Annotated in this window: 52 protein-coding genes (2 of these 52 cut by a window edge); 28 read left to right on the plus strand and 24 right to left on the minus strand. The window is 43.3% G+C overall.

Features of this window, described 5'->3' with window-relative positions:
* From moaCB to G4D82_RS07760, 12 genes are all read right to left on the minus strand, one after another.
* On the minus strand, positions 1-825 hold the 5' portion of the coding sequence (gene moaCB, locus G4D82_RS07705; protein WP_166336299.1) for a bifunctional molybdenum cofactor biosynthesis protein MoaC/MoaB. Its footprint begins 90 nt before the window's first position; the window shows 825 of its 915 coding nt (coding positions 1-825); its start codon is at positions 823-825; its stop codon lies off the left edge, out of view.
* Positions 826-1,272 (minus strand): molybdenum cofactor biosynthesis protein MoaE, encoded by a 447-nt coding sequence (locus G4D82_RS07710; RefSeq protein WP_166336301.1) that lies wholly within the window; start codon positions 1,270-1,272, stop codon positions 826-828.
* A 1-nt stretch (position 1,273) separates the two neighbouring features.
* The gene (locus tag G4D82_RS07715) at positions 1,274-2,326 is read right to left on the minus strand and encodes a HesA/MoeB/ThiF family protein (protein ID WP_166336303.1); all 1,053 of its coding nucleotides are present in this window, start codon (positions 2,324-2,326) and stop codon (positions 1,274-1,276) included.
* A gap of 3 nt (positions 2,327-2,329) precedes the next feature.
* On the minus strand, positions 2,330-2,572 hold the full coding sequence (locus tag G4D82_RS07720) for a MoaD/ThiS family protein (RefSeq protein WP_166336305.1): 243 nt from the start codon (positions 2,570-2,572) through the stop codon (positions 2,330-2,332).
* Positions 2,573-2,574: 2 nt separating this feature from the next.
* On the minus strand, positions 2,575-3,321 hold the full coding sequence (locus tag G4D82_RS07725) for a sulfite exporter TauE/SafE family protein (RefSeq protein ID WP_166336307.1): 747 nt from the start codon (positions 3,319-3,321) through the stop codon (positions 2,575-2,577).
* A gap of 30 nt (positions 3,322-3,351) precedes the next feature.
* Complete coding sequence (locus tag G4D82_RS07730; protein WP_166336309.1) at positions 3,352-4,521, minus strand: molybdopterin molybdotransferase MoeA; 1,170 nt, start codon at positions 4,519-4,521, stop codon at positions 3,352-3,354.
* Positions 4,518-5,435 carry an XdhC family protein gene (locus tag G4D82_RS07735; RefSeq protein ID WP_317167564.1) on the minus strand — a complete coding sequence of 306 codons (918 nt, stop codon included), beginning with the start codon at positions 5,433-5,435 and terminating at the stop codon, positions 4,518-4,520. The genes G4D82_RS07730 and G4D82_RS07735 overlap by 4 nt, the downstream gene beginning before the upstream one ends.
* Before the next feature lie 12 nt (positions 5,436-5,447).
* On the minus strand, positions 5,448-7,694 hold the full coding sequence (locus G4D82_RS07740) for a xanthine dehydrogenase molybdopterin binding subunit (protein WP_166336313.1): 2,247 nt from the start codon (positions 7,692-7,694) through the stop codon (positions 5,448-5,450).
* Positions 7,691-9,094, minus strand: coding sequence for an FAD binding domain-containing protein (locus tag G4D82_RS07745; protein ID WP_166336315.1), 1,404 nt, complete (start codon positions 9,092-9,094; stop codon positions 7,691-7,693). The genes G4D82_RS07740 and G4D82_RS07745 overlap by 4 nt, the downstream gene beginning before the upstream one ends.
* Positions 9,095-9,108: 14 nt before the next feature.
* The gene (locus G4D82_RS07750) at positions 9,109-9,591 is read right to left on the minus strand and encodes a nucleoside deaminase (RefSeq protein WP_207788144.1); all 483 of its coding nucleotides are present in this window, start codon (positions 9,589-9,591) and stop codon (positions 9,109-9,111) included.
* Positions 9,592-9,704: 113 nt separating this feature from the next.
* Positions 9,705-10,763, minus strand: coding sequence for an NAD(P)-dependent alcohol dehydrogenase (locus tag G4D82_RS07755; protein WP_166336317.1), 1,059 nt, complete (start codon positions 10,761-10,763; stop codon positions 9,705-9,707).
* 118 nt (positions 10,764-10,881) lie between these two features.
* The gene (locus G4D82_RS07760; protein WP_166336319.1) at positions 10,882-15,372 is read right to left on the minus strand and encodes a T9SS type A sorting domain-containing protein; all 4,491 of its coding nucleotides are present in this window, start codon (positions 15,370-15,372) and stop codon (positions 10,882-10,884) included.
* A 200-nt stretch (positions 15,373-15,572) separates the two neighbouring features.
* Here G4D82_RS07760 and G4D82_RS07765 point away from each other — a divergent pair, with 200 nt between their 5' ends.
* Positions 15,573-15,953 carry a DoxX family protein gene (locus tag G4D82_RS07765; protein ID WP_166336321.1) on the plus strand — a complete coding sequence of 127 codons (381 nt, stop codon included), beginning with the start codon at positions 15,573-15,575 and terminating at the stop codon, positions 15,951-15,953.
* A 73-nt stretch (positions 15,954-16,026) separates the two neighbouring features.
* Here the strand turns inward: G4D82_RS07765 and G4D82_RS07770 are convergent, their stop codons facing one another.
* Positions 16,027-16,830, minus strand: coding sequence for a TIGR00266 family protein (locus G4D82_RS07770; protein WP_166336323.1), 804 nt, complete (start codon positions 16,828-16,830; stop codon positions 16,027-16,029).
* A gap of 286 nt (positions 16,831-17,116) precedes the next feature.
* Here G4D82_RS07770 and G4D82_RS14495 point away from each other — a divergent pair, with 286 nt between their 5' ends.
* The 7 genes from G4D82_RS14495 to G4D82_RS07805 all read left to right on the plus strand — a co-directional run bounded on the left by G4D82_RS14495 (position 17,117) and on the right by G4D82_RS07805 (position 23,337).
* On the plus strand, positions 17,117-18,850 hold the full coding sequence (locus G4D82_RS14495) for a sensor histidine kinase (RefSeq protein ID WP_166336325.1): 1,734 nt from the start codon (positions 17,117-17,119) through the stop codon (positions 18,848-18,850).
* A 36-nt stretch (positions 18,851-18,886) separates the two neighbouring features.
* Positions 18,887-19,525, plus strand: coding sequence for a response regulator transcription factor (locus G4D82_RS07780; protein WP_166336327.1), 639 nt, complete (start codon positions 18,887-18,889; stop codon positions 19,523-19,525).
* Between the two features lie 312 nt (positions 19,526-19,837).
* Entirely contained in the window at positions 19,838-20,170 is a 333-nt protein-coding gene (locus G4D82_RS07785) for a DUF4870 domain-containing protein (RefSeq protein WP_166336329.1), read from the plus strand.
* 31 nt (positions 20,171-20,201) lie between these two features.
* Positions 20,202-20,564: a hypothetical protein gene (locus G4D82_RS07790; protein ID WP_166336331.1), complete on the plus strand. Its 363-nt coding sequence runs from the start codon at positions 20,202-20,204 to the stop codon at positions 20,562-20,564.
* Positions 20,565-20,651: 87 nt separating this feature from the next.
* Positions 20,652-22,067, plus strand: coding sequence for a 23S rRNA (uracil(1939)-C(5))-methyltransferase RlmD (rlmD, locus tag G4D82_RS07795; protein WP_166336333.1), 1,416 nt, complete (start codon positions 20,652-20,654; stop codon positions 22,065-22,067).
* 66 nt (positions 22,068-22,133) lie between these two features.
* A complete protein-coding gene (locus tag G4D82_RS07800; protein ID WP_235924320.1) occupies positions 22,134-22,640 on the plus strand; it encodes a DUF6452 family protein in 507 nt (168 codons plus the stop codon).
* Positions 22,612-23,337 carry a DUF6048 family protein gene (locus G4D82_RS07805; RefSeq protein WP_166336335.1) on the plus strand — a complete coding sequence of 242 codons (726 nt, stop codon included), beginning with the start codon at positions 22,612-22,614 and terminating at the stop codon, positions 23,335-23,337. The genes G4D82_RS07800 and G4D82_RS07805 overlap by 29 nt, the downstream gene beginning before the upstream one ends.
* 7 nt (positions 23,338-23,344) lie before the next feature.
* Here the strand turns inward: G4D82_RS07805 and G4D82_RS07810 are convergent, their stop codons facing one another.
* From G4D82_RS07810 to G4D82_RS07820, 3 genes are read right to left on the minus strand one after another with little or no spacing between them, the layout of a single operon-like run.
* Positions 23,345-23,581 (minus strand): hypothetical protein, encoded by a 237-nt coding sequence (locus tag G4D82_RS07810; RefSeq protein ID WP_166336337.1) that lies wholly within the window; start codon positions 23,579-23,581, stop codon positions 23,345-23,347.
* 21 nt (positions 23,582-23,602) lie between these two features.
* Positions 23,603-25,663 (minus strand): YCF48-related protein, encoded by a 2,061-nt coding sequence (locus G4D82_RS07815; protein WP_166336339.1) that lies wholly within the window; start codon positions 25,661-25,663, stop codon positions 23,603-23,605.
* Between the two features lie 17 nt (positions 25,664-25,680).
* Positions 25,681-26,847, minus strand: a complete 1,167-nt coding sequence (locus tag G4D82_RS07820; RefSeq protein WP_207788145.1) for a THUMP domain-containing class I SAM-dependent RNA methyltransferase — start codon at positions 26,845-26,847, stop codon at positions 25,681-25,683.
* Positions 26,848-26,914: 67 nt separating this feature from the next.
* Here G4D82_RS07820 and G4D82_RS07825 point away from each other — a divergent pair, with 67 nt between their 5' ends.
* From G4D82_RS07825 to G4D82_RS07860, 8 genes are all read left to right on the plus strand, one after another.
* Positions 26,915-27,679, plus strand: a complete 765-nt coding sequence (locus tag G4D82_RS07825; RefSeq protein WP_166336344.1) for a class I SAM-dependent methyltransferase — start codon at positions 26,915-26,917, stop codon at positions 27,677-27,679.
* Positions 27,679-28,347, plus strand: coding sequence for a ZIP family metal transporter (locus tag G4D82_RS07830; RefSeq protein ID WP_166336346.1), 669 nt, complete (start codon positions 27,679-27,681; stop codon positions 28,345-28,347). Before G4D82_RS07825 ends, G4D82_RS07830 begins: the two co-directional genes overlap by 1 nt.
* An 831-nt stretch (positions 28,348-29,178) precedes the next feature.
* Entirely contained in the window at positions 29,179-29,997 is an 819-nt protein-coding gene (gene murQ / locus G4D82_RS07835; RefSeq protein WP_166336348.1) for an N-acetylmuramic acid 6-phosphate etherase, read from the plus strand.
* A gap of 270 nt (positions 29,998-30,267) precedes the next feature.
* Entirely contained in the window at positions 30,268-30,498 is a 231-nt protein-coding gene (locus tag G4D82_RS07840) for a DUF6095 family protein (protein WP_166336350.1), read from the plus strand.
* A complete protein-coding gene (locus G4D82_RS07845; RefSeq protein ID WP_317167565.1) occupies positions 30,498-31,073 on the plus strand; it encodes a pentapeptide repeat-containing protein in 576 nt (191 codons plus the stop codon). Before G4D82_RS07840 ends, G4D82_RS07845 begins: the two co-directional genes overlap by 1 nt.
* Before the next feature lies 1 nt (position 31,074).
* The gene (locus tag G4D82_RS07850) at positions 31,075-31,650 is read left to right on the plus strand and encodes a DUF1572 family protein (protein ID WP_166336352.1); all 576 of its coding nucleotides are present in this window, start codon (positions 31,075-31,077) and stop codon (positions 31,648-31,650) included.
* Positions 31,651-31,837: 187 nt separating this feature from the next.
* Complete coding sequence (locus tag G4D82_RS07855) at positions 31,838-32,209, plus strand: DNA topoisomerase IV (RefSeq protein ID WP_166336354.1); 372 nt, start codon at positions 31,838-31,840, stop codon at positions 32,207-32,209.
* Between the two features lie 19 nt (positions 32,210-32,228).
* Positions 32,229-33,083, plus strand: a complete 855-nt coding sequence (locus G4D82_RS07860) for a TerC family protein (protein WP_166336356.1) — start codon at positions 32,229-32,231, stop codon at positions 33,081-33,083.
* A gap of 191 nt (positions 33,084-33,274) precedes the next feature.
* On the opposite strand, the gene G4D82_RS07865 is transcribed toward G4D82_RS07860, so the two are convergent.
* From G4D82_RS07865 to G4D82_RS07900, 8 genes are all read right to left on the minus strand, one after another.
* Positions 33,275-35,926: a DNA gyrase/topoisomerase IV subunit A gene (locus tag G4D82_RS07865; protein ID WP_166336358.1), complete on the minus strand. Its 2,652-nt coding sequence runs from the start codon at positions 35,924-35,926 to the stop codon at positions 33,275-33,277.
* Positions 35,927-36,084: 158 nt separating this feature from the next.
* Positions 36,085-37,947 (minus strand): DNA topoisomerase IV subunit B, encoded by a 1,863-nt coding sequence (locus G4D82_RS07870; RefSeq protein WP_166336360.1) that lies wholly within the window; start codon positions 37,945-37,947, stop codon positions 36,085-36,087.
* Positions 37,948-38,083: 136 nt separating this feature from the next.
* Positions 38,084-39,064 (minus strand): transglutaminase domain-containing protein, encoded by a 981-nt coding sequence (locus G4D82_RS07875; RefSeq protein WP_166336362.1) that lies wholly within the window; start codon positions 39,062-39,064, stop codon positions 38,084-38,086.
* Between the two features lie 254 nt (positions 39,065-39,318).
* Entirely contained in the window at positions 39,319-40,833 is a 1,515-nt protein-coding gene (locus G4D82_RS07880) for a response regulator (protein WP_166336364.1), read from the minus strand.
* A 2-nt stretch (positions 40,834-40,835) separates the two neighbouring features.
* A complete protein-coding gene (locus tag G4D82_RS07885) occupies positions 40,836-41,978 on the minus strand; it encodes an FIST signal transduction protein (RefSeq protein ID WP_166336366.1) in 1,143 nt (380 codons plus the stop codon).
* A 131-nt stretch (positions 41,979-42,109) separates the two neighbouring features.
* Positions 42,110-43,204, minus strand: a complete 1,095-nt coding sequence (gene ychF / locus G4D82_RS07890) for a redox-regulated ATPase YchF (RefSeq protein ID WP_166336368.1) — start codon at positions 43,202-43,204, stop codon at positions 42,110-42,112.
* 162 nt (positions 43,205-43,366) lie between these two features.
* On the minus strand, positions 43,367-44,536 hold the full coding sequence (locus G4D82_RS07895) for a carboxypeptidase-like regulatory domain-containing protein (RefSeq protein ID WP_166336370.1): 1,170 nt from the start codon (positions 44,534-44,536) through the stop codon (positions 43,367-43,369).
* Between the two features lie 135 nt (positions 44,537-44,671).
* The gene (locus tag G4D82_RS07900) at positions 44,672-45,022 is read right to left on the minus strand and encodes a 4Fe-4S dicluster domain-containing protein (protein WP_166336372.1); all 351 of its coding nucleotides are present in this window, start codon (positions 45,020-45,022) and stop codon (positions 44,672-44,674) included.
* A gap of 131 nt (positions 45,023-45,153) precedes the next feature.
* On the opposite strand from G4D82_RS07900, the gene G4D82_RS07905 reads away from it, so the two are divergent.
* The 12 genes from G4D82_RS07905 to G4D82_RS07960 form a co-directional block, all read left to right on the plus strand.
* Positions 45,154-46,212 (plus strand): acyl-CoA reductase, encoded by a 1,059-nt coding sequence (locus G4D82_RS07905; protein ID WP_166336374.1) that lies wholly within the window; start codon positions 45,154-45,156, stop codon positions 46,210-46,212.
* A 116-nt stretch (positions 46,213-46,328) separates the two neighbouring features.
* The gene (serC, locus tag G4D82_RS07910) at positions 46,329-47,405 is read left to right on the plus strand and encodes a 3-phosphoserine/phosphohydroxythreonine transaminase (RefSeq protein ID WP_166336376.1); all 1,077 of its coding nucleotides are present in this window, start codon (positions 46,329-46,331) and stop codon (positions 47,403-47,405) included.
* A gap of 293 nt (positions 47,406-47,698) precedes the next feature.
* The gene (locus G4D82_RS07915) at positions 47,699-48,661 is read left to right on the plus strand and encodes a D-2-hydroxyacid dehydrogenase (RefSeq protein WP_166336378.1); all 963 of its coding nucleotides are present in this window, start codon (positions 47,699-47,701) and stop codon (positions 48,659-48,661) included.
* A 331-nt stretch (positions 48,662-48,992) separates the two neighbouring features.
* On the plus strand, positions 48,993-49,400 hold the full coding sequence (locus G4D82_RS07920; protein WP_166336380.1) for a DUF6146 family protein: 408 nt from the start codon (positions 48,993-48,995) through the stop codon (positions 49,398-49,400).
* Positions 49,401-49,438: 38 nt separating this feature from the next.
* Entirely contained in the window at positions 49,439-49,768 is a 330-nt protein-coding gene (locus tag G4D82_RS07925; RefSeq protein WP_166336382.1) for a DUF6787 family protein, read from the plus strand.
* Positions 49,769-49,778: 10 nt separating this feature from the next.
* Positions 49,779-50,441, plus strand: a complete 663-nt coding sequence (locus tag G4D82_RS07930; protein WP_166336384.1) for an ABC transporter ATP-binding protein — start codon at positions 49,779-49,781, stop codon at positions 50,439-50,441.
* Positions 50,442-50,444: 3 nt separating this feature from the next.
* On the plus strand, positions 50,445-52,133 hold the full coding sequence (locus tag G4D82_RS07935) for an LIC_10190 family membrane protein (RefSeq protein ID WP_166336386.1): 1,689 nt from the start codon (positions 50,445-50,447) through the stop codon (positions 52,131-52,133).
* Positions 52,134-52,135: 2 nt separating this feature from the next.
* Entirely contained in the window at positions 52,136-52,900 is a 765-nt protein-coding gene (locus G4D82_RS07940; RefSeq protein ID WP_166336388.1) for a TIGR02757 family protein, read from the plus strand.
* 153 nt (positions 52,901-53,053) lie between these two features.
* Complete coding sequence (locus G4D82_RS07945) at positions 53,054-54,082, plus strand: serine hydrolase (RefSeq protein WP_166336390.1); 1,029 nt, start codon at positions 53,054-53,056, stop codon at positions 54,080-54,082.
* 88 nt (positions 54,083-54,170) lie between these two features.
* Entirely contained in the window at positions 54,171-55,520 is a 1,350-nt protein-coding gene (locus G4D82_RS07950) for a DEAD/DEAH box helicase (RefSeq protein WP_166336392.1), read from the plus strand.
* Positions 55,521-55,611: 91 nt separating this feature from the next.
* Complete coding sequence (locus G4D82_RS07955; RefSeq protein ID WP_166336394.1) at positions 55,612-57,540, plus strand: vWA domain-containing protein; 1,929 nt, start codon at positions 55,612-55,614, stop codon at positions 57,538-57,540.
* A protein-coding gene (locus G4D82_RS07960) for a dihydroorotase (protein ID WP_166336396.1) crosses the window boundary here: on the plus strand, positions 57,537-57,671 show its start. Its footprint extends 1,125 nt past the window's final position; 135 of the gene's 1,260 nt are visible here — the first part of the coding sequence; the start codon lies at positions 57,537-57,539; the stop codon falls past the right edge of the window. The genes G4D82_RS07955 and G4D82_RS07960 overlap by 4 nt, the downstream gene beginning before the upstream one ends.

Here is a 57,671-nt window from a genome sequence, read left to right on the forward strand (position 1 = left end):
TGAACCCGGCAAAGCCATCACCAGCATATCGCCTTTGAACCCAACAACTGAGCGTGACAACATTGCATAAGGTGTGCGCTCTTGCCCATAAGAACGAATGGCTTCCTCGATGCCCGGAATGCGTCGGTCGATTAATGGCATTAAGGCTTCGGGTGTGACATCTTTTTTAGATAAACCGGTGCCGCCAGTGAAAATAAGCAAATCGGTTTTTGTGCTCTGAAACTGTTGTACTTGCGCTTGAATCGCTTCGATTTGGTCGGGAATAATCTGATAATACGCAGTTTTTACACCGAACTTCTCCAACTTTTTGAGGATGGTTTTACCGGAAGCATCTGTTTTCGTTCCCACTGAAACGCTATCAGAACAAACGACCACTGCTGCCGAAAGCCGCGAGTAATCTTTACCGGCGAAATCTGATTTTCCACCTTTTTTATGTAGCAGTTTGATAGTGGAAATTTCGACGTTTTTATCTATCGGTTTGAGCATGTCATAAATCGTTAGCGCTACAATCGACGCGCCGTGCATGGCTTCCACTTCAACTCCGGTTTTGTAAATGGTCTTGACTTCAACCTCGATTACAATTGAATCTTGCAAGCATTCGAACTCGATACCTGTGAATTCAATCGGCAAAGGATGACAATCAGGAATTGCGCTCGAGGTATTTTTCACCGCGAACAAACCGGCTGCTTTTGCTGTGGCCAAAACATCGCCTTTGGGAACGGTTTTCTCTACTACCGCGCGAATAGTTTGCGGCGAACCGACTTTGACAATCGCTTGGGCAACGGCCGTTCTGAGCGTGCTGATTTTATGCGTAATATCGACCATTTAAGTATTTTTTTTCCAAGTGTAACTTTCGTCTTCAAAAATCTCTTTGCCAAAAACCGGGGCCTTTTCCTTAATGGCTTCGACCAGAAATTTGAGGGCTTCAAAAGTGGCTTTTCTTCTCGGCGCAGACACAAAAACAAACAAGCAGATTTCTCCTGTTTTCACGTAACCCAAACTATGGTAAATATGCAAACAAGTCAACTCAAAAGTTTCGAACGCAGCTTCACGAATTTCGTGCAACACCGCTTCAGCCATACTTTCATAAGCCGAATATTCAATGCCCGCGACTATTTTCCCATCTATCTCGTCCGCGCGGACTTGACCGAGGAAAATGTTGTGCGCTCCAATGCTGGTTTTGCTTTGGTGTTTGGCAATCGAATCGCCGATGAACGCAGCCGAAATGGCACCGGTAACAAACGAAGATTTTTTTGGTTTTGCTGTTTCCATATCACTTTTGAATCAAAGTTGCGACGCCATTTTCGAGGTGAAATACCGAAGTATATCCTTTTTTATTGAGGTAATTCGCCGCTTGAAAACTCTGGTTTCCGAACCGACAAAATAAGATAATTTTTTGGTCTTTGCGGTATTTTTCCAAATAGTTTTCGAGTTGGTCAATCGGCACATTGACGATATTCTCTGCTTGAATTGCAGCTTCTTCATAAGTTTCCTTGAGGTCGATAATTATCGTCGAATCATCATGGAGAAACCTCATAAAATCAATCTTAGAAACACTTTTAACGGCCTGAGAATTTCGTTGGTGAATATCGATTCCACGCAACAATCCGTGTTGCACCGCAAGCGCATTTTTCGGGATTTCGATGGTTTGTATTTGGGCCGACAATCCGTCGTAAATGAGTAACTTTCCGCTTAAAACACTACCGATGCCGAGAATGATTTTCAGTACTTCGGTGGCTTGTAAAATTCCTATCGTGTTGGGCAAAACGCCGAGCACGCCCGAATCGTCACAATTCAGAGCATTCAGATTTTCATTTTCCGGAAACAAACAGCGGTAAGTGGGGCCGAGCTCATAATTGAACACCGAAAGCTGGCCTTCAAACCGATGCACCGAAGCGTAAACCATCGGGATTTTCAGCACCAAAGCCACGTCGTTAATCAAGTAGCGAGCGATTAAATTATCGGTACAATCAATAATGATATCATAACCATCGGCAATTCCGAAAGCATTTTCTTCGGTAAAATTGCATTGATAAACGGCCAATTTGATTTCAGGATTCTGCTTCAAAATAGCTTCGGATGCAACCATTACCTTTGGTTTGCCTATGTCGTTTACGGTATATAAAACCTGCCGGTTCAAGTTGCTTTCCTGCACCAAATCTGCATCGACGATACCGATACAGCCTAAACCCGCTGCTGCCAAATGTTGTAAAACCGGACAGCCCAAACCACCGGCACCGATAACTAATACTTTAGCCTCAGCGAGTTTTTGCTGGCCGTGAGTTCCGATTTCGGATAAGGCGATTTGTTTTTCGTAGCGTTTCATGATTTATCCGCCGGCAAATGGTGGCAATAAGGCTATTTCGTCGCCATCAATTAGCGCTTCATTTTTACTAATCAGTTTCTCGTTCAAAGCAATCGAAAACGTAACATTCTTGATCTCAGGATATAACTCTTGAAGATAACAAAGTAACTTTTCAATAGTATCGATGGATGCATCTAAAGGTAAAAACGTTTCCTTTTTCTGGGTGAAATCGGCAATGATACCGAAATATTTTACCGTTAGCTGCATCGTTAAGTCGTGTATAATTTTAAAATCGCAATGCCTAAAACAAAAGCCAAAACATTGCGCAACGTGGCTGTATTGAACTTTCGGCTTCCGTAATAACTTCCGAGAATACCGCCAACCAGCACAACACTAATGACCGCTGCTGATGACAATGGCAAACTTCCGCCTTGGGAAACAAAACCAAAAAGCCCGGCGAGCGAATTCACGAAAATAAACAAAGCGGAAACGGCCGCAGTAGGCTTCATATTGGCCCAACCCAAAAACAAAATCACCGGGCTCAGGATAATGCCGCCGCCAATTCCGATCAAACCAGACAAAAACCCGATAGTGGCTCCAATAAGTAAAGCCAACGGAAAATTGACGGGTTTCAAAACGGCTTGTTCCTTACCGAAAACGCCGAGCAACCGCAAAACTGCAATAATCAAAACCGACGCTAGGATTACTTTATAATAATGGGTTTCAACCGTTAGCAATCCGCCCAAAAAAGAAAACGGAATTGAAGTCAAGGCAAACGGATAGAACAACTTCCAATCGAACTGTTTTTCGCGGTAATAAAAATAGAACGAAATTCCTGAGACCAAAATATTCAAGACTAAAGCCGTAGGTTTCATCACCGAAACGGGAAATGCAAAAAGGCTCATCACAGCAATATAACCGCTGGCACCGCCGTGGCCGACACTCGCGTACAGGAAAGCGACAATCGGCAAAAGCAACAGCAATAATGGCGTGTGTAAAAGTTCGCTGAACAACATCCTAAAATTTTATAGCCTACAAAGATAGCACTATAATAAATACAGCGCGACAGGTTCATTCGCGGGCAAACGGTAATTTCCACCGGGCACGTAAACCAGTGCATTTGCCAGCGCAAAAGTATCGAGCATTGATGAATCCTGATGGTCGAGAACTGTCACTTTTTCGCCGGAAACTATTGCTTTGAGAAACTGGTCGCGCGGATTGTTTACTTCCAAATCATGAGCGAGTTTACTTCGGGTTTTGGTTCCGTAGTTTGTTTGGTGACCCGACATTTTTTGAAGCGTCGGCCACACATAAACGTAAAAGCAAGTCAAACTCGCCGCAGGATTTCCAGGAAGAGCAAAAATCATTTTATTGTGATACTTTCCCGCGAACAAAGGCTTTCCGGGCTTTTGGTTGACTTTGTAAAATAAGGTTTCGACATTTAACTGCTGCAATGCTTTTCCAACGAAATCATAATCGCCAACAGAAATTCCGCCTGAAATCATCAGCAAATCGTTTTCTTCTATAGCAGATTTTATCGCGGATTGGGTGTTTTCAAAATCGTCATCTACTTGATACAAACTGATTTGATTGAAAAGCTTAGATTGTAAAGCAGCCTGTAACATGATTGCATTGCTTTCATAAACTTGCCCGTGTTGCAACGGATTTCCGGGCGCAGCCAACTCGTTTCCGGTGACGATAATCCCAACTTTAGGCTGATTGAAAACCTTGATCGAAGTCAAGCCCAAACCAGCAAGAAATCCAATTGCAGCCGGACTTAAAAAAGTACCTTTTTCAAGCGCAACGGCAGTTTTCCGGATTTGAGAACCCAAAGGCCGAACATTGGTTCCGGGCAAAATGGCTTCGTCTAGCAAAAGCTGGTGGCCGTTAGTGGAAACTTTTTCAATTTGAATCACTGCTTGAGCCGAATCAGGAACAGGCGCTCCGGTAAAAATCTTCGCCGCTTGGCCAGGTTTTAGTTGCACCGTTTGCGAATCTCCGGCTTTAACTTCACCCACAATCTCATAAGTCAATTTCTCGTGTAAGGCCAGCGCAAAACCATCCATGTTCGATTGTCTGAAAGGCGGCATGTTGATGGGCGAACAAATGGTCTCGGCAAGAATATATTGGTGCGCTTGAACCAGTGGAACTTCGATTTCTTTCAATCGAAAATCCAATTTTTCCAATATCGAAAAGGCTTCGGCAACGGAAATCATGTGGCTTTGTTTTTAACGCTGATGAGTTCTGCCGCAACACTGATGGCAATTTCCTGTGCCGATTCGCTTTTGATGTCAATCCCAATCGGCCAACACACGGCATCGAGTTGATTCTGGCTAAATCCGTCTTGAAGCAAATGATTTTTTAAAGTGGCGATTTTTTCCTGACTGCCCATCATTCCGATATATTTGAAACGACGACCGAGCAAACGCCTGATAATGATATCGTCGGTGCGATAACCAAACGACATAATCACTACATAAACATTGTTGCCTTCAGGAATTTCTTTGTCGATGTGTTCAAACTCGACGGTTTTCTGGAAATGCGCAAACGTATTGGCCTGCATCGTATTGAGGTTTTCGCGGTGATCGAGCACGTAAATCTCAAAATCGAGCCTTGCTAAAACTTCGCTCAAAGCCAAACCTACATGGCCGCCGCCGACAATATAAACGCGGTTGGGCAAGGTTACCGATTCGACAAATTCCCAATCGTGGTTAATCATTGGATGCAAATTGAGGTCAAGCCCTTTTTCAGTGTAACGGATATGCAGATTTTTCTTTTGGATAATAGCATCGATGGTGGCCAGATGGCTCAAATTCAAATCATAGAAAGCGATGGTTTGCTCACCGGAACAAATCATGCCTGACTGATCAGTTGGTGCTGTTTTGTCGTGAATCTGATGTTTAATAAACGGAAGAAAATGCTGCGTTTTAAGCAAACTGCGCGCGTATTCGACGAGTTTGTGTTCCATGATGCCGCCGCCGATGGTGCCGAACATTTGTTTCTCAGACACAGCCATCTTAAAACCTTTGCGACCCGGACTACTGCCTTCGTTGAAAATTACGACCATCAAAACAAGGCGGCGTTCTGCAAGCAAACATTCACGGACTTGTTTGTAAAAATTGATCACCACGGCTTGCGTTCTTTATTTCTTATACAAATCCATCAATACCTTCTCAGGCGTATAAGGCGCATTCACAGCTAGGTCTGCATTTGGATTGAATGCACGAACGGCATCGCGAATCGCAAAATAAGCTCCTAATCCGTACATCAACGGAGGTTCGCCCACCGCTTTGGATTTTTTAATCGCGAGTTCGTGGCCTTCAGTTTCCAGGTGTTTGATATTGATTTGTTTCGGCACCGAATAAATATCAGGCACTTTATAAGTAGACAAAGCATTGGAAAGTAACCTGCCTTGGTCGTTGTAGACAATTTCTTCGAGTGTCATCCAGCCGATGCCCTGCACGAGTCCGCCTTCGATTTGGCCATTGTCGATATCGGTGTTCATGCTTTTCCCGAAATCGTGCACCACATTGACCGCATCGAATTCGTAAGTACCTTTTAAGCAATCTACGGTTACTTCAACAATTGCGGTTCCATATACGTGATAGGCAAACGGATGGCCTTTTTCTTTGGTTTTATCATAATGGATGGTTGGCGTAGCGTAGTGTGCGTTTTCAGTCAAGGCAACCCGCAACACATGGGCTTTCATCACCAAATCGGGCCAACTGATTTCAGTAGCTTTATCGTTAGCGAAAACAAACTCGTCGTTGATTTGGATTTTATCAGTATTGAGTTCTTTTTGAGCGACCGTAATCAATCTTTCCAAAAGCGCGTTACAAGCCAGTTGCAAAGCCTTTCCGTTCAAATCCGCTCCGGCACTCGCAGCAGTAGGCGACGTGTTGGCCACCCGCAAAGTATTGGTCGATTCGATGCGCACCCTTTTCGCGCTGATGCCGAAAGTTTCGGTCACGATCTGGAGCATTTTCGTATTGACGCCTTGCCCCATTTCGACTGCTCCGGTGCTCACCACAATACTACCATCGTGATAAATATGTACCAAGGCGCGCGCGTGGTTCATCATGGTGTTGGTGAACGAAATTCCGAAACAAATCGGTTGCACGGCAAGTCCTTTTTTGTATCTGGAATTGGTAGCATTGAAATCGGCTACTCGCTTTTTCTGTTGTTCGTATTGGTAAGTCGCGGTACAATCGTCCCAGGAAGCATGCGCATTGGTTTGCTGTAAAATCTGTCCGTAAGACAATTCGTTGCCATCGACCACTAAATTCTTTTTCTGGATTTCCGCCGGGCTGACGCCTAAAGTTTCCGCTGCTTTGACAATCGCTGCCTCAATTGCAAATTTCCCTTGCGGACCGCCAAAACCACGAAAAGCGGTATTCGGAGGCAAATTGGTTTTACAACTATAAGCTTTCGCGTTGACATTCGGAATGTAATAAGCATTGGTCGAATGGAACAAAGTGCGCTCCATCACGGCCGGCGACAAATCGGCTGCGGCACCTGCGTTTTGGTAATGCGTCACTTCGTAAGCTAATATTTTCAAATCTTTGGTCAAACCGATTTTGAAATCAGCCGAATACGGATGGCGTTTTCCGGTCATGCGCATATCGTCCATGCGGTGCATCGACATTTTCACGGGTTTGTGTAAAACTTGCGTTGCCAAAGCCACCATGACAGCCCACGGAGTAGCTTGGTCTTCTTTTCCACCGAAACCGCCACCGAGACGAACCGTATCGATTTCTACTTTGTGCATCGGAATATTTAGCACGCGCGCGACCATTCTTTGTACCGCTGTTGGGCCTTGTGTGGAAGAAGAAATCACGATGCTGCCATCTTCTTTCGGACGAGCATAAGCACCTTGGGTTTCAATGTATAAATGCTCCTGGCCGTTGACATCCGAGCGTCCTTCGATGATGTGCTCACACTCTGACCAAGCCTCTTCGGTATTGCCCAGTTTAAAATTGCGCGGCGGCATGATGAGTTTGCCATGCGCTTGGGCTTCCCTAGGATTAACAATCACAGGAAGTTCTTCGTAAACTACCTTAATTAATCTAGCTGCTTGGCGGCAATGGTGTTCAGAATCGCCTACAATCAAAGCAATCACTTGGCCTCTGAAATGAACTTCACCGTCAGCAAACAAGGGTTCATCTGGAATGATGCCGCCAATTTGGTTTTCGCCGGGAATGTCTTTCGCGGTAAGGATGGCCACGATACCTTTTGCTTTCGAAGCGGCTTCTAAATCTAGACTTTTGATTTTGGCGTGGGCAACGGTAGCATCAAATGGCAAAGCATATAAAGTGCCTTGTAATTCCTGAATGTCGTCGAGGTAAATCGATTTTCCCCGAACGTGGTTTTGTGCATCTATATTAATCATACGAGATCATTGATGTTAATCGTATCGGGAAATAACTCGATGAAATGCGCGAAGAACAATTGTCGCCCGAGCAATCGTTTGTAGGATTCGGTACCGCGCGCATCACTGATGGGTGAGATTTCGGTTTGCAAGATAACTTCAGCACTTTTGAGAGTTTCTGTTGCAATTGATTTGCCTTTCAAGAACTCGCTGGTTTTGGCGAGATATTTCGGAATCGGACCAACGCCACCCATTGATACATTGGCTTCGGTAATTATTTGATTTTCGGTTTTGAGATACATTGCAGTATTCACACTGGCGATATCCAAATATTGGCGTTTGCAAACTTTTTCGAAATGGAATCGAGCCGTGTTACTTGGTATTTCGAAAGTGATTTCGGTGATAATTTCATCCGCTTTTTTATCGAGCGTTTTGTAACCAAGGTAGAAATCTTTGAGCGGCAATTTCCGACGTACGCCATTTTTATCGGCCAAAGTCAGTTCGGCTTTCAAGGCCAAAAGAATGATTGTGAAATCACCAATAGGCGATCCGTTGGCAATGTTTCCGGCAATCGTTGCAATATTTCGAATCGGTGTCGAGGACAACAATTTCATGTACTGATACCAATTCGGAATTGCCCCAAGTAAAGTGTCATTTTGCATCAAATCAGTAACCGTTACGGAAGATTTGATTTTGCATTTAGAACCATCAATGATAATTCCGTTGAGTTCGTTCCTGTCGAACAAATATTCCAAATCCATGGCGTGCATTTCCTCGTGTTTCTGAACGTAAAGATCGGTTCCGCCACCAATAGGCACGGCGCCGCTACTCGCATAAGCCTCTACTTGGATTGCTTTTAACCTAGATTCAATTTCTGTAAAATAACTTGGGATAAAGTCGTTTTCAGCCAACCATTTCAGAGGATTTTTGTCGTCTTTCTGTTGCAATTGCGAACTGAATTTTGCCGTGGCGCGTTCAATCGATTTATAACCGGTGCAACGACAAATGTTGCCGTCAATCGCGCTGATGGCATTCTCATACGTTGGCTCAGCACTCGTGAGCGCAAAGCCGCACATCGAATTCACAAAGCCCGGCGTGCAGAAACCACATTGCGTTCCCGAGCTTTCGACCATGGCTGCTTGTGCGCGGTTGAGTTTGTCGGGCAAATTCATTCCTTCGACCGTCACCACGTGTTTGCCATGAACATTCGGCAGTGGTGTTAAACAAGAAGTGGCGCTGATATAATCGAGTTTTCCGTTTTTGAGAGAACCAATTAGAATCGTGCACGCACCGCAATCGCCTTCACGGCAGCCAATTTTGGTTCCGCGCAGGTTTTCATCATAACGAATGAAATCAAGCAAGGTAGTGCTGGCCGCTTTTTCGGTCTCGATGAGCCGGTCATTTAATATAAATTGAATCATGGAATCGTTTGGAATCAGTATTCTATTTTCTTGGTACTTTCACTCCAAAGGCGGAAGGCTTCTAGGGCTTCGTCGCGCATCATTTGGACGGTTTCAAGTTTTCTGTTGGTGTAAGGAATTTCAATTTCCTCGTAAATGAATTGGTCGTCGAACTGGATATCAGCCGCATCTTTTTTGGTATTGGCGAAGTACATTTTATCAGGTCGCGCCCAATAAATAGCACCTAAGCACATTGGGCAAGGTTCGCAACTAGTATAAATTTCACAGCCGTCGAGCTGAAAACTCCCGAGTTCTTTACAAGCATTTCTTATCGCCACTACTTCAGCATGCGCCGTTGGGTCATTGGTTGATGTTACTGAATTGGCTCCGCGCGCGATGATTTTTCCGTCTTTGACAATCACGGCTCCAAATGGGCCGCCTTGTCCGCTGGTTACATTTTCAATCGACAGGCGAATGGCCTCCTGCATAAATTCATTCTTGTTGGTTGTAGCACACATATTATTTATTTTCGGTAAATATAGTAAAAGTTGTAAATTTGCCTTAAAGTGTCGGTTGACACAAAAAAACAGCGACTTATAACAGCCGCTGCTTTTACGAATATTTAAATTGGTTAGGCTTTAAGTGATGCCATATCGATCACAAAACGATACCGCACATCGCTCTTGAGCATTCTTTCGTAGGCGTGGTTGATGTCTTGGATTTTAATCAGTTCGATTTCCGATACGATGTTGTGCTCGCCACAGAAGTCCAGCATTTCCTGAGTTTCAGCAATGCCGCCAATCAGCGAAGCCGCCACTGCCTTTCGGCCCATAATCAACGGAACGGTATTGAGAATCGGATCTAAACCGCCGAGATAACCTACCAACACCAAAGTACCATTAATGTTCAAAGTACCTACGTAAGGGTTAACATCATGAACGTAAGGAACCGTATCAATAATGAGGTCGAACTTGCCTTTGACAGCTTCCATTTGAACATCGTCAGTTGAGATAACTACCGCGTCGGCACCCAAATCGAACGCATCTTTTTCTTTGCCCGGGCTTCTAGAGAACAAAGTAACATCGGCGCCCAAACCTTTAGCCAATTTAATAGCCATATGCCCTAATCCGCCCAAACCGACTACAGCTACTCTGGTTCCTTTACCAACTTTCCAGTGGCGCAAGGGCGACCAAGTAGTAATTCCGGCACACAACAAAGGCGCAGTGGCTGCGAGGTCAAGATTCTCGGGAACTTTCAAGACAAAATGCTCTTCAACAACAATTTTCTCCGAGTAACCACCGTAAGTCATACCGCCCAAATATTTGTCGGTGCTGTTATATGTACCGACCCAGCCGTTAAGGCAATATTGCTCTAAATCCTGTTGGCAACTGCTGCAAGTTCCGCAAGAGCCGACCAAACAACCTACAGCAGCGAAATCGCCTACTTTGAGTTTGCTTACTTCATTTCCCACACGAGTGACTTTCCCTACAATTTCATGACCCGGAACGGCCGGATAAGTCGTGAAACCCCAATCGTTGCGCGCAGTATGCAAATCGGAATGACAAACGCCACAATACATAATTTCGATTTCGATGTCTTTCGCCTGCACTTCGCGACGGTCGATGTTCATTTGGGCCAAATCATTTTCGGGAGCCGAAGTCCCGTAGGCTTTAACAGCGTTTGTTTTCATAGCTTGATGGATGAGATTAAAAATTTTCAAAAAACCTAAAGGTAAGGATAAATTCTATTCAACAAACCATAAAAAAGGCAACCCGATTAGGATTGCCTTCTATTTTAAAATGAATAGATTAGTATTTCATGACCCTTCTGGTGAACGTGCTTTCGCTAGTCTCGAATTTCAACAGATACATGCCTTGTGGCAAAGTTTTCAAGGAAACGCTATACTGCTCGGCAGACTGTTGATAGCTTTCGCTTTGAATCAATTGTCCTGAAATAGAATAAACGCTTACCGAACGAATGTTTAGGTTATTTCCTTGCAAGTAGACTTGATCTGAAGTCGGGTTCGGGAATAACGTTAAGGTTACCGATTCGTTTTGGTCGACACCTAAAGCACTACAAAAATCGCTCGGATCAGTTACCGTTACTGTTACCGTTTGTTGGGTCACATTTCCGTGAATATCCAAAATAGTAACCGTGACCACATGATCGCCTAATTCGGTACAGTTGAAAGTATTCGGAAATACTGAAATTCCTGCAATACCACAATTATCAGTAGCGGTTCCGTTTTCGAGTTGTGCTGCAGCAACAGTTACATTTCCGGTTACGTCTACTGATACGGTAGTGTCTGTTAGCGTTGCCGTTGGTGGTGTGTTATCGCCAATTAAAACATCTTGGGTTTGCGTCGTGGCGTTTCCGCTGGCATCGGTATAAGTCCAGGTGATTGTAGTAACGCCTTGGGCCACAATCGGGAAAATGGCATCGTTGGTTACAGTAACCACAGAGCAATTATCGGTGGCTGTTGGCGCGGTAACATCGGTAATATCTACTTGACACTGTGCTGTAATGTCGGCTAAAACTGCAATATCAGGCGTTGGCGCTGTCGTATCGTTGATCACAATATGCTGTTCTTGGGTTGACGTATTTCCGTTGGCATCGGTGTAAGTCCAAGTAATCGTAGTCGAAGCGGTAATCGGGAAAATTCCGTCATTGGCTACCGAAGCTACAGAGCAATTGTCGGTCGCGGTCGGCACGACTAAATCAGCTTCCAGCAGTTGACATTCGGTAGTAACATCAGGCAATACAGCTACATCGGGAGTTGGTGCTACAGTATCGGTAATGACGATATTCTGATCTTGGGTTGATGTATTTCCATTGGCATCAGTGTAAGTCCAAGTAATTGTTGTCGATACCGTAATAGGGAAAACCGCATTGCTAGACACGGTCACCGCCGAACAATTATCGGTTGCTGAAGGAACAGTCAAATCAACTTCTACAACTTGGCATTCTCCACTCACATCAGCCAGCGAAGCCGCATCAGGATTTGGCACTGTCGTGTCATTAATTACAATATTTTGGGTTTGCGTCGATGTGTTGCCGTCGCCATCAGTGTATGTCCAAGAGATTGTTGTTGAAACAGTAATTGGGAATATTCCGTCATTGGTGATACTAGCCACACCCGAACAATTGTCTGTCGCCGAAGGAACAACCAAATCGGTTTCAAGCACTTCACATTCGGCTGTAAAGTCTGCCAAAACTGCATTGTCAGGCGTTGGCCCTAAAGTATCGTCGATAATGATGTTTTGGGGTTGCGTAGTGCTGTTTCCGTTGGCATCAGTATATTTCCAGATGATGGTTGTGGAAGCCGTAATTGGGAAAATCCCATCGTTGCTCACGGTCACCAATCCTGAACAATTATCGGTAGCTGTTGGCTGCACTAAATCTGTGTCAAGAATTTCGCATTGACCGTTAACATCTGCTAAATCAGCAAGGTCAGGCGTTGGCGCGGTAGTATCGTTGATGACAAAGATATTCTGGGTTTGACTATTGCTGTTTCCGCTCGTATCGGTGTAAGTCCAGGTTATAATGGTCGAAGCGGTAATTGGGAAAACACCATTATTGGTTACAGTTACCGCAGCGCAATTATCGGTAGCCGACGGCACGACCAAATCTGCTTCCAGTACTGCACATTGCGAAACTACATCGTCTAAAACTGCGGCATCCGGAGTCGGCGCTGTAGTATCGTTGATGATGACATTCTGGGTTTGCGTTGAGGCATTTCCGTTGGCATCGGTAAAAGTCCACGTAATTATTGTAGATGTTGCAATCGGGAATATGGTATTGTGCGTTACCAATACAACCGAACAATTATCGGTTGCAGTTGGCGCTGTTATGTCAGACTCAAAAACCTGACATTCGGCGGTAATATCAGCTAGGGTAATCGCGTCGGGTGTTGGCGCTGTAGTATCATTGATAACAATATTCTGCTCTTGAGTCGAGGCGTTTCCGTTGGCATCTGTGAAAGTCCAAGTAATCGTCGTTGTCGTATAAATCGGGAAAGTCGCGTTGTGGGCAACCGTCACACTTGAGCAATTATCGGTCGCAGTCGGTGTGGTTAAATTGGCCTCTACCACTTGGCAAAGTGCTACCACATCATCTAATATAGTATTGTCTGGCGTTGGTGCAGTTGTATCATCAATTACGATATTTTGGGTTTGGGTAGCGGTATTTCCGTTAGCATCTGCAAATGTCCAAGTAATCGTGGTTGACGCCGTGATAGGGAAAATGCCATCGTTGGTTACAGTAACTACAGAGCAATTATCGGTAGCGGTGGGCGCAGTCAAATCGGTTTCGACTACTTCGCATTGGCCGTTTACATCTGGTAATATTGCAGCATCAGGAACAGGCGCAGTAGTATCGCTGATGATGATATTCTGTGTTTGGGAAGACGTGTTTCCGCCGGCATCTGCATAGGTCCAAGTAATGGTCGTTGCGGTAGTGACCGGAAAAACTCCGTCATGGGAAACAGTAACAATACCTGAGCAATTGTCTGTCGCGGTAGGCACAACCAAATCAGACTCGCGTACTTCACAGTCAGCAACAATATCAGCCAATGCAATCGTGTCGGGTGTTGGCGGAGTCGTATCGTTGATTACTATGTTTTGGGTTTGTGTTGAAGAGTTTCCATCGCCGTCGGTATAAGTCCAGGTAATCGTAGTCGAGGCAATAATTGGGAAAACACCATCATTGGTAATGCCTGCCACGCCAGAGCAGTTGTCAGTCGCCGAAGGAACAACCAAATCAGTTTCAAGCAATGCACACTCTGCCGTGAGGTCGGTCAATACAGCCAAATCCGGTGTTGGGCCTAGCGTATCGTCGATGATGATATTTTGGATTTGCGAAGTACTGTTTCCATTGCCATCGCTGTAAGTCCAATTAATGGTTGTAGAAGCTGTAATCGGGAAAACACCGTCGTTGGTTACGGTCACAATTCCCGAGCAATTGTCAGTAGCCGTTGGCGGCACAAGGTCGGTTTCTAGCAATTCACACTGAGCCAAGACATCGGATAAAACAACGGTATCTGGCGTCGGTGCTGTGGTATCGTTGATGATGATATTCTGCAATTGACTTACCGAATTTCCGCTCGGGTCGGCAAAAGTCCAGGTAATGGTTCTCGAGGCTGTAATTGGGAAAACACCGTCATTGGTTATGCTGGCAATCGAGCAATTGTCGGTAGCGGTGGGTATCACTAAATCTGTGGCAGACAAAGCGCACTGTGAAACCACATCAGGCAACACGGCTGCATCAGGAACCGGATTGGTCACATCATCAATAATAATTCGTTGGGTTTGAGTAACTGTATTACCACTCGGATCGGCAAAAGTCCAAGTAATGATTGTAGAGGCCAAAATCGGGAAAATTCCGTCGTTGGTTACCGATGCAACAGAGCAATTATCCGTTGCTGTTGGAGCAATCAAATCGGCTTCACTGACTTGGCAAAGCGCGTGAAAATCTGGTAAAGAAGCTGTATCAGGCACTGGCGCATCAAAATCATCGATGTAAATATCTTGGTCTTGATAGCTCACATTTCCGTTTTCATCGGTGTAATACCAAGTAATCAAAGTTGAACGTAAAATCGGGAAAGTTGCATTATTAGTAACCGTAACCAAACCGCCACAATTGTCGGTAGCTGTTGGTGGTACCAAATCGGTTTCGGCGACTTGACAGAGCGCGTGCACGTTGGGCAAAATCGCTACATCAGCAACCGGTTCGGTAAAATCATTGATGTAAATATCTTGGTCTTGGTAAGAGAAATTTCCTGTCGCATCGGTATAAGTCCAGGTAATTAAAGTGGAAACTGTAATCGGGAATACCGCGTTGTTGGTCACTGTTACCGCAGAGCAATTATCGGTCGCGGTCGGCACAGGTAAATCTGTAGCTTGCACTGCACATTGTGAAAAGAAATTTGGCAAGATCGCCACATCGGGAACCGGAAGTATAAAATCGAGAATGTTGATGTTTTGGTTGGCGGTTTCAATACCACCGAGTTCGTTGATGAATTCCCAAACAATAGTTGTAGTTCCGGTAGCTGTAATTGGGAAAATACTCAAATCAGTCGTGGGCGTTACTGTATTGCCGCAACTGTCTACAATTTCAGGAATAGTCAAATCAGTAAATTCGACCGCGCATTGCGAATTATAACTCGGAAAAAGCAACGGCAAGTTCAAATCGCAAGCTGTAGTAGCCATTTGATTTTTAGGATTTGGCCCTGAAGCCTGTGCCCAAGAAGACACAGTAAACACTACCGTAAGTACGGCAGAAAACAGTAATCGTTTTTTCATAAGGATGTTGTTTAGTTAAGGTAAAAATAGCAAACGCCATGAGCTGATTTTAAGAAAAACTTAGAGGATATGAACAAATCTATCCACAGAAAACCATCAGTTTTAGATTACATTTCTACGAATTGTTTTTTGAATTAATTTTCTAACTTCGTGATGAAATGTTCTTTTCTTTTCTTTACTTACCAACAAAACTAACGATTATGAAAAACAAAATCCTTTTTGTCGCCTCGCTGCTCTTCGGGTTGATGTTCATCAATGCCGGACTCAACAAATTTTTTGAGTATATGCCGATGCCGGAAAATCTGTCTGAAAAAATGATGAAAACCATGCAAGCCTTCATGGAAATCGGCTGGTTGATGCCGCTGGTTGGCGCCGCTGAAGTTGTGGGCGGATTGTTGGTGATTTTTCCAAAAACCAGAGCTTTGGGCGCGCTGATTATTGTTCCTATTATGTTCGGCATCATGCTCACTAATACTGTGACCGACAGCAGCGGATTGCCGATAGCACTGGTTTTCTTAGCGATGCTGCTTTGGATGCTGTATGAAAATAGGGCCAAGTACGCACCGTTACTAGAAAAATAAATTCATAAAAAAGCCGCAAACTCAAATCCAGTCTGCGGCTTTTTTATGTCTTACAGAGAAGCGGTCCTTTCTATTAAAAACGATTGTCACCGTCGAGCAAATTGCCCAATCCGCCGAGCAGGCTACCTTCTTCACGAGAGCTTCCACCATTTTTTGGTGCCGATGCTATAATTCGATCGGCCAATCTGCTGAAAGGTAAGGATTGTACGTAAACCGTTCCGGGACCACGCAAGGTAGCGTAGAACATTCCTTCGCCACCGAATAAAGTATTTTTGATGCCTCCGATGAATTCAATATCATAATCGACATCCTTTGTAAAACCGACAATACATCCTGTATCCACTTTCAGCACTTCACCAGCAGCCAATTCTCTTTTGGCTAAAGTACCTCCAGAATGCACGAACGCCATGCCGTCGCCTTCAAGTTTTTGCATGATGAAACCTTCGCCTCCGAAAAGACCGCGGCCCAATTTTTTAGAGAATTCTATTCCGACCGAAACACCTTTAGCGGCACACAGGAACGAATCTTTCTGACAAATAAAACGTCCGCCAAATTGCATCAAATCAATGGCGATGATTTTTCCTGGGTAAGGCGACGCAAAACAAACCTGACTTTTGCCTTGATTCTGATTCTGATAGGCTGTCATGAACAAACTCTCGCCAGTTAAGACTCGTTTACCGGCTGAGAGCAATTTGCCGAACAAACCACTTTGCTGCTCTTGCGATCCGTCGCCAAAAATGGTTTGCATCGTAATCCCGCTGTCCATCATCATAAAACTGCCGGCTTCTGCAACAACTACTTCCTGAGGATCAAGTTCGATTTCAACATATTGCATTTCTTCACCAAAAATGCGGTAATCTATTTCGTGTGCTTGCATAATATTAGTTTTTAAATTTAACGGCATTAGTTGAAAATGCATTCCGCTTGTTACAAAGTTAAACGGTTCCTCCTATTTTTAAATGGAAACCTTTTCTAAAATATCCTGCAGCATTCTCTACTTGATTTTAAGATTGATGATTTGTAGAACATATTCTACAGCGGTTGACAAAATGTATTACACTTTTATCGCTAGGCGTGGTTTATTTTTGTCCGTAAATAATTAAAATTTATTTTTGCCGCCCCAACTCTTTAACGTTTGTTGAAACCTGCGAAAGCAACCAACCGTGAAAAGTCTCAAATTGAATTTCATCCATTCCCGATTACTGAAAATCCGTGGGCGCAAACCCCTGCATTATACTTTATTGACCAGCATTGTGCTGCTGCAACTTTTGGCTTTGCTGCTATGGTACAACGAAACCATCCATCAGAAACAAATCGAAAATGCTTTTGATGAAGCCCAAAAAGCGCGAAAAATTCATTTGCTGCCCAATCAAATCAACGGCGCACTGATGCAATCTCAGCAATATTTCGACGATTACATCCAGAATAAAAACCCAGAATCGCTGCAACGTTATCAGTTGTTGCTTCAACAAACTACTGTGATGATTGATGGTTTGAGGCTTTCGGCAAAAAACAGCGAGGCTTTCAGAGAATTATTGGGCAAGAAAAATCAGACGCAAACCGAAATTTCTGAATTAAAAAATCTCATCGATTCAATTTTAAAAAACCCCATTCCTAAAGTCAATTCGAGTATCAGCCCCTACAAATTTGATGGCGTTAATTATCAAAAAATACTCGACAGCGTAAAAACCAACACTTATATTAAAGTTGATAATATCGCACAGAAAGGCTTGATCCGCCGACTCATTGCGGCCTTTGCGGGAAAAGTTGATATTCGGAAAGAGCAACTCAATACGGTGGTCACAATGAAATACAAAGACAAAATCATCACCGGAACCATCGAAGATTTACTCAAGAGCGTCATCATCAACACCAATAAACACTATGCTTTGGAAGTGCGCAAATTGCAATCGTCGTTTATGAAACTCCATCAGAAAGATTTGCAACTCATCAGTTTGAACAACCAGCTTTTACTTTTAGCCAACCAACTGCTACCCGAATACGAAGCTGCTGCACGAAAATTAGAGCACCGTAATCAGCAAAAAGCACTGAGCCAACTTCAAACCAGCAAGTACATCCGCAGTTACGGGATTGCGATTTTGATATTGCTGATGTTTGTGATTTCGATTGTTTTGTTCCGCTTTACGCAGATGGCGTTCCGTTATGAGAAACGACTCGCCGATGCCCGCGATAAAATCAGCCGCAACTTGAGTTTCAAGAATCGGATTGTTGGAATGATCAGCCACGAGATTCGATCGCCTTTGCAAATTCTTTCCATCTACAGCCGTAAAATCGGAATCACTTCACAAGACGAAGCACTCAAGGAAACCTTCAAATCAGTCGAATTTACAACCGGTTCGCTGCTGTTGTTGGCCAATCAAATTCTCGAATATTACAAAGACGAACCGATGCAGCTCAAAAACTCCAAATGCAACTTGAGCAACGAAATTAACCAAATTATTACTGCTCTAACTTCGTTTGTAGAAAGCCATGGCAACAAAATCGTAGTGCATTCGCAACTAAAAAACCAAGAAATGGTATATGCCGATGTAGCGAAAATTCATCAACTATTTTATAACTTGATTGGCAATGCAAACAAATTCACGCAAAATGGTTTGATTGCTATCAATATCAACCTTGAAGATCTTTCGGATTATGAATATAAATTGCACGTAACCATTCAGGATAACGGCGCTGGGATTGCCGCCCAAGAACTAGAACATCTTTTCGAGCCGCATTATCAAGGTGCCACTTCTGGGCAACATCATTCCGGGATTGGTTTGGGGCTGAGTCTTTGTAAAGAAATCGTCACGCTTTTCGATGGCGAAATTCAGATAGAAAGCCAAGAAAATAAAGGTACTGTAGTTACTTTTTATTTAACTTTAAGCAAAATCTGACCAACAAAACTTAACTTCACCTAAAACCGTGCAGCTATGAATCCGAAGCCAACGCATACTTTTCTAATTGCCGATGACCACAGTGTAGTACGACAAGGCGTTTCACTACTCATTCGCGAATTGTTTTTCAACGCTCAGATTCTGCAAGCCGGTTCTTTCAAAGAAATTCTAGCCACACTCAAACTGCATCCAATCGATTTACTGATACTTGACATCAGTTTTCCGGACGGCAATAGTTTGAACCTCATCAGTCAAGCCAAGGCACTACAACCTGAAATTAAAATATTGATTTTTTCAGCTTACGATGAAAACCTTTATGCCTTGCGCTATCTCAATGCAGGTGCGTCGGGTTATCTTAATAAAGGATGTAACGAAGAAGAAATGAAACAAGCCTTACGCGGCATGATGGTCTCTGGAAAATACATTACCCAAAACATCAAAGACCAAATTTTGGATTCGTACATCTCCAAAAAACCGCTAAACCCACTTGAACTATTATCTGACCGCGAAGTGGAAGTAGCGCGTTTGCTTATTAAAGGTTTTGGCAATATGGAGATTTCTGAAACGCTCAAAATCAAGAAATCGACCGTGAGTACTTTCAAGAACCGCATTTTCGAAAAACTTTCCATCGACAATTTGGCAGATCTGATCGATTTGTTTCAATTGTACAGTTAAAGCCTATTTTTTGTCGAAATCATTCTACAAACATCACTGGTGCGTTCTACAAAACTTCGCACTCGGCCGAGTTAGCTTTGTCTTGTCTGATTCTGATTGATAAAGTCCATAATCAAAGAATGAGTGTTTGTTATTAGTTGTGTTAACCCGATGCTGTAACCGCTCACAGTCCCAGGTTTTATTAGGATACAGCACTCGGAGCCACATCAGAATTCAGACTAATCTGCAAAGAATAGCGCCTCCGATGGTTTGGGGATAAATAAATTCGGAGGCCGCTATTTCTTTAAAAACTACAAAACAACAACAAAGAAAATGATGACCCGAAAAAAGGTTTCGACCCTGAGTTACCTCACTGCCATCGGCTGGCTTTTGGCTTATCGTTGTTATAAAAAAGGCGCGCGTACTTCGCTGGCCAAATACCATCTGGAACAATCCCTTGGCATGGGAATTATTGTCTTTGTTATGAATTTGTTGCTAGTTCCTTTGGTTTTAATCAATACCGTTTTTGCCCCAATACTATTTTTTAGCAATTTGGGATTGGTGATACTATGGATGATCGGACTGATAAGCGCTTATCATGGTGTGAGACTGCCATTGCCGTTTATTGGATTTTATTTTAGGGATAAATTCCGATTCATCCCATAGTAGCCAATCTTAACCTGTCTGAAACCACTTTATGATTGCGCAAATCAACACCTTGATCGATAGCAAACTTCATTTACTTTTCCACGCTGAAAATCAAATTTTACCCTTGCTTGAATTTAAAAAATCGGGGAAAAGCAAACTTCAAGACGCGAAAATTCTAGCCGAAATGATGCAATTCAAAGGGTTGATTTCGCCGTATCCTGAAAAAGAAAACCACTACCAACTCACAGACTTCGGAAGGCAAATTTGTGAACAAGGCGGTTGGTGTTTGTATTTGGAGCAACTTCAAAACAAAAACTCCGGAACTGAAATCGCGGCTGTCGCTTTATCCGTTGAAAAAACTTCTTGGAAACAATCCGTTAAATCTTTCCTACAATCATTGATGAAAGATTAATGCTTAAATCCAGAGATGCATTAAAAAACCACCTTCTTTTTCAAAAAGCCGCACGCGGAATCTGGAAACTTTCGCTACTTTTGCCGCATGTCAAAAAAGAAAAACGATAAGATTATTTTCGAGCACATTACCGTTCTGGATGCTGGAGCCAAAGGCGTTTCGGTAGCCAAAGCGCCCGACGGAAAAGTGATTTTCATACCGAATGTTGTGCCAGGCGATGTGGTCGATATTCAGACTTTCAAAAAAAGAAAAGCCTATTACGAAGGCAAAGCCATCCGTTTCCATGCGTATTCTGAGCATCGAATTGAGCCAGTTTGCCAGCATTTCGGCGTTTGTGGCGGTTGCAAATGGCAGAATATGAATTATCCACAGCAGTTGTTCTATAAGCAGAATGAAGTCAAGAACCACTTGCAACGCATCGGCAAAATTGAACTTCCTGAATTTGAACCGATATTGGGCTCGGAAAAACAATTCTTCTATCGCAATAAAATGGAGTTCGGTTTCTCCAATTCGCGCTGGCTCACCGAAAACGAAATCAAAAGCGATGACGATTTGGGCAACCGCAACGCGCTCGGCTTCCATATTCCGAAAATGTGGGACAAAATCCTCGACATTACCAAATGCCATCTGCAGGAAGATCCGTCCAACGCGATTCGAAACGAAATCCGCGATTTTGCCAATGCCAATCATTTAGAATTTTTCGATCCAAGAAATCATGAAGGTTTGCTCAGAACTTTGATGATCCGAACCGTTTCTACCGGAGAAATCATGGTTTTAATCCAGTTTTTCAAAGACGACAAAACCAAGCGCGAGTTGCTGCTCGACCATCTGCTGGAAAAATTCCCGAACATTACCTCGTTACAATACGTTATCAATAGCAAGCCGAACGATACGATTTACGACCAAAATATCATCTTATACCAAGGCCGCGATTATATTCTAGAAGAAATGGAAGGTTTGCAGTTCAGCATCAATGCCAAATCGTTTTACCAGACCAATTCAGACCAAGCTTACGAACTGTATAAAATTACCCGCGAATTTGCCGGATTGACCGGACAGGAAACCGTTTACGACCTCTACACCGGAACCGGAACCATCGCACAATTCGTGTCTAAAAATGCCAAAAAAGTCATCGGCGTGGAAAGCGTACCAGAAGCCATTGCCGACGCTAAAGAAAATGCCAAACGCAACAATATCAGCAATTGCGAGTTTTTCGTAGGCGATATGAAAGTGGTATTCAACGATGCCTTTATTGCCCAACACGGACAGCCCGATGTCATTATTACCGATCCGCCACGCGACGGCATGCACAAAGATGTTGTGGAGCAAATTCTAAAAATTGCACCCGAAAAAGTGGTGTATGTGAGTTGTAATTCCGCTACACAAGCTAGAGATTTAGCGTTAATGGACGAAAAATACCAAGTTACCCGCGTTCACCCGGTGGATATGTTCCCGCAAACGCACCACGTAGAAAATGTCGTACTTTTGGAAAAACGAAAATAAGTTCCCGAATACTTCAGCGCTTCAATACTAAGGCACTAATACACTCAGGAAATCAGGCACTTACATATGAAACAAATACTTTTAATATTAACCTTAGCCATGGTTTTTTCGGGTTGCGAAAAAGACGATGTTTGTAGTGAAAGCACCGAAACTACACCACGGCTCATCATCGATTTTTACGATTTCACCAATCCGACACTCACCAAAAGCGTGACCAACTTGGCTATAATCAAAACTGGCGACACCACGCCTTATGCGGTTTACAATGGCGTGAGTAAAATTCAAGTACCGCTCGATATCGCTAACGATGTTTCACAATATCAGTTCATTTTGAATTACGGCAATACCAACACGGCACTGGTTGACCCTGACAATTTGCAATTCACTTATACGCGAGAAAATGTTTATGTATCGCGGGCTTGCGGTTATAAAACCGTTTTTACTTTAGATGCCACAACGCCTTTTGTACATACCGACGCTCCAGGTGACGACGCCCTTTGGATGCGCAATATTACCCTACTCCAACCCAACATCAATACTGAAAATGAAACGCACCTCAAAATTTCTTTGTAGCCTATTGGTGTTGGTGCTGAGTTCGTTTTCTATCGAGGCACAAACCACCAAAACCGACACTATTGCCGGCAAAACCAACCGTTATGGCCTGCGAGTAGGAGTCGATTTGTTTAAACTTACTCGTGGCTTTTACGAAGACGACTACAAAGGTTTGGAAATTGTCGGAGATTACCGCCTGACCAAAAAATACTATCTCGCTGGTGAAATCGGCAACGAAGACAAAACCGTCGATGATGACCAACTCAACTTTACCTCCAAAGGCACTTATTTCCGCGCAGGAATCGATTACAACCTATACGAAAACTGGCTCGACATGGAAAACATGGTGTATATCGGAGCGCGTTACGGCGTGAGTTCGTTCAGCCAAACGCTTAATTCCTACACAATTTATAACCGTTATCCGTATTTTGGGGCTTCTCAGGAAATTGTCTCGGGCGAAAAATTCAGCGGTTTATCGGCGCAATGGATCGAAGTTTTGATGGGCGTCAAGGCCAAAGTAATCAACAACTTTTACGTAGGTTTCAGTTTGCGCGTGAACAAACTACTTTCAAACAAAAAACCGGACAACTTCGACAACCTATACATTCCGGGCTTCAACCGCACTTATGATGGTACTTTCGGAGCAGGTTTTAATTATACGGTTTCTTATTTCATTCCGATTTATAAGAAGAAAGTTCCGGTAGCTGCCAAAAAATAATTCGCGATTACTTAATGACGCGTGTTCCTTTAAGGAAAATCCATCGCATAAACAACTTTTCGCCATCCTTGGTTTTCACCGCTTGAAATTGAGGCGACAAAATCGTTCCGACGACAAAAGCTGTGAAAGAAACCCATAATCCGGTGAGGTTAGAATATTCTTTTATCAAGAATTGCAATCCGATGAATAAGAAAGCGAAACAGGCGAGTTGGTATAGCAGGGCGCGAACTTGGAGTTTGGTCATGATAAAAATTAATCTGATGTTTTAAATTTTTACTACTTTTTTGGTCATCATTCCTGCCGATGTGCCGATTTTGACAAAGTAAATTCCAGCCGGTAAATCAGTCATATCTATACTGTCTCCTTCTATTGTAACAGGAAATAATCTGGATTGCATATCATACAAAGCAATACTTGTAATATTGAGTTTCGTATCGAGGTATAATCGATTTACTACCGGATTGGGATACATTATAACATCATTCTCGTTGGCCGATGCAAAACTTTCAGCGCTCAAAAGTTCCTCAAATGAAGTCACGTAAATATCTGAATCATAATGAAGCCCTATTACCTTTCCCGGTTGAAAATAAACCGCATTGAAATCACTGGTAAGTGAAAGTTCATCATCGTTTACCGGCAACCAAGTCAAACCGCCGTCAAGAGTTCTGTGTACTACTTTTGCACCGGTCAAACCATAACCAACTGCTGCATTGAAGAAATGGAATTCTCGAATGAAACTGGTTTGAAATTGATGCAATTGCCATGTCGCTCCGCCATCGGTAGAACGGTATTCATCGGCATAAATCAAATTAGGATTGACCATCTGAAGGTGTTTGATATTGGGAACACCACCCGGAAAATCAGAACCCGGTAAACCGATGTTGGTCCAGGTGGTTCCGCCATCTGTGGTTTTAAAAATTCTGCCGCTGTAACCACCAATAACGCCATTATTATCGTCAGAAAAACTGATGGCACTCACCAAACCCAATGTCGTGTTGTTTTGACTCCATCCTCCAGCAGCTTTCCACGACAACAAACCCTGCGCAGTAATCAAGTTGTAAGTACCGATGAAGAAATCACGATTTGACTTGATGAAACTCGAAGTAAAAGCACCGGTCACTGGAATATTTGACGGCCCAGGATTCCAGGTATCGCCGTAATCATTGCTAATCCAGACCGGTGTATTTAACTCTCCGGCGGTTATCCCTGCACCAGAACTATTGAAATGTACGGTTTTGTATTTGTTCTGTTGGCCTTGTTGAAGCAATTCACGCTTCCAGGTCATTCCGCCATCGGCTGTTCGGTAGAGCACACTGGAATAATTCCCATCACCGATGACCACTCCTCTATCGGCATCTGAAAATGAAATGTCCATCAGGTTTGAACGGTAAATACCATCCAGATAGATACTCCACGAGATTCCGTCATTGGTTACATACAAACGACCTTCTTGACTCGCTACCAATCTGTTACTTTGATCAACAGCCACCGTGTAATAATTCCCCGTTGGATTCGGTGTATTGATTTCCTGCCAAGTTAAACCCAAGTCATTGGAAGTATACATATTGCCAAAACTGGCGGAAATAACCAACTGATTGTTCCATGACTTCAAGTCAAAACCTCCGGCTGGCACACTTAAAACCGACCAGGTATTTCCGCCATCGGTAGTTTTCTTCAACACATTGCCTAAAGCAAAACCAAGTTGCTCATTCAAAAACAAGAAACGGTTCATATTGGCAGTACTTGTGCTCTCAACCAAGCTCCAAGTCGCGCCTTGATCTGTAGTTTTTAATATTTTCCCATTCGTGCTGCAAGCAAAACCCACTTCACTGTTGACGAAATAAATATCCTCGAGCAAATCGGTAATTCCGCTAGGCATAGCAGCCCAGGTGTCGCCTCCATTGAGGGTTTTAATGATTCTTCCATTAGCTCCACAACAAAAACCAATATTCGAATCGATGAAGAAAACCTCATTCATGTTGGAAAAACCGAGCGGCCTAACAACAAAATTCGCAAATCTATCGGTGGTTTTAAGAATAGTGCTCCCGTTGGTCAGTACAAATCCGCTGTTGTCATCGAGCATGAAAAGATCTTTGAGAATACCCACATTTTTTCTTTCCCAAGTATTTCCGACGTTGTTGCTGATATATAACCCACCAACAAAACTGGTAGAATAAGTGGTATCGAGCAAAAGGACACCGTTGTCTGAAGTAAAATAGATGGTGGTTACTTGTGAGATTTCTTTCAAAGGTGTGGTCAAAATCCATTGGGCCTGAGCTACCAAACCAATCAAATGCATTGAAACAATAAAAAATAGCTTTCTCATAATTCCAGATAAATTGATTACTCCTTTATAATTTGAAACTTGGCCCGCTTGCTGCCTTCGTACATTTCATACTTCACCAATCGCGCTTCCAAACTTCCGTTGTATAATTTGATTTTTCGCGACGGTTTGAGCCCGACGAACTTCAAAGCTTCTAAATTCGCCGTGATAAACCAAGCATTCGTTCCCGGATAATTTTGTTTTAAAGTATCGCCAATTTCTCGATAGAAACGCTCCATTTGAATATCCAGACGCTCACCATAAGGTGGATTGAACAAGATATGCAACGGGCCTTGGGTTTCTTTTTCAGTGTCGAAGAAATTGCGCTCGCTGATGGTGACATACTCATCGAGATTGGCATTCTTGATATTGTCTTTGGCTTTCTGCACGGCGCTCGGGGCTTTATCGTAGCCTTTAATCGTGTAGTGGAATTCCCGCACTTTTTTCAATAGCGAATCCATCACGATGTCGAAAAGTTCGTTGTCCCAGTCGTTCCATTTCTCGAACGCGAATTCCTTGCGGTTGATGTTTGCCGGAATGTTACAAGCTATCATCGCTGCTTCGGCACAAATGGTTCCGCTGCCGCACATCGGATCTAAAAAATCACCTTGTCCGTTCCAGCCCGAAAGCAAAATCATTCCTGCAGCCAAAACTTCATTAATCGGGGCGATATTCGTTGCGGTGCGATAACCTCTGTGGTGCAACGATGCGCCTGAAGTATCTAGCGAAACTGAAACTTGATCACGGTCGATGTGAATATTGATGCGCAAATCCGGATAATCTTTATCGATGCTTGGTCTTTGCCCGGTTTTAGAACGAAACTGATCGACAATCGCATCTTTGCATTTTTGCGATACGAATTGCGAATGTTTGAAATAATCGGAATGTACCGTGGTATCGATCACGAAAGTCTGATTCGAATTCATATACTGCGACCAGTTCATCCCGGAAATGCCTTTGTACAAGCCTGCTTCGTTGTTGGCCCTAAAGTGGTAAATCGGCTTGAGGATTTTCAGCGCCGTTCTCAAAGACAGATTCGCTTTATACATGAAACCTTTATCTCCGCGGAAACTCACCATCCGTGTACCGAGTTGCACGTCTTGCGCACCGAGTTGGCGAAGTTCCTGGGCCAGTATTTCTTCAAAACCGAAAAAGGTCTTGGCGATCATCTTAAAATTATTTTCCATAGCAAAATCAAGTATCGGTGCAAAAATACACTAAATTTGCACGCTCGATATTCAATGTGAAAGATTAATGTCAAATTCCCAAAATCCGGATTCCCACAAAGAAAATAAGACTTGCCCGAACTGGTTTGCCTCGTGGTTCGATTCGCCTTACTACCATATTTTGTACAAGGAACGCAATTACCGCGAAGCCCAGATTTTCATGGACAATCTCACGCATTATTTGAATTTGCCCGAACACGCCAAAGTGCTTGACTTGGCTTGCGGAAAAGGCCGGCACTCGATTTACCTGAACCAACTCGGCTTCGATGTACTCGGCGTAGATTTATCTGAAAATAGCATCGCTACCGCCAACAAAAACGCCAACGATACTTTACACTTCAAGGTGCACGATATGCGCGAACCGTTCGAGGAAAAATTCGACGCGATTTTTAACTTGTTTACCAGTTTCGGCTATTTCGAATCCGACGACGACCATCTCAAAACACTCATCGCCATCAAAGAAAGCCTTTCCGAATACGGTTTCGGCGTGATTGATTTTATGAATGTTCCGAACGTACTAGAAAATCTGGTTCCTGAAGAAACTAAAACCGTTGACGGCATCGACTTCCATATCAAGCGTTTCCACATCGACGGGCATATTTACAAAGAAATCGACTTTGAAAACCAAGGTTGCACCTACCATTTCACCGAAAAAGTCCGCGCGTTTACCTTACAAGATTTTCAGGATTTGATGAACCAAGCCGGTATTTACCTGCTGGATATCTTCGGCGATTACAAACTCAAGAAATTCCACAAAACCGACAGCGAACGCCTGATCATGATTTTCAAGTAATGAATTACCTTCTGCCACTTTTATCGGTGCTTCTGGGCTATGGCATCGCGCTGTTTCTGCAACCCAAAAACAAAAAGAACCTCAAGTTGCTCTTGGCCTTTAGCGGTTCGTTTCTACTTTCGCTCACGGTGGTACATTTGCTGCCAGAAGTGTACGAGAGCCACTCCAATTCCATCGGTATTTTCATCATGATCGGAATCCTATTTCAAATCATATTAGAATTTTTCTCCAAAGGTGCCGAACACGGACACGTTCATGGCCACGAAACCATGGTGCAAATTCCGTGGTTGTTGTTTATCAGTTTGTGTATTCATGCGTTTTTAGAAGGTTTGCCCGTGAGCCACCACCACCATTTGGCGCTCGGAATTGGCATTCATCATTTGCCGATTGCGGTAATCTTAACCACATTTTTCATCAAAAGCCAACTCAACAAAAAAGCCATTTTCGCCTTCATGCTGACCTTTGCACTGATGACGCCGTTGGGCACTTTCCTAGCCGATGCCTTGCCCATGGTAAATACTTACTACACCGAAATCACGGCCATTGTGATCGGAATTCTATTCCACATTTCCTCCACGATCATTTTCGAGAGCAGCGAAGGCCACAAGTTCAATATCGCCAAGATCTCGATGATTATACTCGGGGTCGCTTTGGCTTATTTTATTTAGGGCGTGACCACAAGGGTCGGGCTATTCACTGCAAGTCCTCGCAGGCTGCGGGCTTTCCGTTGCTATCCCTCACGCACAACAGTTGTCGGTTGTGGGTAACTTCCCCAAAGATGAACGTCTTAAACTTGTAAAAATCTTTGCGGCTCTGCGCCTTTGCGAGCAAATTTCATTACTTGATTAGCAGTCAGCTTTTAGCGTTCAGCACTTTTTGCGAATCACTTAGTTGTAGACTTGTTTGTTGGCAACAAAAATCTTTGCGGCTCTGCGCCTTTGCGAGCAAATTCCCCTACTTGATTAGCAGTCAGCTTTTAGCGTTCAGCACTTTTTGCGAATCACTTAGTTGTAGACTTGTTTGTTGGCAACAAAAATCTTTGCGGCTCTGCGCCTTTGCGAACAAATTTCATTACTTGATTAGCAGTCAGCTTTTAGCGTTCAGCACTTTTTGCGAATCACTTAGTTTTAGCCTTGTTTGTTAGCAACAAAATCTTTGCGTCTCTGCGCCTTTGCGAGCAAATTTCATTACTTGATTAGCAGTCAGCTTTTAGCGTTCAGCAGTTAGCACTTTTTTAGCGAATCATTTTAGTTTTAGACTTATTTGTTGGCAATAAAAATCTTGGCGTCTCTGCGTCTTTGCGAGCAAATTTCCTTACTTGACTAGCAGTCAGCTTATAGCGTTCAGTAGTTAGCACTTTTTTAGCGAATCATTTTAGTTTTAGACTTATTTGTTGGCAATAAAAATCTTGGCGTCTCTGCGTCTTTGCGAGCAAATTTCCCTATTTTTGAAGCTCTAGAGGCTTTCCAACAATCAACAATCAACAACCAACAACCAAAATGTCCTTCACCAAAACCACCGAACAATCCTCCAAATACGAATCGCTCGAGAAAATGCCCCTCACCGATTTGCTCGCCAACATCAACCGCGAAGACCAAACCGTGCCATTGGCGGTAGAAAAAGCGTTGCCGCAAATTGAGAAACTCGTCGAGGCCGTGGTTGTGAAAATGAAACTCGGTGGCCGGTTGTTCTACATCGGCGCCGGAACTTCAGGCCGTTTGGGAATTGTTGACGCTTCCGAATGTCCGCCAACTTTTGGTGTTCCATTCGATTTAGTAAATGGAATCATTGCCGGTGGCGATCAAGCCATCCGCCGCGCTGTTGAAAATGCCGAAGACAATACCACACAAGCCTGGCTCGATTTACAAGAACACCAGATCACAAGTAAAGACGTTGTCATCGGAATTGCGGCTTCAGGAACCACGCCTTACGTCATCGGCGGATTGGAAAAATGCAACAAAAACGGAATAATCACCGGCGGTATTACTTGCAATGCAGGAAGCCCATTAGCACTTACGGCAAAATTCCCAATTGAAGTAGTCGTCGGGCCGGAATTCGTTACCGGAAGTTCGCGCATGAAAGCCGGCACCGCGCAGAAACTCGTACTCAACATGATTTCTACCGCCACGATGATCCAACTCGGGCGTGTGAAAGGCAACAAAATGGTCGATATGCAACTCAGCAACAACAAACTCGTCGACCGCGGCGTGAAAATGATTATGGGCGAAATTGCCATTTCCTATGAAGAAGCTTCGAGCTTATTGCAACAACACGGCAGCGTGCGTAAAGCAGTAGATGCTTATCTCAAGAATTCCTGATGTTTTGGTTCTATAGCTTGCTGGCACTAATTCCGGTGATGTTTATTTGGAGCGGCTACTCGTTGCGCAAACAAAATTGGTTTCGCCTTTACTTACTTGTTAATACCGCTTTTTTCGCCCTTTATTTTTTGGGCATTTTCTTTACCCCTTTGGAATTTTTCGAGCAAGATCCGTATGGCTTGAAAAAAATATTTTTATTCTTGTACATTCTGCTGGTTCATGCCTTAGGATGTTTTACTTTTGCGTTATACCACCACTACAAATCAAAAAATGGCAGTCGACAAAGAAGTTCTCAATAAAGCAATCCGAAATCTGGCTTGGGCTTTACCGCTCATGTTCATTGGGCCGTCGGTGATTTATAACGCCTTCATCAACAAGCAGAATGTGTGGCATTATTTGGTACTTGCCATCGGAATTGTAATCAGTCTGGGCGCTGTATTCTTGCTTTTTAAAGGCGTACAACTCATTGTAAAAAGTTTATTTGACGGCAACGACGATTAATGATGGACGAATTGATTCACATCCACAAAACTTTTGATAAAGTGGTGCTCATGGGCAGCGAACTCCGCCATCGCGAGTTTGAAGGCTGCGTGTTCAATCAATGTGATTTTTCCAACAGCGATTTTTCTGGCAATACTTTCTCTGAGTGCGAATTCATCGATTGTAACCTTTCGATGCTATTGCTTGGCCAAACCAGCTTGCAAGATGTGAGTTTTAGGAATTGCAAGTTGCTCGGCATACAATTCCAGCATTGCAATGATTTTCTGTTTGAAGTGAGCTTTGAGCAATGTGCGCTCGACTACGCTTCGTTTGCCCACAAGAAAATGCCCAAAACCAAATTCATTAATTGTTCGATGAAAGAAACGGTGTTCGTAGGAACGAATTTAACACAAGCCTTTTTCGACCAATGTAATCTGGAAAACGCAGTGTTCAACGAAACCCAGCTCGCCGAAGCAGATTTCACCACGGCGATAAACTACAAAATCGATCCGCAGTACAACCCGATGAAAAAAGCAAAATTTTCAACTTCGGGCATTTTGGGATTGCTGAGCCAATACGATATTAAAATAGAATAACATGGAAACTACTGCCGCTTATCTGGAAAGTGTTAAGAAACAATTCCGGTATTACAAAATGCTTGGCGAAAAAGCCATGACACAACTCGAACCGGAGCAATTGTTTGTGATGACCAACGAAGACACCAACAGCATCGCCACCATTGTAAAACACCTCTCGGGCAATATGCTTTCGCGCTGGACCGACTTTTTAAACACCGACGGAGAAAAAGAATGGCGCCACCGCGACGGGGAATTCGAGAACGATTTACAGACCAAAGAGCAGGTTATTGAATGCTGGGAAAAAGGCTGGACTTGTTTTTTAGCCGCGCTCGATAGTTTGCAACCGGAACAGCTTTCGCAGATTATTTACATCCGCAACGAAGGCCATACAGTGATTGAGGCGATTAATCGACAATTGGCACATTATCCATATCATATTGGGCAAATGGTGTTTTATGCCAAGCAGCTCAAAGCCGAACCTTGGAATAGTTTGTCGATTCCGAGGAATGCTTCTAATAGCTACAATGCCGATAAATTTGCCAAAGACAAAAGCATCAAGAATTTCACCGACGACGAGTTGAACCGTTTGAAATGACAGTTTTTCTTTGCGACTCTGCGTCTTTGCGAGCTATTCTTTTCTCACGCGAAGACGCAGAGGCGCGAAGGTAGAAGACGAAATATGAATTGATAAAAAAATGCCTAGCCCGGATAGCAGCGACATCCTTTTGCAGAGCACAGCGGCGCAAAAGATATAGCGGATAGCCGGAAAAAGCTTCAAAAAAATGAACAAAATACTATTACTTTCTTTACTTACATTGGTTTCGTGCTACAACCCGCAGCGCAATTGCAAGGATTTCAAAACCGGAACATTCCGCTCTGAGATTGAGATTAACGGCGTGAAACATACCACCATTTCAGTGCGTACTGATTCGTTAGTGATTGAAACTTATAAAGGCAAAACCGACACCGCGACCATCCGCTGGGTGAACGATTGCGAATACGTGCTGCGCAAACTGCACCCAAAAACCATGGCCGAAGAAAAGGCGATTTCGATAAAAATTTTGACTACCTCGGAAAAATCGTATACTTTTGAATTCGGTGCCGTAGGAAATGACGAGAAACAACGCGGCACCGCTTATTTAATGAATAATTAATAGTTAATAATGAATAATTATGTTTGAGATATTGGCCAACCCGGATGCTTGGATTGCTTTACTAACGCTGACTTTTTTGGAGATTATTCTCGGGATTGACAATATTGTTTTTCTATCAATCGTTTCAGGCAAACTCGCTGCGGAAGACCAACCCAAAGCCCGAAGAATAGGACTTTCGCTCGCTATGGCTTTCCGGATTATTTTGCTGTTCGGGATTACTTGGGTTTTAGGATTACAAGATACTATTGCCAGTGTGGATTGGGGTTGGTTCTCGGCACATATTACCGGACAGAGCATTATTATTTTCGCCGGCGGTTTGTTCTTGTTGTATAAAAGCGTCACGGAAATCCATCATAAATTAGAAGGTGAAGAAGAAGGCACCAATGCCAAAGCCGGAAATACACTATCGAGTGCGATTATTCAGATTGCTTTGTTGAATTTGGTGTTTTCATTCGATAGTATTTTGACGGCGGTCGGGTTGATTTCGATGAAAGAAGCTCCGGAAGGTTTTGGCTATGCCGGTGCTCTAGAGATTATGATTCTTTCGGTGGTGATTTCGATTTTGATTATGATGGCTTTTGCCGGGCCGGTGAGCAAATTTGTAAACCAACACCCGACGATCCAAATTTTAGGGTTGTCTTTCCTAATTTTGATTGGCGTAATGCTCGTAGTAGAAGGTTCGCATTTGGCGCATTTCTCATTTGGCGGAAGCGAAGTGACCAGTATTCCGAAAGGGTATTTGTACTTCACGATTTTCTTCTCGCTGTTTGTGGAGTTCCTGAACCTGAAGATGCGCAAAACCAAGAATCCGGTCAAGTTGCACAACAATAAGATTCGCGACAAGAAATTGGAAGACGGTGATTTATTGGATTAAAAAAGAGCTAATTGAAAACAAAAGCGTTGGATAATTTTCAGCGCTTTTTTGTATAAAATGGTGAGCCGTCAAGTGAAGAAAAAGCTGTTCAACCGTAAATCAATTGTTGCTACTTTACAATAAAATCAGCACCAATAAAAAAGGCGCAGGGATTCATTTCTCTGCGCCTTTTTTATTGATATGGGTTGTTATTAGAATAAAGTGATTTGCCCGTCGTCGTCGAGTTGGATGTTTGGGTCAATCGGTTCTGGGTCGGCTTCTGATGCTGTTACAACGGGTTCAGGAACTTCTTCTGCCGGCGGCTCATAAGGCAACGGTTCTAGTAAGTTGACTTGTTTGAGTTTGTCGGTGGTGAGTTGGTTGCCGAGCGCCTTGAAACCTTTCACTGCAATGAACGCCTCGAGGTCGACCACCTGATTTTCTTTCTGTACGCCTTTGGATTTGGCAAAGACTAGTTCAGCTACCGGACGATAATCGGTCGCGACGATTTCGAGTTGTGAATTCGGATGGTCGGTGATGAAACTTTCTTCCTTGCCTTCGTTCTCGACTAGAAAACGCTTCACATAATAACGCTCCTTTTCGCCATCGTAATAAATGGCCGAGATCGGTTTGTTCGGAATCCATTTTTCTAAAACCACCATATCTTCGTCAAAGTGCGTCGTGAGTTCAGGAATAATGACTTTGAGTTTTCCGGTTTGGGAAATAACTAAAATTTTATCGCTCGGACGGAATTCGCCCAGTAGTTCGCCACGCGCGTCAGTATTGAGTTTCTGCACCGTGTCATCGAACCAGATTTTCCTTGGCAGCAAAGTCGAGATTCCTTTTTCCTTGATTTCGATTTTCTTGATTGGATATTTGGTCACGAGATTGCCTTTGGAAGCGCGGCCTTTGATGGCGATGTTGGCGAAATCCAAATCCCATTTGAGTTTTTTGATACTGCCGACTTGACGAAGCAAAACGGTAATCACTTCCGCTTCTCCGTTCGGATTGGCCGTAAAGTAAAGCACTTGAGAACCTTTGGTTTCATTGGTCAGATCGTAAAGTTTATCGCGCGTCACACCCGAAACATTGAACCGTTTAATGTAAGCCGGCCCGGATTTTCCATCCCGATAAATCATGTTGTAAATCGTGCGTTTGTCGCTTTTGTCGAATACCGCTACGTGAATGATGTCTTTGCCGACGAACTTCTTGTCATCTACTTTGGAAATCATCATGTTACCGTCGCGCAGGAACACGATAATGTCGTCAATGTCGGAACAATCGGTTACGTATTCGTCTTTTTTGAGGCCGGTGCCGATGAAACCTTCTTCGCGGTTGACGTAGAGTTTGGTATTTCTCAACACTACTTTGGTCGCTTCGATATCGTCGAAAATCCGCAGTTCGGTTTGGCGTTCGCGGCCTTTGCCGTACTTTTCTTTGAGTTTGGTAAAGTAAGCAATCGCGAAATCGGTTAAATGCTCCAAATCGTGTTTGACTTGGGCTATATCGCCTTCGAGCGCGTCGATTTTGTCTTGGGCTTTGTTGCTGTCATACCTTGAAATCCGCATGATTTTGATTTCGGTCAGGCGCAAAATATCTTCTTCGGTAACGGCCCGTTTGAGCGGTTTGATAAATGGTTGCAAGCCTTTGTCGATGGCAGCAATAACGCCTTCTTTGGTGGTTTCTTCTTCTATCAGACGATAGATTCTGTTCTCGATGAAAATACGTTCGAGTGAAAGAAAATGCCACTGTTCTTCGAGTTCCGAAAGTTGGATTTCGAGTTCGCTTTTGAGCAAGCCGACGGTTCTTTCGGTAGAAATTTTAAGCATCTCCGAAACGCCGATGAAACGCGGTTTGTTGTCTTCGATGACGCAACCCAGCGGTGCTACCGAAGTTTCGCAAGCCGTGAAGGCAAACAGCGCATCGATGGTTTTATCAGGTGAAACTCCCGGATACAAATGGATTAAGATTTCAACTTCTGCCGCGGTATTGTCTTCGATTTTCTTGATTTTGATTTTGCCTTTTTCGTTGGCTTTCAAAATACTGTCGATCAGTGTAGTGGTATTGGTCGAAAACGGGATTTGCGTAATCGCTAAAGTGCTTTTGTCGATCTGGTTGATTTTGGCCCGAACCCGAACGCGTCCGCCGCGCATACCGTCGTTGTAATTTGAGACATCGGCAATTCCGGCGGTTTGGAAATCCGGAAAAATTTGGAACGATTTGCCTTTTAAGATTTTAATCGACGCATCAATCAGTTCGTTGAAATTGTGCGGCAACACTTTGGTCGATAAACCTACCGCAATCCCTTCGGCGCCTTGTGCCAAAAGCAGTGGAAACTTCACCGGAAGATTGATCGGTTCGGCTTTACGTCCGTCGTAGGAAACGCCCCAATCGGTAATTTTCGGGCTGTAGATGACCTCGAGTGCAAACTTGGACAAACGCGCTTCAATATAACGCGAAGCCGCAGCGCCATCACCAGTGAGGATATTTCCCCAGTTTCCTTGGCAGTCGATGAGCAGTTCTTTCTGGCCAATTTGCACCATCGCATCGGCAATACTTTGGTCTCCGTGCGGATGGTATTGCATCGTGTGCCCAACGACATTCGCGACTTTGTTGTAACGCCCGTCGTCGAGTTCTTTCAGCGAGTGCATGATACGGCGCTGTACGGGTTTGAAACCGTCTTCGATCGCCGGAACCGCGCGTTCTAGAATAACATACGAAGCGTAATCAAGGAACCAATCCTTGTACATCCCGGTGACTTTGGTAATCGTATCGTCGGGGTTCACCTCGTCGTGCTCATAGAAGTGCTCGCCTTCGGAAGGTTTGCCGTCTTCGGGTAAAATGATATCTTCTTCTTCGTCCATTTTATTCAAAGTCTGGAAGCTAATACTTCAGACGTTATTTCTTGTTTAACAGATTTGCAGCCCGGATCGCAGCGGCATCCTTTTTCGCGCAATGCAATGGAGCGAAAAAGATATAGCGGAGAGCCGGAAATGTCTGCCCAAACCCCAATTATTCATTATTAATTCTCCTCAAGTACATCAATCTCGACCTTGAGATTGTTGATGATGAAATCCTGGCGGTCGGGTGTGTTCTTGCCCATGTAAAACGACAGCAACTGCTCAATCGACGCGGCTTTGTCGAGCATCACCGGATCTAGGCGGATGTCTTCTCCGATGAAATGCTTGAACTCGTCGGGCGAAATTTCACCCAAACCTTTGAATCGCGTGATTTCTGGCTTTGGCTTGAGTTTTTCGATCGCATTGACACGCTCTTCCTCGGAATAGCAGTAAATCGTTTCTTTTTTATTTCTGACGCGGAACAGCGGCGTTTGCAGGATGTACAAATGCCCTTCTTTGATGAGTTCCGGGAAAAATTGCAGGAAAAACGTGATCAGCAGCAAGCGGATGTGCATTCCGTCAACGTCGGCATCGGTCGCGATTACGATGTTGTTGTAGCGCAGGTTTTCCATGTCGTCTTCGATGTCGAGCGCGGCTTGCAATAAGTTGAATTCCTCGTTCTCGTATACGATTTTCTTGCTCATACCGTAAGAATTCAGCGGCTTTCCACGCAAACTAAAAACAGCTTGGGTATTCACATCGCGCGATTTGGTAATGGAACCCGAAGCGGAATCTCCCTCGGTGATAAATAAAGTACTTTCGAGGTAACGCGGGTTTTTGATATCCGACAAATGCACGCGGCAATCGCGCAGTTTTTTATTGTGCAGGCTCGCTTTCTTGGCGCGGTCTTTTGCCAGTTTTCTAATTCCGGAAAGTTCTTTTCTTTCGCGCTCGGCTTGCAAAATCTTGCGCAGAAGCAAATCCGCGGTTTCAGGGTTTTTATGCAGGAAATTGTCGAGCTTGTTCTTGATGAAATCATTGATGAACGTTCTGACCGACGGCAAACCGACTTCCGAGCCCATTTCGGTCGAACCGAGTTTGGTCTTGGTCTGCGATTCGAAAACCGGCTCCATGACTTTGATGCTGATCGCACTTACGATGGATTTGCGGATATCGGAAGGCTCAAAGCCTTTGTTGTAGAATTCGCGGATGGTTTTCACGATGGCTTCGCGGAAAGCCACCAAATGCGTTCCTCCTTGCGTGGTATTCTGGCCGTTCACGAACGAATGGTATTCCTCACTGTATTGAGATTTACTGTGCGTGATGGCCACTTCGATATCGTCACCGGAAAGATGGATGATCGGATAAACCATGTCTTCAATCGCGATATTCTCGTCGAGCAAATCTTTGAGTCCGTTGTCTGAAAAATACTTCTCGCCGTTGTAAATAATCGTGAGCCCAGTGTTGAGATAGCAATAATTCTTGAGCATTTTCACTACATACTCATTGCGGAATTTGTAGTTTTTGAAAATCGCTTCGTCGGGCGTAAAAATGACTTTGGTTCCTTTGCGCTTGGTGGTTTCGACAACATCTTCTTCGAGCACCAGGTTTCCGGCGTTGAATTCTGCGGCTTTCTGTTTTTCGTCGCGAACGGATTCCACGCGGAAATAATTCGACAAAGCATTGACCGCCTTGGTACCGACACCATTCAAACCGACCGATTTCTTAAACGCAAGTGAATCGTATTTACCGCCGGTATTCATTTTCGAAACCACATCGACGACTTTCCCCAGCGGAATCCCACGGCCGTAATCGCGCACCGAAACCGTCTTGTCTTTGATGGTCACTTCGATGGTTTTGCCGCTGCCCATGACGAACTCGTCGATACAGTTGTCTATCACTTCCTTGAGCAGGATGTAAATACCGTCATCAGGCGAAGAACCATCACCGAGTTTTCCGATGTACATACCGGGCCGCATCCGGATGTGTTCTTTCCAGTCGAGCGAGCGTATGTTGTCTTCGGTATATTGATTCTGTTCTGCCATGGCGATTTTTAACAAGTGGTGCTAATATAAGGCATTCGAGCAGATTTTTAAAGCCGGAAATGGAGAAGTTATTAATAGGATATTGACAAAATAGTTGCTGGTTGATGGTTGTTGGTTGATGGTTTTTTTACGGAAATCAAGGCACGATTTTATAAGCCGCGACCGACTGGTTATTGATAAAAATGGTGAGAAAACCACGATTCCTTTTGGTAATCGGAATGTCGAAATTGGTGAGCTCGCCTTCGCGTTTGACTTCGACCAAATGGCCTTGACCTTCGTTGCTAAAAACGTAGGCTACTTGTTGGTTTTCAGGCAAATTGGCGATACTAAAATGGATGTTGTCGGTTTCTTTGATCGAGAAAATGCCTTGCTCGGGCGAAAGGAATTCGTAACCCGATTTGAGATAACTGCCATAATACAAAGGCAAAGCAGCAAAATCTTCAGCGGTTTTATCGGTCATCAATTGACGTTTGTCGTCGGGGAAATGGTTCAGGAAGAAAAGACTTGGCGGTGTGAAAAAATAAGCATCGTTGAATTCCTGCAGCATTTTGCCCGATTCGAGATTCATCATGCCCGAAGCCCAAGTGACATCGATGAAGCGCCACTTCTCGCCTACCCGAACGGCGTTCCAAGCGTGGTCTTTGGCCAGAGGCATTTTCCCGATATGGTTCAGGCTGGTTTTGGAAGTGCCTAAAATCGTCATGCACTTAATGCCGCAAAGTTCGCTGACTGTATGAAACAAAGCCGTGTAATCCTGGCAAACGCCTTTCTTAGTTTTGAGCAATTGGGCCGCACCATCACGACGGAATTGCATTTCTTTTTGCAATCGTTCTTGCTCAGAGGAAAACGAAAAAGCGACTTTAGGGTTCCGAGACTGCGATTGAAAAGCCTTCAAATCATAGCGTATGTTGAGCGCAATCCAGGTGAAAATGGCGCGGGCTTTTTCTTCGTCGGTAGTGAAATCGGCTTTAATTTTTTCTGCAAATTTCTCTGGCGAAGAGAATGATTTGGGGTAATTCTTTATCGCGTCGTCAATGGCTGCGTAATTTTGGGCGTAAGTGTTGGAGGCCAGCAAAAAGCAGCACACCCCAAGTAAATTCAGGAATTGTTTTTTCATGTTTTTTGGATGGAATGTCGAGGCAATCATGCCGTTTGAAAACGTTGCGAAAGACTTATTATTGCTTGATAATTTGCAGGTGGTAATTGATGGCTATTAACGCTTGCCCCGGATGGCAGCGGAAAGCATTTTTTTGACAAAGGTATTTTTTGTTGGTGTGAAAACGCGACCAACGGAAGCGCTTTTGACGGCATTCAAAAAAAGCTTTGGCGGAAAAATCTTGTAGTGTACAGCCGGATTGGGCCCTGAAAAAACTACGGATGATAATACTTGCGCAGCTTCATATTGAGCTCTTTCGGGTTGAACGGCTTGATGATGTATTCGTTGATACCAATTTGCAGCGCGCGGTCGAGATAACCAAAAGAAGCAGAAGCCGTAAGGGCTATAATCGGGATGAGTTTGTCGTCTTGACGAATGGTCGTGGTGGCTTCGTAACCGTCCATGACCGGCATAGACAAATCCATCAGGATAACGTCGTATTTATTGGCGCGGTATTTCTCTACGCCGATTAGGCCATTTTCTGCCAAATCGACTTCGACTTCCCATTGGCCCATAATTTTCTGGGCAATTTTGATGTTGATCAGGTTATCTTCAACGAGCAAAACCTTGAGACCTCTGAGGTTCTGTTCTTTGTAATCTTCTTGCAAATCGTGGGTGTTGACGGCATTTTGCTTGAGGTCGATGGGCAAGTGCATCGTGAAATAGAAGTTCGAACCGACGCCAATTTCGCTCTCGAATTTGATTTCCGAACCTAGCAGTGCGAGCAATTTTTTGGTAATTACCAAACCCAGTCCGGTGCCGCCGTATAAGCGCGATGTTTTGGTTTCGGCTTGGGTGAATTTCTCGAAAATGGATTGGAATTTGTCTTTCTCGATACCAATACCGTTGTCGACAACCTCTACTTTAAAAGTAGAAAATTTGTTCTGCACCGCGATTTGTTTGAGCCGTATTTGAATATTGCCGTCGTAGGTGAATTTGACCGCATTAGACACCAAGTTGGTAATGATTTGGTTGATGCGCAACGGATCAGAAATCAGGTTGGGCACAAAATCAGCATCGACGACCACTTGGATTTTATTGAGATTTTCTGAAGCGCGCGCTTCCATCGATTTGGCGATTTGCTCGGCGAGTTGCACCAAATCAAAAGGGATTTTCTCGATATCGACTTTGCCGGCTTCGATTTTACTGAAGTCGAGAATGTCGTTGATGAGTAAGAATAAGTTCTGCGCCGAGTTTTTGAGGACTTCGATGTTTTCGTGGAAACTTTGCAGCGAGTTTTCTTTTTCCATGATGTAAATCAGTCCGATGATGGCGTTGAGCGGCGTGCGGATTTCGTGGCTCATGATCGAGAGGAAATCAGACTTGGCATCGTTTGCCTTTTTGGCATCGGCTATGGAATCGAAGAGTTTTCGCTGGATATCGGCCTTGATTTCGATTTCTTTCTGAAGAATATGGATCAAATCTAGTAGGTTTTCATCGTCTAGCTCATGACCTTCCACGTCGAGTTGTTTGATGGCTTCAACGAGTTTTTGCTGAAAATAAACTCTTTTTTCGAGTTCGCCTTTGAGCTTGGCATTCATTTCAGCATATTCCTTGTCGTTGAGCTTAGCCGATTGCTCAAACAATTCCGCATCTTTCTCGTAATTCAAATAGGTTTGATTGACCGTTTTGAGAAAGGCAAGCAAGTCTGGGTTTTGCGCTACTAAATCCTCCGGGAGAAATTTATCAATTTGCCGTTTGAGGTTTTTGTGAAACATCGATTTGTCCATGGTTATGTTTCGTATAAAGTAGTAATCGTCATGGTTTGATTGTGCAGTTCGCAAGCCACTTTATCTAAGGTTGGCGAAATTTCCCCGTAAGAATAAAAGCCGCACAGTAAAGTATTGGTACCGAATGTTTCTCTGACTACTTCTAGTTCTTCTTCGATTCGGTCGTCTAAAACAATTCTTCGCCCGACACAACTGACCAACAGTGCTAACTGTCGGGTTTGCGAAGGCTCTTTCGCGATAGCTGCTGCAGCTTTGGCCGAGGCGTCAATGAGTTTATCGGTGTTTCCTTTCATGAATCGCACGAAGGAACCTTGGGGAATATTGCCCGCAAAGGTCATGGATTTGTTTTGTTCATCAATCGATAAAATGGTTCGCACCACTGAAGTATTGCTCTCTTTTTCTTTCATTGAAAGCGGAAAATAAAGTGAAGAACCCGGCAATTCATTGGCATATTTACCCAAATATTCTTTATATAAATCTAAGGCGTAGCGATCACCTATTTTATATAAGACATTTTTATCTGACTCGGTAACTTCACGCTCTGGACCAAAATCGCCCCAACCGCCTTCGCAACCAAAACCAAAACGAATGGCATCTCCGTAAAATCCGACGGCTACAATTTTACCTGAACTGGCATCTTGATTCAAACCTACTATGGTTTTCTCGAAAGCGTATTCGTCGCCGGCCAAACCTCCGAAAATGGGAATTCGCCTTTGGGTTTTCTCGATAAGTTCATTAATAAGTTCGGTGCCATTGACGTGACTGCCTTCGGATAAAATTAATATAGATTGAAGGTCGTCGGCATATAAATCTTTTTGGATTAAATCTCCAAAATCATTCAGATTTGGATGCAAATTCACGTCGGTAACTACCGTTTTTATTTTGGTATTTTCGAACTGAATAGCCGTAGCTACTATCTCTTTTGCAATTTGACAATCATTGGAAATTTGCCCAGAAGAAGAACAAATCACGATTTGCGCTTGCGGAAAGGCTTCTTTCAAAACCCCATAAGGCTGAACCGCTTCAAGCAATGTTCTTTGTCCGAAGACTAAAACCAAATTGGCCTTGTTGGCTTCAAAGCCATCGATTTGGTATACTGGAGAGAATGCTTTAGAAGCGCTAACAAGGATTTGCTTAAAGTACATGGGCAATAAAAAAAGTTTTGTTTATTGATACTAATCTGCATTATAAAGTAAAACATTGTAGTTGGAATAAACAAAAAAACCCGTAAAATAATTTACAGGTTTGCATGATTCATTTTCACATGTGATTTTTCTCAAACGTTGAACCTGAAATGCATCACATCGCCGTCTTTAACGATGTATTCTTTGCCTTCTACTCTGAGTTTTCCTGCTTCTTTAACTTTAGCTTCAGAGCCGTAAGCGACATAATCTTCGTAAGCGATGACTTCGGCGCGGATAAAACCTTTTTCAAAATCGGTATGAATTACACCGGCTGCTTGCGGCGCTGTGGCTCCGATGTTGATGGTCCAGGCACGGACTTCTTTAACGCCAGCTGTAAAGTAAGTTTGTTGTTTCAATAATTTATAGGCCGCGCGGATTAATACTGAGGAGCCCGGCTCGGAAAGCCCCATGTCTTCGAGAAAAACTTGGCGTTCTTCGTAGCTTTCAAGTTCGGTAATATCGGCTTCGGCGCCTACAGACAATACGATTACTTCAGCGTCTTCGTCTTTGACAAGTTCGCGCACTTGGTCTACATATTTATTGCCTTTCACAGCAGATGCTTCATCGACGTTGCATACATACAAAACCGGTTTTGAAGTAATCAGTTGGAAACTTTCCATCAATTCTTCTTCGTCGTTGTTTTGCGGCGCAACCGTTCTAGCTGATTTCGCTTGCAATAAAGCTTCACGAATTCTATCAAGAAACGCTTTTTCAACTTGGGCTTCTTTGTTTCCTGTTTTGGCAGCGCGGTTTACTTTTTCTAGGCGCTTATCGACAGTTTCCAAATCTTTGAGCTGGAGTTCGATATCGATGGTTTCCTTGTCGCGGATTGGATTGACATTGCCATCGACGTGAACAATATTGTCATTATCGAAACAACGCAACACATGAATAATCGCATTACATTCGCGGATGTTGCCTAAAAACTGGTTGCCCAACCCTTCACCTTTGCTGGCGCCTTTAACTAGTCCGGCGATATCGACAATATCAACGGTTGCCATTTGAACACGTTCGGGTTTAACGAGTTCTTCCAGCTTGTTGATGCGCGGATCCGGCACGTTTACTACACCAATATTCGGCTCAATAGTACAAAACGGAAAGTTTGCACTTTGGGCTTTGGCATTCGACAAACAATTAAATAAAGTTGATTTTCCTACGTTGGGCAATCCGACAATTCCTGCTTTCATTTTCTTGGGTTAAAAAAGTGCGCAAATATACGTTTTAAAATGGTTTATGAAACACAGATTTCACAGATTTACACAGATTGAAATGGGCCGTTTGAAGCGTGAAAGTAATTGTTTTCAAAAAAGCCGAGCTTAGGTTATTATTTTAATGGAGCGGTCATCGCCCTAATTGTTAAGTTCCTCAAGGCTACTGATGACCTGTTGTTCTTCTTCGGTAGCCGTGAGCCCTGATTCGTTCCAGTAATCGCTCAAAATAGTATCCTTTTTATTGTAGAGCGTTTTGTCTTTGTAAACTTCGCTGTCTTTGTAGGCGTAATTTTGCGTACTGAAATTCATCGTCAGGAAATAATTGCGTACCTGAATGTCTTTGTTGCGTTCTTTACAAACTTTCTCAAAGCCGATTTCTTCCTTAGAGCCAAGCAGATAATAATTGCCGTTCTGAATCTTATAGATGGTTTTGAATTCAGATTGGTTGATATTACGCGAACCCAGACTTAGTTTGTCTTTCATTCTCGAGATTACCATCGGCGAAACTACTGAACTAACTTCGATAATGAGTTTTTTGTGCGGATCGTAAATCACCGAAAAATCGTCAAGCAAACCTTTCGCATTTTCTGTCGGAATTGCACTAATCACATATAAATCCTTATTTTTCGAATACACTTTAATCACAAATTCATATTCTCGTTTGGCTTGGGCTTCCAGCAGCGGATTGAGGTATTTGAAATTGTAATAATTCTCCATGATGTCGTTCAAATTATACCCGAGCAAATCATCAATAACATCTTCTGTAGTGAGGCTTCTAGATCGATTCTGTTCGACCAGCAACACCGCATTGATTTTTTTGGATTTGTCTAAAAGCTGGAAGTTCATCAGCCCATCGTTGTAATAGGCGTACTTGCCGTTGAGTTTGAAAAATTCGCGCGAATAGACTTTCAATCGTCCGGGAATGGTCAGCTTCTCTTTAGAATTTTCAATCAGCGATGCTAGAATTTTCTGAGGATGCTTTTTGGTGACGATGATTTCCTCGAGATCGTTTACGTTGCTTTTGAGATAAATTACCGTGGAAGCTTCTTTCAAAACCACCGAACGGATATTAACGCCAAGATATGACGAATGCCGGATTTGAATGCTGGAATTGCCGCTGAGCTCGAAAGTCACTACACCATTGGCATTGCTGAGCAAATTTTGTTTGGTTTTCAGAATAGTGACCGTAGCGTCTTCAATCGGCGCATCGGTGTCTTTGTCTTTTAAGATGATAGTTTTCTCGACCGCTTGCGCAAAGGCCAGAAGATTCAAAAACAAAAAAAACAGCAGCAGTACTTTTCGCAGCATACTATGTATTATTTTAACAATCTTGATGCAAATCTGATTAAGAAAATCGACGAACTACACGCAATATGAAAGCTAAAAGTAAAAATATAAAGGAATTTTGCAAAAAAAATCCTGAAATAAATTCAGGACTTGATATTAAGTATTGTGCAGAAAAGCCTGCCGATTGAGTAAAGTTTCTTCACTTTCTACATGGTTTTCGTCTGGAATACAACAATCTACCGGACAAACCGCAGCACATTGTGGCTCATCGTGAAAACCTTTACACTCGGTACATTTGCTCGGAACAATGTAGTAAATATCGTCGGATACCGGTGTTTGGGCAGCATCGGCATCGACTTCTGTGCCGTCGGGCAAAACAATTTTTCCGCGCAAGGCCGTTCCGTCTTTATAGCGCCAGTCGTCGGCACCTTCGTAAATTGCGGTGTTCGGGCATTCGGGTTCGCACGCGCCGCAATTGATACATTCGTCAGTAATGATTATAGCCATTTTTTTTGCATTAGGTTCTAGGCTTTCGCTTTGGTCAGCTTGCTTACTGCTTAAAGCTCATTGCTTATAGCCATTAATAGTTTATTTTTGCGGCAAAATTACAATCAAAAGTGTTCTAAAACAAGTAACGAATGTCACAAAACGAGAAAAAGAAAAGTTTTATTGAGTTGGGAAAATTCTTGAGTCAGTTTTCTGCAAAAGGTGTCGAAAGAAATGCCGCAGTACTGCACAACGATTTGTTTTTTGAGCCTTTTTTGCAATTAGTGGAAATTTCGCAATCGCATAATGGTTGGTTTACGCCCGAGCAAGTTTATTTTTCGATCCAATCTTGGGCTGAAGCCTTGACTGAAGAAAACCTAAATCAATGGCTTTCGGCTTATGATTTCTCCGAAGTAAAACCCAAAACCGTTGGGCTGATTCTTGCGGGAAATATACCGCTGGTGGGCTTTCACGATTTTCTTTCGGTTTTGATTTCGGCCCATAAAGTGCTGATTAAAACCTCATCGAATGACCAACAGTTATTGCCTTTTTTAGCTAAATACCTAATCGCTGTTGACCCGGAGTTACAAAACCACATCACTTTCACTGAAGGCAAACTCGAGCATTTCGATGCCGTAATCGCCACCGGAAGCAATAATACTGCGCGTTATTTCGAATACTATTTTAAAGACAAACCCAGCATTATCCGCAAGTCGCGCAATTCAATTGCTGTTTTGAACGGACAAGAAACCAAAGAACAATTGATTGCCTTGGGCGAAGATATTTTCCGGTATTTTGGGCTCGGTTGCCGCAACGTTTCGAAATTATTCGTCCCGAAAGATTATGATTTTACAGCTTTTTTTGAAGCGATGTTTAGGTATCAGGATGTGATTCATTATGAAAAATACGCCAACAACTACGACTACAACAAAGCGGTTTTTTTGATGAGCAATTTCAAAATCCTCGACAATGGTTTTTTGACTATTAAAGAAGATATAAGCCATGCCTCGCCAATTTCGAGCGTGTTTTACGAATATTATGGAAATCTTGACGAAGTCGAAAAACGATTAGTTGCCGATCTCGAAAACATTCAGTGTATTGTTTCAAACAATTTGGTGACTCACAGCATTCCATTTGGCACGACGCAGAAACCGAAACTTTGGGATTATGCGGACAATGTGGATACGATTGCTTTTTTAACTCAAATATAAAACCGGACTACATCGTTTTTGTTGATAAATCCCACGAATAATTTGCAAATATTGTGGATTATTACAACCCTATTCCCGAAATTTGCGGCTGAATTTTTAATTTGACCCAATTTCTAATGAAAAAGCACAATTATAGCGCAGGTCCTTGCATCTTGCCACAGGAAGTTTTCGAAAAATCAGCGGCAGCAGTTTTAGATTTTAACCAATCGGGATTATCGATTTTGGAAATCTCGCACCGCAGCAAAGATTTTGTAGCCGTGATGGAGGAAGCCCGAGCTTTGGCATTGGAACTTTTGGGACTTACCGGAAAAGGTTATCAGGCTTTGTTTCTGAGCAGTGGTGCTAGTTTAGAATTTTTGATGGTGCCTTACAACTTGATGAAAACCGGCGGAAAAGCAGCTTATCTCGACACCGGAACTTGGGCCAACAACGCCATCACCGAAGCAAAAGCCTTTGGTGAAACTGTGGTTGTGGCTTCCTCAAAAGCCGATAATTATACTTATATTCCTAAAGATTATACGATTCCGGTCGATGCGGATTATTTCCACTGCACGAGCAACAACACGATTTTCGGGACGCAGATGAAAACTTTCCCGAAGACCAACGTGCCGATGGTGTGCGATATGAGTTCGGATATTTTCTCACGCGTGATGGATTTCTCGCAATTCGATTTGATTTATGCAGGTGCTCAGAAAAATATGGGGCCAGCCGGAACTACACTCGTGGTGGTGAAAGAAGAAATCTTAGGCAAAACCGGACGCGCGATTCCAGCGATGCTCGATTACCAAAAACACATCAAGGCGGAAAGTATGTACAACACGCCAGCCGTTTTCCCTATATATGTTTCCCTGTTGACGATGCAATGGCTCAAAAACAAAGGCGGAATTGCAGCGATGGAAAAAGAGAATGAAGCCAAAGCCGCTTTACTGTACAACGAAATCGACCGCAACCCATTGTTCAGAGGAACTGTGGCCAAAGAAGACCGCAGCCCAATGAACGCTGTATTTTTGCTCGAAGACGAAAGCCACACAGCCGAATTCGACGCGATGTGGAAAGCCGCCGGAATCTCAGGAATTACCGGCCATCGTTCCGTGGGCGGATACCGCGCGTCAATGTATAACGCCCTGCCAATCGAAAGCGTGCAGGTTCTGGTAGATGTAATGAAAGAATTCGAAAAAAAACACAATTATTAATTATTAACTATTAATTATTAATTGCAAAAAAGCCCTAGCCCCGATAATTTGATATTAAGAGGAGGAAGTCCAGTGGACTTCAGGTATATCAAATTTGGTTTTGAAAACGAAATTTAAACATTTAGTAAAAAGCCCTAGCCCCGATAGTAGTGAAAAGCCCACAGCGCAGCGAGGACTTGCAACGAATAGCGGGAATAGCTTCTAATAAAAACAAATATAATTAAGCCGAAAGCGGTCGTGACGCCGAGAAAACTCAGGCACTCAGGCACTCAGGCACTCAGTAACTCAAAAAAATGAAAGTACTAGCCAACGACGGAATTTCTAAAAGCGGTATCGCCGCACTCGAACAAGGCGGATTTGAAGTAATCACGACCAAAGTGGCACAGGAACAAGTGGCCAACTATATCAACAACAACGACGTGAAAGTATTGCTGGTTCGCTCGGCGACTAAGGTTCGCAAAGACATTATTGATGCTTGCCCAGAGTTAAAAATCATTGGCCGTGGCGGTGTCGGAATGGACAACATTGATGTAGAATATGCGCGCGAGAAAGGCATCCATGTGATCAATACTCCGGCTTCTTCTTCGGAAAGCGTGGCTGAATTGGTATTTGCACATTTGTTCAGCGGCGTGCGTTTCTTGCAGGATTCTAACCGTCAGATGCCACTCGAAGGCGATTCGAATTTTGAAGGTTTGAAAAAAGCTTATGCCAACGGAATCGAATTGCGTGGCAAAACCATCGGTATTATTGGTTTTGGGCGTATCGGGCAAGCTACAGCTAAAATCGCTTTAGGTCTGGGCATGCGAGTAATTGCCGTAGATAAATATGTAGACAATGCCGAAATCCGGGTGGATTTTTACAACAACCAATTCATCAACGTGGATATCGTGACCGAGCCAATTGAGGATTTGTTTAAACATTCAGATTTTATTACGCTGCACGTTCCGGCACAGAAAGAATATGTAATTGGCGCGGAAGAAATCGCCCAAATGAAAGACGGAGTCGGAATTATCAATTGCTCGCGCGGTGGTGTGATTGATGAAGTGGCGCTGATTGACGCTTTGGATAAAAATAAAGTTTCGTTCGCCGGCTTGGATGTTTTTGAAAACGAACCCAACCCTGAAGTGAGAATCTTGATGCATCCGAAAATTTCGTTGACACCGCACATTGGAGCCGCGACTTTGGAAGCCCAAGACCGAATTGGAACGGAATTGGCGGAGCAGATTATTGGGTTGATGAAGTCGGAAAAAGTGTAGGGCAAACACGAATTGCACGAATTTTCACGAATTAAATTAGTATAGTTTAAAAGCTGGGTTAACGCCTGGCTTTTTTTGACGAACACTAATTACACGAATTTTCACGAATTGAATTTTTAAAGATTTATAGCTGGGTTTGCGCCTGGCTTTTTTAAACACGAATTACACGAATTTTCACGAATTAAACTCATGCAGAATATGAAACCGGTGTTCAGAAAAATTAGTGCTAATTCGTGTAATTCGTGTTTCCATAAAATACTCATCGTGTTAAAAGCCAAAATCTCTTTTTATAACCCGAACGCTTTGAGTAACTTTAGGCAAAGTTTTCTCGATGAAAAAAATACTGTTGGCCTTTGCTGTAATTTTCCTGATTTGTTGCTGTTCACAAACCAAGCAGCTTGCTGCAAGTCCGGATGTGGAAACGGTTCTAAAGAACGACACCATCCGCATTGCCAATGATTCTCTACAATATGAAGTAATCATCATAGAACCGGGTTTTGAAAGTTGGCTCGCTACCCAAAAACCGAGAAATTATTATTCCTTATTATATCTCGAGAACCACAACATTCGTTTCGTGACCGAATACAACAACCGCGTGGCACAGCCTTACCGATATGATCCGAACCTTTATGAAATGCGCATCGATTATTCGTCGACAATCAATTATGGTTATGAAGTGAATTATTTGTTGTATCATTATTTTATGTATTTTCAATTCCGTTACAAACAGCGATTATGAGGCAATTCTACTTTATATTTGCAGTCAATCTTTAACCTATGGCGAATTTCAGGCAGCGCTGGGAAATCCGTTCGAATTTCCAACTGGTCATTATCTTTATCGTATTTGCCATTACCGGCTCGGCTTCGGCTTGGCTTTCTAAGCCTTTCTGCACTTGGCTCGGCATTACGGCTAGCGATTTGGGTTTTTGGTATACACCGGTTCGGTTGCTGATGATTTTCCCGATTTACCAAGTACTGCTGGTGGCCATTGGGGCTATTTTTGGGCAATTCCGTTTCTTCTGGGCTTTTGAAAAAAAGATGCTGCGCGGAATGCGGTTGGGTTTTTTGTTGCCCAAGGAAAACGACAAGCCGCCTACTAATTCTTAAATTTCCCGAAATGATTTCAGCCAAAAATATTTTCAAATCATACGATCACTTACAAGTTCTGAAAGGCGTCGATTTGCACATCAAAGCCGGAGAAATTGTCTCGATTGTAGGTGCTTCTGGCGCGGGCAAAACCACTTTATTGCAGCTATTGGGCACACTCGACCGACCTACTTTAAGAGCCGATACTGAACTAGTGATTGATGGCGAAGATGTGTTGAAAATGAACGACAAAAATCTGTCGCGTTTTCGAAATTTGCATTTGGGTTTTATTTTTCAATTCCACCAACTTTTGCCCGAATTCACTGCGCTGGAAAATGTTTGCATTCCGGGGTTGATTGCCCAGAGAAGCAAATCTGAAACAGAAACCAAAGCCAAAGAAATTTTGGATTATTTGGGTTTATCCGACCGTTTCGACCACAAACCCAGCGCACTTTCCGGTGGAGAACAACAAAGAGTAGCTGTGGCGCGGGCGTTAATTAACCAACCCGCAGTGATTTTTGCCGACGAGCCTTCGGGAAACCTTGATACTGCCGCCGCCGAAAACCTGCACCAATTGTTTTTCGATCTGCGCGATAAATTCGGGCAAACCTTCGTGATCGTTACCCACAATGACAATCTCGCCCACATGGCTGATCGCAAATTAACGATGGTCGACGGGCAAATCCAACACTAACCGATGCTACTGCTGCTACTCTATTGGAGCTTTTTGGGCATTGCTTTGCTGAACGTAGGTTTCGGTTTTCAAAAAATGGTGCGGCTTAAAATACAAATGCCTTTATTGACGATGGTTCTGGGCATGTTTGCCGTCACTGTGCTGGCGAGTATTTGGGCTATCTTTTATCGGATCAATTTCGAATTCCAGCTTTTTCTTTTGGCCTTGCAAGGTTTGATTGTGGTTAGATACAAGAGCGAACTTGCTGTTGCCTACGCAAATTTGGGCAGGCAACTAAGCAGCTTGAGCAAACAACTGAAAGCCTTTCTGTTGCTGACGATACTCTTATTGTTGCTCTATGTGCAATCCAACGAAGGATTTGTAGACAATGAAACTTACTATGTTCAAACCATCAAATGGCTCAACGAATACGGTTTGGTAAAAGGTTTGGCAAACCTCCATATCTTCTTCGGACAAACTTGCGGCTGGCACATTTTGCAAAGTGCGTTCTCGTTCTCTTTTGTATCGAACCATTTCAACCAACTCAACGGATTTTGTTTCTTGCTCGGTAACGTTTTCGCCGTGTTTCAGCTCGACGAATATTTCAAAAACAACAGGTCAACACTCCTTTGGATTGGATTGTTACCTATAGCCAATGTCTTGCTTTTTGCCTACTGTGCGGTGCCCTCGGCAGGTTTGGCTTTGGTTGTTATTTCGCTGATTTTGTTTGGAATTTTCGTGAAAAATTTCAATACTTATGACTCCGGCACTTTACTGATTTCGTGGTTACTGGCAGTTTTTCTGGTGTATCTTAAAATTTCGATTTTACCTATTGTGTTGGTTCCGATAGTATACACCGTCAAGCATTTTAAAAATTCGATTCAAAATTTAGCATTGCCTTTGGTGTTGGGCATCGCGGTACTGGGTTTGTTCATCACTAAAAACTATATCTTAACGGGTTATCCATTGTATCCTTCCGTGCTTTTTAAAAATTGGTTTCAGACCGATTATACGCTTCCGGAAACCGTATATAATTTCTGGTTCAATCGTGCGAAATGTTATGATTTTTTTATTTCAAGCGAAGCGTATGCACAGTTGGGCTCAATAGGAATATTTGTAAAATGGTTGCTTTATGCTGCCGATAGTTTGATGCATGCCGGCATCGTTGTATTAGTGTTGATTTTACCTTTTTTTATAATGCGCTATTGCAATCAAAAAGCCTATTGGATGCTCTATATGGTGTTGGGTTTGCAGTTGGGTTATATGGCGGTTACCTCGCCGCAATTCCGGTTCATCATTCCGTTTGCTTTGTTTTTCACATTGCTTTTACTGTCGATTGTAGTTCAAAGTAAAAATCTAATCTACAAAGTTCTTTGGAGCACCTGGATTTTGGCTTTTTTGCTGTGGTTTTCCCCGATTCAAATGAGAACGCGACACGAGAAATTAGTCGGATTTTCGGAAGGTTTCTCAATTCAAAAACTAGCTTTGCCTAACGAAAATTCGAGCCTTAAAACAAATTACTCACTACAAGAATGGGGCAACCTGCGGTACTTTTCGCCCGATGCTACGGTTTTCATTTGGGCAAACGGCGATGGCGCACTGCCCTGCGTGAACAAGAAACAATTGCAATACCTCAACGAGAAATTGCATTACGTTCCGCAGTTGCGCACTGGTGAACTCAAGGACGGATTTTACAGCCAAAAAACCAACTAGCCATGAACCCTGCGGAATTACATTCTTTTTTAGAGGAAAAAGTCGATTTGTATAATCACCCGAATTTCATCGAAACCGATCCCATTCAGATTCCGCATTTGTTCACGTCAAAAGAAGACATTGAAATCGCCGGTTTTTTAACTGCCACCATTGCTTGGGGCAACCGCAAAATGATTATTCAAAACGCCAAGAAAATGATGGCGCTTATGGGCAATGCGCCGCACGATTTTGTGATGTCGCATTCGCCTTCAGATTTGGAAAAACCTTCAGGATTTGTACATCGTACCTTCAATAGCGACGATTTCTCGACCTTTATCCGAGCCTTGCAACATATCTACAAAAACCATCATGGCTTGGAAAATGTTTTTGCCCAACACCAAGACGAACATTACTTGCAAACCAGCATTCACAAATTTAAAAAAGTGTTTTTTGAAATCAGCCACCAGCCGCGCACCCAAAAACACCTGTCTGACCCGATGAACCAATCGGCCGCCAAACGCATCAATATGTTCTTGCGTTGGATGGTACGCCACGACAACAAAGGCGTAGACCTTGGCATTTGGAAAAACATCAACCCTTCCAAGCTATCGTGTCCGCTCGATGTACATTCAGGCAATGTTGCCCGAAAATTAGGATTGCTCACCAGAAAACAAAACGATGCTAAAGCACTGGCCGAACTAGATAGCCAACTTCGTTTGCTCGACAAGAAAGACCCTGTAAAATATGATTTTGCCTTATTTGGCTTAGGCGCATTTGAAGGTTTTTAAAATCATTAAAGCGGCGATTTACTTACTTGAAAAACCTCAGGAACTTTTTAGGGTAAAGTAAATGTTAATTGTTTAAAAGAGTGGTGCTTTTTATTAAAACATCTCTTAAATTCGCAGCGCCTTTATAGAATTTATTAAAAATCTTAACTTACAATGAATATTCTTAACAGTAAAAAATCGTTGGGCATCTTGATTTTTTCAATGATAGCTACCAACTGCATCACTTACTATTACACGACCAAAAAGAACGCTACAGACACCGAACAAACTGAAAATGCAGCTACAGCTACAAGTGATGGTTGTATGTATGACATCAAACGAATGGATGGGTTCGATTTTATTAAACCGATTTTGTTTGTAGACCAGAAATGCGAAGCGAGCAATCTGAATTCGTTGAAACAGCAAGTAGGTGAAGTTGTCGAGAATTACAAAAAGGTTGGTGCGCTTAATTCGGCCTCTGTATATATTAAGGAGTACAACACCAATGGCTGGACCGGAATTAATACAGACGAAAAGTTCATGCCCGGTTCGCTAATGAAAGTACCCGAGCTGATTACCATCTTAAAAATGGAAGAACTGCATCCGGGTTTTTTAAACAAAGAATTACTGCACAATAAAAATTATGTTGCCGACAAACACCCGAACTACGAATCCAAATCGATTGTGCTCGGACAGCGTTATACGGTTCGTGAATTGTTGAAATACATGATTGCCTATTCAGACAACAACGCTACGGCATTGCTTTTTGAAAACATGGATACCAATCTGTTCAAAAAAGTGTTCACCGATCTTGGATTGCCTAGCCCGGATATCAAATCGAGCAATTACCCTATATCAGCAAAAGAATATTCCTATTTTATGCGAGCGCTTTACAACGGCTCTTACCTGAGCAATAAAAACTCTGAGCTGGCTACCGAAATACTCGGACAGTGCAACTTCAACCAAGGGATCGTGTCAAGTTTGCCCAAAAACACCAAAGTATCGCACAAATTTGGCGAATCAGGAAATTTGAGCGAACAACAACTGAGCGAATCGGCGATTGTTTATCTAGACAACAACCCATACGTAATTACCGTGATGACTCGCGGTAAAGATTTCAAACAGTTACCGGCGGTGCTCAAAGAAATCTCGGCGGTAACTTATCAATATTTTTCGCAAAACACTTCCAGCGACGGCATCTGATAAACCGCAAAACCTTGCACGGTTGCAGCCATAAAAAATGTACCTTTGCCCACCAATTGGCTAAAAACTGGCCTACATATTTAAAGCAATGAGTACTTTCGAATCGTTTAGTTTGCCCAAATCGGTGCAAAAAGCTTTGGATGAGCTAGGTTTTACAACGCCAACGCCCATTCAGCAAAAGTCGTTTCCTGTGATTTTATCGGGCCGCGACATGATGGGAATTGCCCAAACCGGAACCGGAAAAACCTTAGCCTATTTGTTGCCTTTACTTAAGCTTTACAAGTTTACGCCGACGCACACCCCAAAAATTGTGATTCTCGTTCCCACGCGCGAATTGGTGGTTCAAGTGGTGGAAGAAGTTGAAAAACTCACCAAGTATATGTCGGTGCGCGCTCTCGGGATTTACGGCGGAGTGAATATCAATACCCAAAAAACTTCGGTGTATCAAGGCATCGATATTTTGGTAGGAACTCCGGGCCGAGTCATGGATTTGGCTTTAGACAATGTACTTCGGTTCGATGAAACTTCAAAGCTTGTCATTGACGAATTCGACGAAATGCTCAACTTGGGTTTCCGCTCGCAACTCACTTCGATTCTGGCGATGATGAAACCCAAACGTCAGAACATTTTATTCTCGGCTACGATGACCGATGAAGTCGATGCGTTGCTCAACGATTATTTCGATTTTCCGCAGGAAGTGAGCCTCGCCGCCTCGGGAACGCCGCTGGAGAATATCGCTCAAAAAATTTACGCCGTACCTAATTTCCACACGAAAGTCAACTTGCTCAAAAATTTGTTGCAAACCGATGCTGCGATGAGTCGCGTACTGATTTTTGTGAACAATAAGAAAATTGCCGATTTGCTTCACGAACAATTGGAAACCGACTTTGAAGGCGAATTTGGTGTCATCCATTCGAACAAATCGCAGAATTACAGGTTGAACACGATGGCAACTTTTCAAGAAGGTCATTTGCGAGGCATTATTACCACCGATATCATGGCCCGCGGACTCGACATTTCAGATATTACACACGTTGTGAATTTTGAGATGCCCGAATTTCCTGAGTTGTATATGCACCGCATTGGTAGAACCGGTCGTGCCGATGCCAACGGAACGGCGCTTAGTTTTTATTCGCCGCGTGAAGAAGAAGCCAAACTCGAAGCCGAAGTGTTGATGAATCTCGAAATCGAAACAGTCGCTATTCCGGAAAACGTGCCGATTTCAACCCAACTCATCGGTCCGGAAAAAGAAAGGCAACCGGTAAAATTCCTGCTCAAGAAACCGAAACTCGAGGGCCAAGGCGCTTTTCATGAAAAAGCAAAAAAGAACCAAAAAGTCAATCTCGGCGGGCCTTCTAAAACCAAGAAAAAAACGTCAGGTTCGGTGAATCGGAACATGTTAAAATCGCGCGACAAGAAACGAAAAGACAAGAAATAATTCTGCTCAAGCAATGGATATCTCGCAATTGATTGCTATTTTTGACCACCGCGAAACGCACACCGAACGCCGCTAAAACCATCTTTTCAAAATGCAATTCAAACATCCGGAAATTCTTTACTTTCTGTTTTTATTGATTGTTCCGATATTGGTGCATTTGTTTCAGTTGCGGCGCTTCAAAAAAGAATACTTCACCAACGTTCGGTTTTTGAAAGAAATTTCGATTGAAACCAGAAAAAGCTCCAAAATCAAGAAATGGTTGTTGCTCGCCACACGTTTGCTATTGTTGGCTTGTTTGATTTTCGCGTTCGCCCAACCCTATTTTTTATCCAAAGACAGTAAAAACAGCCAGAACGACCTTTATTTGGTGCTCGACAATTCGTTCAGTATGCAAGCCAAAGGAAAAAAAGGCCCGTTGTTGCAAAGAGCTATCGAAGACATACTCGAACATTTGCCCGAGAACCAAACCTTTTCGTTGCTTACCAACAACGAAGCCTTCTGGAATACCGATATCAAATCGATTCGCAAAGAGTTGCAGCAACTTAAGTTCAGTGCGCAACCATTCGAACTCGAAAGTGCGATGGCGAAAATCAAATCGCACCAAATGGCCCACCATAAAGATGTCGTTATTATTACCGACGCTATGGGTTTGCAGCCCAAACAACTCAGAAGTATCGATGCGAATTGGAACACGGTTTTCATCACACCGGAAGCCGAACAAAAAAACAACGTTTCTATTGACAGCGTGTTTATCGAACAAACCTTAGATGAATTCTACGAAATTGGAGTGAAATTGCGCGCTTATGGCTCGGAAAACAAAAATCTTCCGATTGCGCTGTACAACCAAGAAAAGCTGATTGCCAAAACGATTATCAATTGGGAAGGTGCTGAAAAAATCATGAATTTTACGATTCCGAAAGCGGATTTCCATGGCTATGTGACCATTACCGACAATAGCTTGGCTTATGACAATACCTTTTATTTTAGTATTTCAAAACCTCAGAAAATTAATGTATTGAGTGTCGGAGATTCGGATAAAAGCGGTTTTCTCTCGCGGATTTATACTTCGGATGAATTCAACTACAGCAACTTCAACCTCAGCGGCCTGGATTACAACAGCCTTGAAAAACAAGACGCGATTGTGCTAAACGAATTGCCCGAGGTGCCGCAAGCGCTGCAAACCACTTTGAAAGCTTTTGCGGAAAAAGGCGGCAACGTGATTTTTATTCCGTCGGCACAAAGTAGTGTGGCTAACAGCAACAGTTTCTTGGCGAATTTCGGCAAATTACAACTGACGAATTTACAGGCATCCGAAAAACTAATTACCAAGATTTCGTTCAACAATCCGGTGTTTAAATCGGTTTTTGAGAAACAAGTGGCGAATTTCCAGTATCCGAAAACGCAAAGCAATTTTGGCATCAACACCAATAATCCGGCGATTTTGAGTTATCAAGACCAAAGTATTTTTCTTACGGCGATGCCCCAACCGCTATCGTCAGTTTATGTTTTTGCTGCCGCAATTAACAAGCAAAATTCGAACTTTCAAAACTCGCCACTGATTGTCCCGACGTTCTACAACATGGCGCAAAGCATACAGAAAACTGGCATTTCGGCTAATAATATTGGGGAAAATAATCCAATCATGATCGATGCGCTGTTGGGCAAAGACGAAATTTTGAGTATCCGAAACAAAGACGAGCAATTTATTCCGGTGCAGCAAATCCTGAGCAATAAAGTCAAACTGAATTGCGCCGATTATCCCGAACAAGCCGGAAATTTCAAGGTATACAAACAAGACGAGCCGCTCGAAAACGTGAGCTTCAACTATAACCGAACCGAAAGCAATCTCGAAGTTGACCCATCAAGCGTACTGGCAGACTTTACCGTCAAACCATCGATTGAAAACTTTTTCGACACCTTACAAACTGACCGCCGCGACCGCCAGCTTTGGAAATGGTTTGTTATTTTTGCCTTATTGTTTTTGGCCCTCGAAGTACTCATTCAAAAATTAGTCAAATGAACCTAATTCTCAGAGCAGCAAAGATCATCGACGAGAGTAGTCCGTTTCACCTTCAAACCGTTGACTTGCGCATTGAGCACGGAATGATTCAGAAAATCGGCCATCAAATTCCCAATCCAGAGCAGTTTCGT

The sequence above is a fragment of the Flavobacterium lotistagni genome, from assembly GCF_011392125.1.
GTDB classification, from domain to species: domain Bacteria; phylum Bacteroidota; class Bacteroidia; order Flavobacteriales; family Flavobacteriaceae; genus Flavobacterium; species Flavobacterium lotistagni.

Excerpts from the sequence above, each read along its gene's own strand:
- G4D82_RS07710 (WP_166336301.1), bottom strand. The coding sequence starts at position 1,272 with ATGGAAACAGCAAAACCAAAAAAATCTTCGTTTGTTACCGGTGCCATT.
- G4D82_RS07715 (WP_166336303.1), bottom strand. The coding sequence starts at position 2,326 with ATGAAACGCTACGAAAAACAAATCGCCTTATCCGAAATCGGAACTCAC.
- G4D82_RS07720 (WP_166336305.1), bottom strand. The coding sequence starts at position 2,572 with ATGCAGCTAACGGTAAAATATTTCGGTATCATTGCCGATTTCACCCAG.
- G4D82_RS07725 (WP_166336307.1), bottom strand. The coding sequence starts at position 3,321 with ATGTTGTTCAGCGAACTTTTACACACGCCATTATTGCTGTTGCTTTTG.
- G4D82_RS07730 (WP_166336309.1), bottom strand. The coding sequence starts at position 4,521 with ATGATTTCCGTTGCCGAAGCCTTTTCGATATTGGAAAAATTGGATTTT.
- G4D82_RS07740 (WP_166336313.1), bottom strand. The coding sequence starts at position 7,694 with ATGATTAATATAGATGCACAAAACCACGTTCGGGGAAAATCGATTTAC.
- G4D82_RS07745 (WP_166336315.1), bottom strand. The coding sequence starts at position 9,094 with ATGATTCAATTTATATTAAATGACCGGCTCATCGAGACCGAAAAAGCG.
- G4D82_RS07750 (WP_207788144.1), bottom strand. The coding sequence starts at position 9,591 with ATGTGTGCTACAACCAACAAGAATGAATTTATGCAGGAGGCCATTCGC.
- G4D82_RS07755 (WP_166336317.1), bottom strand. The coding sequence starts at position 10,763 with ATGAAAACAAACGCTGTTAAAGCCTACGGGACTTCGGCTCCCGAAAAT.
- G4D82_RS07760 (WP_166336319.1), bottom strand. The coding sequence starts at position 15,372 with ATGAAAAAACGATTACTGTTTTCTGCCGTACTTACGGTAGTGTTTACT.
- G4D82_RS07765 (WP_166336321.1), top strand. The coding sequence starts at position 15,573 with ATGAAAAACAAAATCCTTTTTGTCGCCTCGCTGCTCTTCGGGTTGATG.
- G4D82_RS07770 (WP_166336323.1), bottom strand. The coding sequence starts at position 16,830 with ATGCAAGCACACGAAATAGATTACCGCATTTTTGGTGAAGAAATGCAA.
- G4D82_RS07780 (WP_166336327.1), top strand. The coding sequence starts at position 18,887 with ATGAATCCGAAGCCAACGCATACTTTTCTAATTGCCGATGACCACAGT.
- G4D82_RS07785 (WP_166336329.1), top strand. The coding sequence starts at position 19,838 with ATGATGACCCGAAAAAAGGTTTCGACCCTGAGTTACCTCACTGCCATC.
- G4D82_RS07790 (WP_166336331.1), top strand. The coding sequence starts at position 20,202 with ATGATTGCGCAAATCAACACCTTGATCGATAGCAAACTTCATTTACTT.
- rlmD (WP_166336333.1), top strand. The coding sequence starts at position 20,652 with ATGTCAAAAAAGAAAAACGATAAGATTATTTTCGAGCACATTACCGTT.
- G4D82_RS07800 (WP_235924320.1), top strand. The coding sequence starts at position 22,134 with ATGAAACAAATACTTTTAATATTAACCTTAGCCATGGTTTTTTCGGGT.
- G4D82_RS07805 (WP_166336335.1), top strand. The coding sequence starts at position 22,612 with ATGAAACGCACCTCAAAATTTCTTTGTAGCCTATTGGTGTTGGTGCTG.
- G4D82_RS07810 (WP_166336337.1), bottom strand. The coding sequence starts at position 23,581 with ATGACCAAACTCCAAGTTCGCGCCCTGCTATACCAACTCGCCTGTTTC.
- G4D82_RS07815 (WP_166336339.1), bottom strand. The coding sequence starts at position 25,663 with ATGAGAAAGCTATTTTTTATTGTTTCAATGCATTTGATTGGTTTGGTA.
- G4D82_RS07820 (WP_207788145.1), bottom strand. The coding sequence starts at position 26,847 with ATGGAAAATAATTTTAAGATGATCGCCAAGACCTTTTTCGGTTTTGAA.
- G4D82_RS07825 (WP_166336344.1), top strand. The coding sequence starts at position 26,915 with ATGTCAAATTCCCAAAATCCGGATTCCCACAAAGAAAATAAGACTTGC.
- G4D82_RS07830 (WP_166336346.1), top strand. The coding sequence starts at position 27,679 with ATGAATTACCTTCTGCCACTTTTATCGGTGCTTCTGGGCTATGGCATC.
- murQ (WP_166336348.1), top strand. The coding sequence starts at position 29,179 with ATGTCCTTCACCAAAACCACCGAACAATCCTCCAAATACGAATCGCTC.
- G4D82_RS07840 (WP_166336350.1), top strand. The coding sequence starts at position 30,268 with ATGGCAGTCGACAAAGAAGTTCTCAATAAAGCAATCCGAAATCTGGCT.
- G4D82_RS07845 (WP_317167565.1), top strand. The coding sequence starts at position 30,498 with ATGATGGACGAATTGATTCACATCCACAAAACTTTTGATAAAGTGGTG.
- G4D82_RS07850 (WP_166336352.1), top strand. The coding sequence starts at position 31,075 with ATGGAAACTACTGCCGCTTATCTGGAAAGTGTTAAGAAACAATTCCGG.
- G4D82_RS07855 (WP_166336354.1), top strand. The coding sequence starts at position 31,838 with ATGAACAAAATACTATTACTTTCTTTACTTACATTGGTTTCGTGCTAC.
- G4D82_RS07860 (WP_166336356.1), top strand. The coding sequence starts at position 32,229 with ATGTTTGAGATATTGGCCAACCCGGATGCTTGGATTGCTTTACTAACG.
- G4D82_RS07865 (WP_166336358.1), bottom strand. The coding sequence starts at position 35,926 with ATGGACGAAGAAGAAGATATCATTTTACCCGAAGACGGCAAACCTTCC.
- G4D82_RS07870 (WP_166336360.1), bottom strand. The coding sequence starts at position 37,947 with ATGGCAGAACAGAATCAATATACCGAAGACAACATACGCTCGCTCGAC.
- G4D82_RS07875 (WP_166336362.1), bottom strand. The coding sequence starts at position 39,064 with ATGAAAAAACAATTCCTGAATTTACTTGGGGTGTGCTGCTTTTTGCTG.
- G4D82_RS07880 (WP_166336364.1), bottom strand. The coding sequence starts at position 40,833 with ATGGACAAATCGATGTTTCACAAAAACCTCAAACGGCAAATTGATAAA.
- G4D82_RS07885 (WP_166336366.1), bottom strand. The coding sequence starts at position 41,978 with ATGTACTTTAAGCAAATCCTTGTTAGCGCTTCTAAAGCATTCTCTCCA.
- ychF (WP_166336368.1), bottom strand. The coding sequence starts at position 43,204 with ATGAAAGCAGGAATTGTCGGATTGCCCAACGTAGGAAAATCAACTTTA.
- G4D82_RS07895 (WP_166336370.1), bottom strand. The coding sequence starts at position 44,536 with ATGCTGCGAAAAGTACTGCTGCTGTTTTTTTTGTTTTTGAATCTTCTG.
- G4D82_RS07900 (WP_166336372.1), bottom strand. The coding sequence starts at position 45,022 with ATGGCTATAATCATTACTGACGAATGTATCAATTGCGGCGCGTGCGAA.
- G4D82_RS07905 (WP_166336374.1), top strand. The coding sequence starts at position 45,154 with ATGTCACAAAACGAGAAAAAGAAAAGTTTTATTGAGTTGGGAAAATTC.
- serC (WP_166336376.1), top strand. The coding sequence starts at position 46,329 with ATGAAAAAGCACAATTATAGCGCAGGTCCTTGCATCTTGCCACAGGAA.
- G4D82_RS07915 (WP_166336378.1), top strand. The coding sequence starts at position 47,699 with ATGAAAGTACTAGCCAACGACGGAATTTCTAAAAGCGGTATCGCCGCA.
- G4D82_RS07920 (WP_166336380.1), top strand. The coding sequence starts at position 48,993 with ATGAAAAAAATACTGTTGGCCTTTGCTGTAATTTTCCTGATTTGTTGC.
- G4D82_RS07925 (WP_166336382.1), top strand. The coding sequence starts at position 49,439 with ATGGCGAATTTCAGGCAGCGCTGGGAAATCCGTTCGAATTTCCAACTG.
- G4D82_RS07930 (WP_166336384.1), top strand. The coding sequence starts at position 49,779 with ATGATTTCAGCCAAAAATATTTTCAAATCATACGATCACTTACAAGTT.
- G4D82_RS07935 (WP_166336386.1), top strand. The coding sequence starts at position 50,445 with ATGCTACTGCTGCTACTCTATTGGAGCTTTTTGGGCATTGCTTTGCTG.
- G4D82_RS07940 (WP_166336388.1), top strand. The coding sequence starts at position 52,136 with ATGAACCCTGCGGAATTACATTCTTTTTTAGAGGAAAAAGTCGATTTG.
- G4D82_RS07945 (WP_166336390.1), top strand. The coding sequence starts at position 53,054 with ATGAATATTCTTAACAGTAAAAAATCGTTGGGCATCTTGATTTTTTCA.
- G4D82_RS07950 (WP_166336392.1), top strand. The coding sequence starts at position 54,171 with ATGAGTACTTTCGAATCGTTTAGTTTGCCCAAATCGGTGCAAAAAGCT.
- G4D82_RS07955 (WP_166336394.1), top strand. The coding sequence starts at position 55,612 with ATGCAATTCAAACATCCGGAAATTCTTTACTTTCTGTTTTTATTGATT.